This is a genomic window from Providencia sp. (assembly GCF_052096715.1).
Taxonomy (GTDB): Bacteria; Pseudomonadota; Gammaproteobacteria; order Enterobacterales; family Enterobacteriaceae; genus Providencia.
Genome location: NZ_JBQDNB010000004.1, coordinates 1 through 57,671, shown reverse-complemented (window position 1 = coordinate 57,671; position 57,671 = coordinate 1). Strand labels below are relative to the sequence as shown.

Below are 57,671 nucleotides of genomic sequence, written 5' to 3'. Positions count from 1 at the left end.
CGGTTTGATAATTATGCAGGGCCTGCGTATAACGATGATGAATAATCTTCCTCGTCATATTTTGAGTTGTAGCGTTGTTGGCTTCATTCTATGGCTCTAGGAACAACTCAAACTATTTAGAGTATTAAAATTAAATAACGCACTAAAACTAAATAATTTTAAGAATGTCATTGGATTATTTATGGAATAATTTTTTATTCATAAAGAAACAATATCGAATGGAATTTGGTGTTTTTTAGCGTATAACAAATAAGAAAACAGACTAAGCTGCCGTGGTGCAGCTTAATTTTTAGTGGGTTTAGATAAAAACGAATGAGGAAAAAATGAAAGCGGCAACTGCATTAATAAACCGCCGCGCTCTGCGACACAATCTGCAACGTGTTAGAGAATTGGCACCCAATAGCCGTCTCATTGCAGTTGTTAAAGCAAACGCTTATGGTCATGGATTAGTTGGAGTCGGGATAGCAGTTCAAGAGTCAGTGGATGGTTTTGGTGTTGCTCGCCTTAATGAGGCCATCTTACTGAGAGAACATGGTGTGACCAAACCCATTGTATTGCTTGAAGGTTTTTTTGAGCCTGCTGATTTACAGTTAATGGTTAAGTACCATATTGACACCGTGATCCATTGTACTGAACAGCTCGAAATGCTGGAAAACGCTGAATTGTCTAAATCGCTTAATGTTTGGATGAAGCTCGATACTGGTATGCACCGCTTAGGTGTACTGCCTAAAGATGCCGAAGCATTTTATCAACGTTTACAGTCTTGCGAAAATGTTGAATTGCCTATCAATATTGTTAGCCATTTTTGTCAGGCTGATGCGCCTGAATTAGCGACTACAGCGAATCAAATAGCCTGCTTTAAACAATTTATTGCTAACAAAGCGGGAGCTAAATCCATTGCCGCGTCAGCGGGTATCTTATTGTGGCCAGAAGCGCATTATGACTGGGTTCGCCCAGGTATCATCATGTATGGTGCATCTCCACAAGAAGGCAAAAGTGCCCAAGATTTTGGTTTACAGCCTGTTATGACATTAAAATCTTCACTCATAGCGGTCAGAGAGCATTTCGCTGGGCAAAGCGTTGGTTATGGCGAAACGTGGTGCAGTGAAAGAGATACTCGTTTAGGTGTGGTGGCAATAGGTTATGGGGACGGATATCCGCGTAATGTGCCGTCGGGCACACCAGTATTAATTAATGGTCGAAAAGTGCCTATCATTGGTCGGATTTCAATGGATATGACTGTCGTTGATTTAGGTCCTAATGCAGAAGATAAAGTGGGCGATAATGTTATTTTATGGGGAAGTGAACTACCTGTGGAAGAAATTGCAGCACAAACAGGCATCATCAACTATGAACTCTTAACTAAGCTGACATCACGAGTTGCAATGGAATATGTAGACGAATAGCTGACAAAGGGTTATTTTCACAATACAAAGCAAAATGATAACAATCCAGTAGGAGATATCCTGTGTTCCAACATGTTGATGCATACCCGGGCGATCCAATTTTATCGCTGATGGATGAATTTAATAAAGATACTCGCGATAACAAAATCAATTTAAGTATCGGTTTGTACTATGATGGTGAGGGCAAAACGCCTGAGCTTGGTACAGTCGGTACAGCTAAAGCGAAACTGCAAAAACTGCCCGCGAGCGCTTCATTATATTTACCGATGGAAGGTTTTAAAGATTATCGTACTGAGTTACAAAAATTAGTATTTGGTGAAGATTGCCCGTTACTTGCACAGGAACGCATTGCTACTGTTCAAACTATTGGTGGCTCAGGTGCATTAAAGTTGGGTGCTGATTTTTTAAGTATCTACTTCCCTAATTCTGACGTTTGGTGTAGCGATCCTACATGGGAAAATCACGCCTCCATTTTTTCTGGTGCAGGGACGAAAGTCCATTATTACCCTTATTTTGATGAGAAAACCAAAGGGGTAAAATTTGATGAAATGTTGGCAACCTTTAAGACATTGCCAGCAGATAGCATCATTTTAATGCATCCGTGTTGTCATAATCCTACAGGTTCTGATTTGACACCTGCTCAGTGGGATGAAGTTACCAAAGTTGCACTTGAACACAAACTTATTCCATTCTTAGACATTGCTTATCAAGGCTTTGCGCAAGGGATTGATGAAGATGCATATGCCATTAGAACAATGGTAAAAGCAGGATTACCTGTCTTTGTGAGTAATTCATTCTCTAAAATTTTTGGTATCTATGGTGAACGTGCCGGTGGCTTATCTGTTATTTGTAAAAATACAGATGAACGCGACCGTGTACTGGGACAATTAAAAGCAGGTGTACGTCGCCTGTATTCAAGCCCTCCATCAAATGGTGCAAAAATTGTTGCTGCGGTTTTAACTGACAGTGCGGAAAAAGCGAAATGGTTGGAAGAAGTTGAAGCAATGCGATTGCGTATTTTAGAGATGCGTACCGTATTGGTTGATGAATTGAAAAAAGCACTACCAGAGAAAAATTTTGATCATCTGTTAAAACAACGTGGTATGTTCAGTTATACGGGCTTTTCTAAAGAACAAGTTGCGCGTTTAAAAGATGAATTTGCGGTGTATTTAGTTGGTACAGGCCGTGTTTGTATGGCAGGTGTTAACCGTCGAAACGTACCACGTATTGTTGAAGCGTTTGCAGCGGTAAACCAATAATGAGCTTATTGATGACGTGATAAATTGATACGTTATCAGCTATAAAAAAACGCAGGATTTTCCTGCGTTTTTTATTGTCAAAAATGGCCTCAACTAAAAATAACTCTCGATATACGAGAAATTAGTAGCCACGATCCAAGATAGCTTTTAAGAAAGGTGCTGTATGAGACTTTTTACACTCAGCCACTTCTTCTGGGGTGCCTGCAATTAGAATTTCACCACCACCGCTACCCCCTTCAGGGCCTAAATCGACAATCCAGTCAGCGGTTTTAATGACATCAAGGTTATGTTCAATAACCACAATTGTATTACCTTGATCACGTAGTTGATGTAAAACAACTAAAAGCTGTTGAATATCCGCAAAATGCAGACCCGTTGTTGGTTCATCAAGGATATAAATGGTTTGTCCTGTCCCGCGCTTAGAAAGCTCTCGAGATAACTTAACTCGCTGCGCTTCACCGCCTGACAATGTGGTAGCAGATTGACCAAGACGAATATAAGATAGCCCGACATCCATTAAGGTTTGCAGCCTACGAGCAAGTGCTGGTACGGCATCAAAGAATTCACGAGACTCTTCGATAGTCATATCTAACACTTCATGAATACTCTTACCTTTATATTTAATTTCTAAGGTTTCGCGATTATAGCGTTTACCTTTACATTGGTCGCAAGGTACGTATACATCAGGTAAAAAGTGCATTTCGACTTTAATTACACCATCACCCTGACAGGCTTCACAACGGCCACCCTTGACGTTAAAGCTGAAGCGTCCTGGATTATAACCACGTGTACGTGATTCAGGAACGCCTGAAAATAGCTCACGGATGGGGGTAAAAATACCCGTATAAGTAGCTGGATTTGAGCGAGGCGTACGACCGATAGGACTTTGGTCGATATCAATCACTTTATCGAAGTGCTCTAATCCTTCAACATCTAAGTAAGGCGCAGGTGTAATGACGGTTGCACCGTTCAGTTGGCGCTGTGCAATAGGGAACAAAGTATCATTGATCAGTGTCGATTTACCTGATCCAGAAACGCCCGTTACGCAAGTAAATAGACCGACAGGTATTTTCAATGTGACATTTTTAAGGTTATTACCTTTTGCCCCAAACACCGTGAGCGTTTTATCTTTATTGATAGGCACGCGTTTTTCAGGAATTTCTATTCTACGTTCGCCGCTTAAAAACTTACCGGTTAATGAGTCAGGGTTAGAAAGAATATCGTCTAATTTACCTTGAGCAACAATTTGCCCACCGTGAACACCGGCACCCGGTCCGATATCAATGACATGATCGGCTGCACGAATCGCATCTTCATCATGTTCAACAACAATGACAGTATTACCCAAATTACGTAGGTGAATCAGCGTTTCAAGTAAACGATCGTTATCACGTTGATGCAAGCCGATTGAAGGTTCATCAAGGACATACATGACGCCCACAAGACCCGCACCGATTTGGCTTGCAAGACGGATACGTTGAGCTTCACCACCTGATAAGGTATCCGCTGAACGGGAAAGAGAGAGATAATTTAGTCCAACATTGACTAAAAACTTCAAGCGGTCGCCAATTTCTTTTAAGATTTTTTCAGCAATTTGTGCCCGTTGCCCACTGAGTTTCAAGTTTTGGAAAAACGTCATTGCATGACCAATACTGTAATCAGCAATTTCAGGTAAGGTGGTATTTTCAACAAAAACAAAACGTGCTTCTTTACGTAAACGTGCTCCATTACAGGAGATACAAGGGCGATTACTGATATATTTTGCTAATTCTTCGCGAACTGCTGTTGATTCAGTCTCTTTATAACGGCGCTCCATATTGTTGAGCACCCCTTCGAATGGATGATGGCGAACGGTAATATCACCTCTATCATTACGATATTTGAATTCGATGGTCTCTTTGCCTGAACCGGAAAGAATAATTTTTTGAATCTCAGGGGACAGCTCGTCATAAGGTGTTTCAACATTGAATTTATAATGTTCCGCTAATGACATAAGCATTTGGAAGTAATAGAAATTACGACGATCCCAACCACGAATAGCGCCACCTGCAAGTGAAATTTCGCTATTTTGGATGACTCTTTCAGGATCAAAAAATTGTTGCACACCTAAACCATCACAACTTGGGCAAGCCCCTGCCGGATTGTTAAATGAAAACAAACGTGGTTCAAGTTCCATCATGCTATAACCACAAATGGAACAAGCAAAGTTAGCTGAAAAAATTAACTCTTCAGCGCTGGGATCGTCCATATCCGCAACAATGGCAGTACCGCCCGAGAGTTCTAAGGCAGTTTCGAATGATTCGGCTAAACGTTGGGCAATATCATCACGAATTTTGAAACGATCGACCACAACTTCAATGGTATGTTTTTTTTGTAATTCAAGTTTAGGAGGATCGGAAAGATCGCAAACTTCACCATCGATTCTAGCGCGGATATAGCCTTGGGTTGCCAAGTTATCGAGTAACTTAACATGCTCACCTTTACGTTCTTTAACCACAGGCGCAAGTAGCATCATACGACGATCACTTGTCAACGCTAAAACGTTATCAACCATTTGGCTGACCGTTTGTGCAGCAAGCGGAATATCATGATCAGGACAGCGTGGTTCACCAACACGGGCAAACAATAAACGCAAATAGTCATGAATTTCAGTAATCGTCCCCACCGTTGAGCGTGGATTATGAGAGGTTGATTTTTGTTCAATCGAAATCGCAGGTGACAGACCTTCTATATGGTCAACATCAGGCTTTTCCATTAAAGATAGAAATTGCCGCGCATAGGCAGATAGAGACTCAACATAGCGACGCTGCCCCTCTGCGTACAGGGTATCAAATGCGAGTGATGATTTTCCTGAGCCAGATAAACCTGTAATAACAATCAGTTTGTCGCGAGGGATGGTGAGATTGATATTTTTCAGATTATGAGTGCGGGCACCGCGTACTTCTATATTATCCATTTACCACTTCCCGGATGATTTGATAGTGAACAATCTTCAGTCAGATATTATCTCATAGTTTTTCCTGATTGGATATACAGTGTTTCTATACTCGTCATATTTATACTCGTCATATTTCAAGCCGCAGCGTTGTTGGCTGCATTCGCTAACCTCGGTCACATACTTGTGTATGCTCCCAAGGATTAACTCAATTGCCGCCTAGCTGCAACTTGAACTATTTAGAGTATATGTCATGAAGGTTAGGTCATATTTCAAGCCGCAGTGTTGTTGGCTGCAACTTGAACTATTTAGAGTATATGTCATGAATGTTAGGTTATATTTCAAGCCACAGCGTTGTTGTCTACCGTTCTAATTATTTAGTGCCTATACTGAAATTAGCACGACAAATCTTGCTGCGATTTGGAAAGCGCTTCGCAAGTTAAATTTCTTGTTGTCAATTTCGTGGTGCAATACAGACAGGTCGTGGTAAACTTCACCGCTAATCCAAAGATTAAATTGAATGCATCAGGAGTGTTAAATGGCCAGCAGAGGCGTAAATAAAGTAATTCTAATCGGGAACCTAGGACAAGATCCAGAAATCCGTTATATGCCTAACGGCGGAGCCGTGGCTAACCTGACTCTGGCAACTTCTGAAAGCTGGCGCGATAAGCAAACCGGTGAAACTCGTGAAAAAACAGAATGGCACCGTGTTGCTATCTTCGGAAAACTTGCTGAAATCGCTGGCGAATATCTGAAAAAAGGTTCACAAGTTTATATCGAAGGTGCTTTGCAGACGCGTAAATGGCAAGACCAGAGCGGTCAAGATCGCTATACCACAGAAGTTGTTGTTAATGTTGGCGGTTCAATGCAAATGCTTGGTGGACGTGGCGGCGACATGCCATCACAAAGCCAAGGCGGCCAAGGTGGTTGGGGTCAACCTCAGCAACCTCAAGCTCCAGCTCAACAATTTAGCGGCGGTGGTGCACCAGCACGTTCATCTGCGCCAGCACCACAAACTAATGAGCCACCAATCGACTTTGATGACGATATCCCGTTCTGATAATTGACCTAAAAGTCATTTAGCTGAAAATATAAGATCATAGCTTATATAATGCACCCCAACGTTGGAATTCAACTTTGGGGTGTTTTTTTATCGCTGAACTTGTTTAATTTTCGTTTTGGTACAGATTCTGACATCAGTATTAAAATAAATGATTTTGCAAAAGAGTGTGAATCATCCGCTTTTACGTATTATTATCGCAATATGGTAACAACATTAGCTGAGAGAAATATCATGATAATTAGAAACCTGATTAATGGGGAAGAAATGCAGTTATTTAAGGTCTTTAGCTGCGCAATACATGATATCGCATCAAAGGATTATACTCAGGAACAGATAAATGCGTGGGTACCTAAAAATACTGACATGGCTTTATGGGCCTCTCGTATCAGAGCGTTAAAGCCTTATGTTGCGGTTATTAATGAGGAAATTGTTGGATATTCCGATTTACAACCTAATGGCTATATTGACCATTTTTTTGTTTCAGGGGACTATGCTAGACAAGGCGTTGGTACATCACTCATGAAGCATATTCATGAAGAGGCTAAGCTTCGTGGTATTAGCACTCTGACTGCAGATGTTAGTAAAACCGCCGAGGCATTTTTTCTACATAATGGCTTTTATGTTGTTGAGCGAAAATTTCCTGTGCGACATGGGGTTGTATTAGAAAATGCATCAATGAAAAAAATACTTATATCTTAACTAAAACATTAAAAATAACGCCTATCATTGAGTTTTACTCAAAACAAAGCCTGCAACAGTAGCAAATCAAACATCATCACTAAATTTGATTCGAATGAAGATATTTCAATAGTATCATTGTGATAGCTCACAGCATCGTCATAGATAGGGAAATGCAAATCTGACATGGACGCTAAACTGTTTGCACTTGCACGGGTAAAGGCTACTACCGTCATACCTATTGTTTTTGCTATGCGTACTTTTTCTAAAACTTGCTCAGTTTCTCCTGAGCGCGAAACAGCTAAAAATACTGAGTAGCGAGATGCATTATTTATAAAGATATTTTTGCTATCACTGAGCCCAGATAAAAAGGCTTCTTTGCCTAATAACTGTAAACGCTTACTGATATATTGGGCAAATATATGCGAAAATCCCGCTCCATAAATAAAAAAAGCATTTTGTTCATTAATTAATTTAATAAAGGCGTGTTTTGTTACATCAGGTATTAAAGATTGTGTGTTTTGGTAATTGAGCTGAAATTGAGAAAATAAAGGATCGCGATTTTCAATGGATGATAAAGCAGGGCGCTCTTTTTGTGGGTTTGCAAGCTGTTGTTTACAATAATAAATCAGTTCACTGTAGCCTGAGAAATCGAGTTTTTTACACAACCGCATAATGGTAGTGGTAGAAACATAGTTGAGCGTTGCAAGCTCTCGGATCGTGAGCTGTCCTATTTTTTCAGGATGATGAGTCAGAAAAGAGAGTATGCGGTATTCAGCTTTCGTTAAATCACCGGCCTTTGCAACCAAAGAGGCTAATCGATTGGACACTGAGATTTTCCCCTCTTCAAGTCATCTGAGAAATAAGATAAAAGAATGCTGATTGATAGTTAAGATTATCAGCATTCTTTATCCATTTCAGATGAAGTGCAAGTAAAGAGTTGTTTCTCTATTTAAGTCACAACCTTTGACGCTGATTACGCTATCAATTTACCTTCTTGATATTGTTTACGCAGCTCAGGCCAATAAGCTTTGTTCTCTTCAATCATATCATCCAGAATTTTTTTCGCGTGAACCATAGATGGAACGGTCTTATTTAATGTAAAAGCTTGTAACGCTTTTTCGTAATTTCCTTCAAGAGTCGCTTCAACTAATAGTTGTTCAGAGGCTAATTGTTGCTCTAACAGCGCTTGATGGAAACGTGGAATTTCACCAATACGAATTGGTTCTGGACCATGGGCTGTAATGTAAGCGGGAACTTCGACCATTGCATCGAAAGGTAGGCTAGCAATTGCCCCTTTATTTTCAACAATCACTAGATGACGTTGACGTAAATTAAAGGCTAATGAGCAAGCAACATCAACGATAAAGGAACCATGGACACCAACGTGGAAAGCATCAGGTAAAATACCGGTTTCTTTATAAACGCGAGCCGCTTCGAATAAACGCTTTTCACGACCATCCATCACTTCATTGGCACGAGTATACTCAGGATTTTGGTGCTCAACCATATCATTAGCCATTAAATAATATTGTAGATATGGGTTAGGAATATAATCTGGGAATGCTTCCATTAGAGGCTGAATATTACGCCAAGTTTTGACCCATGAAGGGTCTGAGTGTTGTGGATCTGTTTGTGCGGCATCTTCCGTTAATAAGCCAAATTTTGCGATGTGCTCACGTAACTGAGGCAGTTTCTCTTCACCTTTAACGCGTATAGATGTGAACCAACCAAAGTGATTTAGTCCAAAATAGTCTACATCAAGGTCATGGCGGTCAACATTGAGGATCGCTGCCATATTACGCATCGCGGCGACTGGCATGTCACAAATATTGAGTACTTTGGCATGAGGGCGTAAACGGCGAACACCTTCTGCCACAATAGCTGCGGGGTTAGAATAGTTCACAATCCATGCGTTATCAGCATATTTTTCTACAAAATCAATTAACTCAACCATTGGCAAAATGGTACGCAGTCCATAGGCTAGACCACCAGGGCCGCAAGTTTCTTGACCTACAACACCATGGCGCAGTGGGATTTTTTCATCTTGTTCACGCATGGCATACTGGCCTACGCGCATTTGAGCAAACACAAAATGTGCTCCACTGAATGCCGTTTCTGGATCTGTGGTGACGGTAAATTTAATGGTTTCGCTATGATCGCGAATTACTTTTTCTACCACTGGTGCGATAACATTTTGGCGATTAGCATCAATATCGTACAACCGAATTTCAGCAATTGGAAAGTCAGTTAAGCGCACCATTAGGCTTTTTACAATTCCTGGCGTATAGGTACTGCCGCCACCCGCGATACTCAGAATGAATGGGGGTTTATTCATGTTATTTCTCCTATTAAAGTACGGCTTCAACCGCTTCTCTCATTTTTTTGACATGCAGTCCATAGACTACCTGTACACTATTCCCATGGCGCACAACGCCTTTGGCACCTGTTTGTTTTAACGTTTCTTCATTGATGACATCAGCATCTTTTACAGTGACTCGCAAACGGGTGTAGCAGTTGTCAACACTGTCGATATTTTCTCTTCCACCCAGTCCTGCAATAATTTGCTCACCGACAGGTCCGGTTTCAGTAAGCGGTGTCGTGGACGATGCAGTAGATTGTGGTTGTTGCTGATAATCCGCTTTACTATAGAGGCGCGTTTCTTCGTCATCAGCTTCACGTCCTGGTGTTTTAAGGTTGAATCTCAAAATTAGGAAACGGAAGGTGACAAAATAGAGCGCAGCCATAATCACACCGACTAAGACATACATAGGCCAGTTTGACTTTTCGATGCCTAATGGCAGGTTATATAAGACAAAATCGATGACGCCATTTGCGCCGATAGCATGGACATCGAATAGGTAGAACAGCATCATGCCGATGCCTGTTAAAATGGCATGAGCAAAGAAAAGGATTGGGGCGACAAAGAGAAATGAAAATTCTAAAGGTTCGGTGACACCCAGTAAAAGGGACGTTGCAGCAGCTGGGATCAAAATAGCCTTGGCGATTTGTTTTTTCTCTTTCTTAGCTAACATAATCATTGCTGCTGCGGCAGCGGTTAGGCCAAACATTTTTGAAATACCACGGGCATCCCACACCACGGTAGGGCTAAGCTTAGTGACCGACGGACACGCCATTTCAGCAAAATAAATATTGCGTGCGCCTTGGTATACGGTGCCACAAACTTCTTGTACGCCACCAAGCTCGGTATAGAGGAATGGGGTATAAACGAGGTGGTGTAAGCCCGTTGGGATCAGTATGCGTTCGAGAAAGCCATAAATCATCGGCCCGAAAGCACCTGCACCATGAATGCCAAGAGCCAGTTTGGTGATCCCGGCTTGAACAAATGGCCAAATTTCGCTCATCAGCACGCCAAGTAAGATCATAAAAGGAATGGTGATAATAGAGACAAAACAATGGCCTGAGTAGATTGCCATGATGCCGTTGAATTGACGGCCTGAATATTTGTTATAGAGCCAACCTGAAAATCCGCCCGTTAATATGCCTGCAAAAACGCCCATTTCTAGCACTTGTACGCCAAGTACTAAACCGTGACCTGCTGCTCTCATTGTTTCTATAGGCAGTAATTTATCTTGCTGGGTTAGTATGATATTCATAGCATTAATAAAAATGATAAATGCGACAAGACCAATAAGTCCTGCATAACCTTTATCTTTTTTAGCCAGTCCTACCGGGATACCAACGGCAAAAATGAGCGCTAAGTTACTGAGAAGGGATACCGCTGATTTAGCGAGTAATTGACCGGTTCCTTGGATAATAGGGTGATTTAAAAAAGGTAAGTATTCAGCAAGATTACCGTTACCAAATAGATTACCGAGTGCAATATACAATCCCACAATGGGCAAGATCAGAACGGGCCCGTAAAGTGATTTACCGAAGGCTTGCAAGGCATTAATAATATTTTTCATAAAGTGTCTCGTTATTGTTATTTCACACTCAATACCATTCCAGCATCTTGCGTTGCCGACTAATCAAAATCAAGCTATCTGATTGATTTAAAAACATATCACTTTAAAAGTAACATGTTACCTTTTGCCATGTGATACAGCTCACTGACGGAATTTTAAATTTCCAATTTTTATACGGTGGAAAAACTAGAACTCATTTTAATTATTTAAGTAAGGAAGGTTTGAAGTAGTGACATAAAGAGCACGTATGAATTGACGCTGAATGCTTTAGGGTTGCTAGTATGGCTAAACATACAGATAAATATAATGTCATCTGACATTGATAAAATACTGAGTTTTAATTAAAGGAAAAAACAAGTGTCGACAATCATTTTAGCTATTATTCTCGGTATTGGTGCTACGATAGTGATGGATATTTGGTCATTAGTACTGAAATTATTCAAAATACCAACTCTTGGTATGTCTATGATTGGTCGATGGGTCGGTTATTTATTTAAAGGACGCTTTTTTCACTATCCTATTATGAAAAGTGACGCGATATATGGTGAAAGTGCGCTTGGCTGGGCTGCTCATTACGGTATTGGTATCATTTTTTCATTTATTTTTATCTATTTTGTAGGGGATAGTTGGTTTGCTCAACCTACATTTTGGCCTGCTTATATTTGGGGTGTTATTACAGTTGCAGCACCTTATTTTATGATGCAACCAGGATTTGGTTTCGGGGTTATGGGGTGTAAAACGCCGCATCCAAATAAAGTCCGTTTAATGAGTTTTCTGGCTCATAGTGCATTTGGTCTTGGACTTTATCTTACGGGATTAGTGATTAGCGACGTTATCTAAAAAAAACGATAATAATAAATCCTAATTATTATTTCAGCAAAATTATAAATTTATTTTTTATTCCGATAATATCAAAAATAGAAAATAGAACATTAAGAGTTTATTAATTTTAATTTTTAAATAGATTAAGCTCTAGTGGTATTTCACATAGAGCTTACTTTAATTGAGAGAATTTACGATTTTAAAATAATATTTTATCATATTGAACTATCAAGCTACCTTGGACCTTAGCAACAATGGGTCATTGTGTCTAAAACCCGAAACTCGATATATGGATGGTGATGTACCTAAATATGTTCTAAATCGTTTCGCGAATGATTGTTGAGAATCAAACTGGTATTTTAAAGCTATATCAATGATTTGAAGGTTTGTTGAGCAGAGGTCCTTTGCTGCTTCACTGATCCTTCTACGGCGAATATATTCACCAAGCGGCATGCCAACTATTTTTCGAAATACACGTTGTAAGTGCCATTTTGTGTATCCTGACTTTTTGGCAATATCATCAAGCAATAAACGACAAGTTAAATTTACTTCTATCCAATCAATTAATTCATTAATAATGATTGATTGGAATTGAGTGTGTTTTTGGCTATATAAAACTAATATTTCTTTATGCATAATTTATTTCCTACGGTTCTTATTTGCAGCATATCCCTCATTGTGTTGTTTTAAAATAAATAAAGATTAAACAAAGTATAATACAAATCGTGATTATGTAGTAACGAGTTTATTTATAAAAAATAAGTAAATTAAAATACATATTTCATATAAAACCAGCTATTAACATTCATGCTAAGTTGAGTGATAAGCGATTTTTCATATTTATCTACTGTAAATCCTAAATTTTCATATAGCTTTTTTGCACCAGTATTATTCTGTGCAACATATAATGAGATATAATCTATATTATTGTTTTTACTTATGTATTTCATAATCCAGCGTAGAATATATTTACCAATTCCTTTACCTTGGAATTGGTTACTTACCCCAATGTAAGAGATATAGGCTTCATGATCATCCGGTGAGTGGTTGAATAACGAACAGATCCATGTGGCTTTTATTGTTTTTAATAACCCAAATTGTCGACTTAGTTTGAGTGCTGAACTTGCAAAATTTAGGTTTGCTACTGGCTTATCAGTTGCCATGCAGATACCAAAGGCTGCTACGATTTCGCCTTTATAAGAGGCAACAAATTGTTGCTCAGATTGTTCAATAAAATGTAATTTCCATAATTCATTGAACAAAGATTGTTGTTCGGCTTTTGACGAAAATTTAAGTTTGTTAAATTTATTAGCAAAAGACTGAAAAAATAGCGCTGACGATGCTAAAACTGAGTTCTCAGAAAGAGGTTCTATGATTAAGTCGCTAACATCGAAATCCGATTTTTCATTTAACATTTTCAATCCCTTTTTAATTATAGCAACAAGTGCTTTTAAACTCAGTTAATTGGACTTATTGCTATTCGACTAGTTTATAAAACTGATATTTTACAGGATTCTCTTAGTGATCGCTTAGCTAGGAATGTGCGCTTTTAACCGCCAGTAGGTTAAAAGAATTAGCAGCGAAATGACGATAGAGAGAATATTCATGCTTTGCCACCCTAAAGTGAAAAATAACACACCGGCACCAAGGCTTCCAACCCCACCAAAAAAGTAGATCAAAAAATCAGTCATACCTTGCACTTTGGCTTTTTCATGAGGTTCATAGCAGTGAGGTAATAAATTTGTAGTACTGATTAATATTAAATTCCAAGCAACACCAACAAAGATACCCGCTAATAAATAGTGATAAAAACTATGACCAATCAAGTTCATGACGGCAGATAACATAAGTAAAATGACGCCACAAAAAATAATACGCTTAGCCCCGAGATGATGTACGAGTAGCCCAGTAAAGAAAGAAGGGGCAAACATACCTAAAATATGAAATTGAAAAACAATTGCGATTGATGAAAAAGGAAAGTCATGCTGTTTCATCGACAGTGGAATTGAAGCGAAAGTGAAAACGACAATCGCGTAACCCACGGCACTGACAAAGGCAGTTAATCTTAATATTGGTTGAGAATACAAAATTTTATAACTACGTTTTACTGCATTTTTCTCTTCGGATGTTTTAGTGATTTTCTTCAATGGAACGATGAGCAGCAAAAGAAATGCAATCAAATAAATACCGATTAACGCAGTGAACGGCCCTGCAAATGGATACTTTGCAAAAAATCCTTGAGTTGTTATTGCGAGGGTCGGCCCTATGAGCGCGGCGACAATACCACCACTCATGACTAACCCAATTGCTTTGGCATGTAGGTATTTAGGGGCTTCATCTAATGCCGCAAAACGAAATTGCTGTGCAGTACCAATTGCAATTCCAGTAAAGAATAAGCCAATCGAAAAATAAATGAGATTACTTTCTAAAACACCAATAATTGATAGAATAGCACCGATTAACCCACCAATATTTCCAATAATAAAACCTATCCTTCTTGAATACCTTTGCATTAAATAAGCAATTGGAATGGTGGCCATAATTAGGCCAACATATTGACTTAATAAGGGAATTGTTGAATAGGTCGGATCTGTCGCGAGAGATTCTCCGATCACGACAGCAACAGAAAGTACAATCGCATTTCCAGTTATAAACAAAGAAAGAGAAATGGCTAACCACCAAACTGATTTTGGCATGAGATCCTCAATATATTAAAAATAAATGTTATTGTTATTGTTGTATTAAACGGAGTTTTCATGCTGTTATTTTTATAACTGCAATCATTTTGGTTTAAGTCATGAATCGAATTTTACAACTTCAAGTTGACTTTAAGTCAAGAGGGATTCGCAATATTTCCGCTCTATTTTTATTGGTGATTTATTCTTATATTTCAAATAATATCGGAGTATTCAACTAATAGAATGGTTTGTGACTTAGATCTCATTTAATGCGTGTACGTTATAAAAATAAAAAAAAGGATTGTCAGGGGAAAAAAATTATGTTTTCTTAAAGACAGTTAAAAAATAAAAATGAATAATTTAAACAAGATAGATTAAACAGGAAGAACCCGTGAATATGACGACTAATCACTTAAACCTACTACTACTTACCGCGCCATGTGCCGCGGTGGTCGTGCGTGTGGTGGTGGTCGTGGGCTTAGCGCCGTAACGGGTCAAATCAACGCAGATTTTGAAACCCCGCCGGCGCAAACCGAGCGGGGTTTTTTATGACTCTTCGCTTGGACCCGCAGGCAAGTGAAGGATAAAAATTATGAGCGAGTCGGATACAATATCACCACGGAAAACCCGTTATACAGGCGCGGAATTAATTGTTCACCTCTTAGAAAAACATGGTATTACGCTTGTTTCCGGTATACCAGGTGGCGCGGCATTACCTTTCTACGATGCTTTAGGGCAAAGTAAAAAAATACATCACATTCTTGCGCGGCATGAACAAGGCGCAGGTTTTATTGCTCAAGGGATTGCCCGCACAACGGGTAAAGCTGCTGTATGTATTTCATCAAGTGGGCCGGGAGCTACTAATCTTGTTACGGCTATCGCCGATGCAAAACTAGATTCTATCCCTTTAGTTTGTATTACTGGTCAAGTTCCTTCTTCCATGATCGGTACTGATGCATTCCAAGAAGTGGATACTTATGGTATTTCCATTCCTGTGACTAAACATAATTATTTGGTACGTAATATCAATGAATTGCCACAAGTTATTTGTGATGCATTTCGTATCGCAGAATCGGGGCGTCCGGGACCCGTCTGGATTGATATTCCAAAGGATGTTCAAACCGCAACTATAGAATTAGCTGAATTGCCTGATATTTCGCCTAAAGATAAACCACCTAGCTTTGAGATGGAAAAAGTCATTCAAGCAGCGAAAATGATCAATGAATCTAAGCATCCCGTTCTTTATTTAGGTGGCGGTGTTATTAGTTCCGAGTCAACGAGTACAGCTATCGCTTTTGCAGAAAAAGCTTCATTACCGACTACCATGACATTAATGGCTTTGGGGACGTTACCGATTCAGCACCCGCTTTATCTGGGGATGTTAGGTATGCACGCTGCTCGTAGCACTAATATGGTGATGGAAGAATCTGATTTACTGATTGTTATCGGTGCTCGATTTGATGACCGTGCGATTGGTCGCGCTGAAAAATTTTGTCCGAATGCAAAAATCATTCATGTTGATATCGATAAAGCCGAAATCAGCAAAATTAAGCGGCCAGACATTGCTATCCATGCAGATGCAGGACAAATATTGGAATTACTGTTACCACTTGTCGAACGAAATGAGCGTAAAGAATGGTTGCAGCAAGTTAATGAATTAAAACAAAATTATGCTTTAGATCTAAGCGAAGCAGATAATCCACTTAGCCATTATGGGTTAGTACTTGCCACGGCGCGTGCTGCTGGGGAAGAGGCTATTGTGACCACAGATGTAGGGCAGCACCAAATGTGGGCCGCACAAGTTTATCCTTTGACGCGCCCACGCCAATGGTTAACGTCGGGTGGGTTAGGCACGATGGGTTTCGGTCTGCCCGCGGCTATTGGTGCAGCGCTAGCGAATCCGGATAAAACCGTGGTTTGTTTTACGGGTGATGGAAGTTTAATGATGAATATTCAGGAGTTGGCAACTGCGGCGGAGCACAATCTCAATATAAAAATCGTGTTAATGAATAATCAAGCTTTAGGAATGGTACATCAGCAACAAAATTTGTTTTTTGAAAATCGTATATTTGCTGCAGCTTATCCGTATCAGACTGACTTTGTTAAAATTGCGGCAGGCTTTGGTTTACAAACTTGTGACTTAAATAATGAAGCTGATCCTGAAATGGCGCTTGAGGCCATGATGAATAGAAAAGGTCCTTGTTTAATTCATGCCTTGATCGATGTAAATCAGAAGGTCTATCCAATGGTTCCACCCGGTGCCGCTAATATTGACATGATCGGAGCGTAATTATGACACTTGAATATCAACCAATTGCATTAGAGTTAATCGTTCGTAACCATCCGGGGGTGATGTCACATATTTGTGGTTTGTTTGCCCGCCGCGCATTTAACGTTGACGGCATTCTCTGTATGCCTATAAAAGGTAAAGATGAAAGCCGTATTTGGCTATTAGTTCAAAATGACGAACGTTTATCTCAGATGGTTAATCAAGTCGAAAAACTTGAAGATGTAAAAGAGGTTCGTTTTAGCGATGATTTACGTTTGTTTGAGACCATGCAAAATTATTTGCAGTAAGACTTAATTCTTCCTTTTAATCAGTCTGCGATCTGTGTTCAATTTTTTATGAACATAGATTACAGGCTGATTTTTATTTTAGAGTACGCTACTTTTATAGTGATATAAACGGTATTGAATCTCAAAATTGCAACATTTGTTTGTTTTTAGATTGAATTGTTTCTTAAAACGAACAGTGGTGATATAACAAGGTTATTGAAAAAAGAATCTCCATAAAGACGTCACTTATTGGGGAAAGCATTTATAAAGGCTGATTTTTATGCAAAATAATATTTATCTTACTGATACTTATCAATATGAAGTGGAAACGATGCTACTAGCACAAGGAGAAGATGAAGAAGGGCGCTGGGTTGCTCTGACAGATAATATTTTTCATCCTCAAGGTGGTGGGCAACCCGTTGATACTGCTTGGATAAATAATGAGCTTGTTCGAATTAAGAAACAGCTTAATGGTTTAATTATTGCTTATATTCCGAATGAATTAGTTCTGAATGAAGGTGAACAAGTTAAAGCGCATATTGATGGTGAAAAGCGTCGTCGCTATGCGGCTCTGCATACAGCGGGGCATTTGTTAAACTGGGAATTGCGACGCTTTGGTTGGATGGCTCAAAAAGGACATCATTTTCCTGATGAATCACGCGTTGAGTTCACCATGTACTCTGATGATGCGACGCCTTTTGAACAGTTAGATAGTCAGCAAATTGAATTAATTGTTAATCAAAGCCTAAACAGTCAACGGGTTGTAGAAATCATTCAAAAGGGTGAACTACGCATTAGTTATATTGATCAAACGGAAGAAATGCCTTGTGGTGGTACGCATGTAAATGCATTGGAATGTATTGAGGATTTTTCTATAAAATCAATGAAATATAAGAAAAATGTATTGCGCATTAGCTATGATGCAAAACATATCGCGGTTTAAATGCCATCACTAAGATGGGAATACGTCATCACAACGGTGGCTTGTACATCTTCTTCCATGCATAAGTAGGCGTGGGGCAAATCACCACTAAATGCATAAAAATCACCTGCTTCCAGTACAATAGTTTGAGAGTCATTCAAACGTAACATGAGTGAACCTGAATGCAACATAATGTGTTCATGGGTTCCACTCATGTGTGCTGGGCTATTAATAAGAGCCCCTCGTTTCATATTTAGTTGCCAAATTTCTGAAATATTTCCCATATTAATGCGAAATTTAAACTGTTGTGAGTAATCTTCGTCAGAAGGCGATGATTTTACCAAATAGGGGTAGGCCTCATGCTGGCGAGTGAATAAATCACTTAAAGGAAAGCGTAAAGCAATCGCAATTGCCTCTAAAGTATCAATGCGTGGGTTAGAGCCGCCGGATTCTAATTTAGATAATGCGGCTTTAGATATTCCAGATAGGCGAGATAATTCATTTAAGGAAAGGTTTCTAGCTTGCCTTAAGAGGCGCACTTTTTGCCCAATTTTTATATTAATCCTTTTATCCATGACTCATCTTTCCTTAAGCTCTAATTTATTCTGTTAATTCTACCATCATGAAAATGAAATGTCAGAAAATCACCGATATAGATATATTATTTTGCAGATAATGTAGGGTTATTAATAATAAATATTTGATATTTTAACTGCAAAAAAAATAACACTATTTAATGTGCTCGGAAGAATTTATAGTAGGAAAATTGAAAAATTAAGGAATTCACGACTATGCCATTTGAATTATTATCTCTTGATATGGCAATTTGTTTTGTCACATTATTGTTTGCTTATTTAGTCTTTGGTATGGCAGGTTTTGGTTCCGCATTAATTGCAACGCCGGTATTGGCACTTTATCTACCTTTAAGCATGATTGTCCCCATATTAGCGTTGATCGATTTAACAGCGGCGGTTTTAAATTTGTTTAAAGATGGAAAAAATGCAGATTATCAGGAAATAAAATGGATTATTCCATTAATGGTAGTTGGAAGTTTAATTGGTGCGGCTATTTTATTAAAAACACGTCCTGATATTCTTGTTTTATTATTGGGGATTTTTGTTATTGGTTATGTGTTGAATGCTTTTTTTTCAAAGAAGAAAAAAGCCCCGTTTTCTAAAGCGTATGTTGTGCCATTTAGCCTCGTTGGTGGGGTTTTTAGTGCTTTATTTGGCAGTGGTGGTTTTATCTACGCGATGTATTTATCGAGTCGAATTGAAGATAAACAGCGGTTTCGTACAACTCAAATGACATTAATTGGCTTTAGTACCTTAACTCGAGTGATTATCTTTTTAGTGATGGGCGTTTACCTTAACCTTGATATCTTATTGATAGCTCTTGCTTTTTCACCTGCTATGTTGATAGGTACATGGGCAGAACGACATATTACATTAAGAATATCTCGAGAAGCTTTCTTGAAGACAATTAATATTGTTATTTTAGTTTCAGGTATCGCTTTGTTATATCGCTATTTCTTTGTTCTTTAATTTTTATTACTCTATTAAGAACACAAATACATAATAAATTATTTTTATTTAATTTAGCAGGGTAATCTATAGGTTATGCTACAATTACCACATGCATTATGCTTTTTATTTAATTATTCGTGATTTTTAATCTCAACTAAATATTGTTTTTATGGAGTTTAATTCTGTTGCTTTTATTCAAGTAAGCAGATTAATGTCAAAATGAGTCCTGATAATCAGCGTTTACAAAATATTCGACGTTCACCTTCCTTTGCTATTTTTACAATCACAACAAGTATCGCCGTGATTGGTATTGTTATTGGCTTAAGTATTCCAATGGTGGCGCTTAGATTAAATAATTATGGTGTTGGCGAATTGTATATTGGTATTATTTCTGCCGCGCCAGCTTTGGGGATGTTTTTAATCGCCCCGGTGGTTCAACGTATTGTTCAATGGTGCGGTAAACGAAAAGCTATGTTGGCTGCGACCGTTATTTCAGCGATTAGTTTGTTACCTTTGCTGAGCTCCTTACCGCTTTGGTTATTATTTCCATTACGTTTAATTACAGGTCTAGCGAGTGGTGTACTGATTTGTTTAGGGGAGACATGGATTAATGAACTGTCTTCTGAAAACAAACGTGGGCGAATATTAGCGATATATACGACGGTCTTTACTGTTAGTCAGTTACTTGGACCTTCTTTTATTGCTTATTACGGTGTTGAAGATAAATCGCCACTGTTGATTTGTACGTTAATTCACCTTATTTCAGTTGCACTTTTTTTATTGATGGATCAAAAAATAGGCGATCGCATTGCTAAGACAGCCAGTAAATCTCATTTTTCGATCCTTCAATTTGTGAAAGTTGCCCCGGGTATTTGCGCTGGAATTGTCTTTTTTGCCTTTTTTGATGGCACAATTCTGTCTATGTTTCCTATCTATGGCATGGGAATGGGGCATACAGAAGCCGTTGCAGCATTGATGATAAGTGCAATACTTGCCGGTGACGCAATTATGCAAATGCCTTTTGGCTGGCTTGCTGATCATATGAATCGAGAAAAACTGTATAGAATATGTGGTGTCGTGACCTTGGGGGCAAGCATATTATTACCCGTGGTGATCACTAATACTTATTTAATTTGGTTATTGTTATTTGTATTAGGCGCGACAGCAGGTGCAATTTATACGATTGCGTTAGTGCAAATTGGACAATATTTTAAAGGCAATGAGTTGATTATTGCTAATGCCGCAGCCGCAATGTTATGGGGACTTGGTAATCTTTCCGGGCCTTTATTGGCTGGAGTAGCGACAACTATTTCACCTTTAGGATTACCTGTATTATTAATATTGGGTGCGGCTGTATTTTTGTGGTTTACTCGTGAAAAATATAGCGCTCAAGTTACAGTGCAAGCCACACAGTAAGTTTTATTATTCAGTAGGTCTGTAGTTGGGCTCTTATCGTTAACTACAGATCTATAGCCACATTTTTGTACTGCACCACAGCTCAACTTATATTTAATCCATATGCAAAAACAGTTATATTCCTCATCATAATCACATTATGAATATCTTTTTTGGGTGTTTTTTCGAATAAATTGACAGAATTAATACAGCAATCGTATTAACCTAAAACGTAAAAACACTTGATTAACGACCCATTTTCAAACGATAATTGCTTTCCTCACAGTATCCCGTTCTCTTTTTTTAAAGCCAAACGTTTGCGTTATTGTTTTTATTGGGAATTATTTCTCAATTTATGCAATTTTTTTCAAAACGTAATCGATTACGTAAGGTTTGCTAAGTCTGCTTAATGCGATTAGTTAAGAAAAAGAATTCGGTATTTTTGAAAAAAATTACATCGCTAAATCAATTGATTTTAGACACTAACAGCAGAGGTACGCCATGTCAGGCCAACAGGCTTCATCCAATTGTAAATTGGATTCATATTTTAAGATATCAGCGCGAGGCTCATCAGTTCGTCGCGAAATCATTGCAGGCTTAACGACGTTTTTAGCGATGGTTTATTCTGTCATCGTGGTTCCTGGCATGTTAGGGCAGGCTGGTTTTCCACCGACCGCCGTATTTATTGCAACCTGTTTAGTGGCGGGTTTTGGTTCTTTGTTGATGGGATTATGGGCTAATTTGCCGATGGCAATTGGTTGTGCGATTTCATTAACTGCGTTCACCGCGTTTAGCTTAGTTCTTGGGCAACAAATTACGATCCCTGTTGCGCTAGGTGCCGTCTTTTTAATGGGGTGTCTGTTTACTTTAATCTCAGTCACGGGCATCCGTAGTTGGATTTTACGCAATATGCCAATGGGGATTGCTCATGGTACGGGTATCGGTATTGGCTTATTTTTATTATTAATTGCGGCTAATGGTGTTGGCTTAGTGATTAAAAATCCAAATGCAGGACTGCCTGTTGCACTCGGTGAATTTACATCTTTCCCTGTGTTGATGTCTTTAGCGGGCTTGGCAGTTATTTTTGGTTTAGAAAAACGTCGTGTACCGGGTGGCGTTTTATTGGTTATTATCGCGATATCAATCCTCGGTTTGATTTTTGATCCTACAGTAAAATACCAAGGTTTCTTTAAGTTACCTTCATTTGGTGAAGATGGCCTTTCTCTTATGTTTAGCATGGATATCATGGGCGCTTTACAGCCGATGGTACTTCCGAGCCTACTAGCGCTTGTGATGACAGCTGTATTTGATGCGACAGGTACTATTCGCGCGGTTGCTGGGCAAGCTAATTTGCTCGATAAAGACGGTCAAATTATTGATGGCGGTAAAGCATTAACAGCTGACTCCGTGAGTAGCATTTTTGCGGGGGTTATCGGTGCGTCCCCAGCGGCTGTGTATATTGAATCAGCTGCGGGTACTGCTGCGGGGGGGCGTACAGGTTTAACGGCGGTCGTCGTCGGTGTTTTATTCCTCTTCATTTTATTCTTATCACCACTTTCTTATCTTGTCCCTGCTTATGCAACTGCGCCAGCGCTGATGTATGTTGGATTGCTAATGTTAAGTAACGTCTCAAAATTAGATTTTGATGATTTTGTCGATTCGATGTCAGGTCTGCTTTGTGCGGTATTTATCGTTCTGACTTGTAATATCGTCACAGGTATTATGTTGGGCTTTGCATCACTGGTCATTGGTCGCCTATGTGCGGGTGAATGGCGTAAGCTGAACATTGGAACTATCGTTATTGCCGTTCTTTTAGTAGCGTTTTATGCTGCTGATTTGGCGATTTAGCCATTTTCATATCAATAGAAGGGCGGCATTAGTCGCCCTTTAACGTATTGTTGCGATTAATCTTAAAGTGTAAATTATTTCACCGTCACAGAGTGGGTTAAGGATAGAATATACATAGGTCAGTGAATTAAGTGGAAATACATATTTTCTGCGCGTGACTGGCTTGACTGAAAATTAGGGTCTGAGCGGTGCTATCTCTTACTATGCGGCGGCAGGCAATTAGTCTATCGTCGTTTTGTCAAATAGTAAGGGCAACATGGAAATTTTCTTTACCATTCTTATCTTGATCTTAGCAGTCTCTGTTTCCGGTGTGGTGACAAAAGTCATCCCTATCCGTATCCCTCTGCCTTTAATTCAAATTGCTATCGGTGCTTTGCTTGCATGGCCTCAATTCGGGCTGCATGTCACGTTTGATCCCGAACTTTTCATGGTGTTATTAATTCCGCCGTTATTATTCGTTGATGGCTGGAAAACGCCAACGCGTGAGTTTTTCCAAAATGGGCGTGAGATTTTCATTCTTGTACTCGTTTTAGTATTAGTGACTGTAGTGGGAATTGGCTACTTAATTTATTGGTTACTGCCAGGTATTCCATTAGTCGTGGCATTTGCATTAGCGGCGGTTTTATCCCCAACGGATGCGGTGGCATTATCTTCAATTGTGGGCAAAGGACGCATCCCAAAAAGAATGATGAGTGTTCTTGAGGGAGAGGCGTTAATGAATGACGCTTCAGGTCTTGTGGCATTAAAATTTGCCGTTGCCATCGCAATGGGCACCATGGTCTTTAGCGTTTCTGGCGTGACTATTGAATTTTTCATCGTTGCAATCGGTGGTTTGTTATCAGGTATCGCGGTGACTTGGGTGTACAGTAAATCATTGCGACTCATGAGCCGTTGGAGTGGTGACGATCCTGCAACGCAAATTGTGTTCATGTTATTGTTACCATTTGCCTCTTATATGATAGCGGAACACATTGGTTTCTCCGGTATTTTAGCCGCAGTGGCGGCGGGTATGACTATCACTAAATCTGGCGTGATGCGTAATGCGCCATTGGCAATGCGTTTGCGTGCCGATAGTGTTTGGGGAATGCTTGAGTTTGTCTTTAACGGTTTAGTCTTCATTATGTTAGGGCTACAGCTGCCGGGTATTTGGGAAACCTCAGTTATTCAAGCCGAGCTTGATCCAAGCGTTGAAACTTGGATGCTCTTTACGGCTGTCATTGTGATTTATTTTGCTCTGTTGCTATTACGTTTTTGTTGGTTATGGTTGATGAAAAAGTTCAGCCATTTATTTTTGAAGAAAAAACCACTACAGTTCGCTAATTATACCTTTCGTGAGCTTTGTTTAGCCTCATTTGCGGGGGTTCGAGGCGCAATTACCTTAGCGGGTGTGCTCTCCATTCCGTTATTTTTAACTGATGGGTCACCGTTCCCTGCGCGTTATCAACTGGTATTCATTGCCGCAGGGGTGATCTTATTATCCATTTTTGCTGGTGTTATTGCACTGCCATTGCTATTGCGTAATTTCAAGGTCGGCGATAAAGAAGCGGACATTAATGAAATACGGATGGCAAAAGCGGCAATGGCAGAAGTGGCGATTGTGAGCTTAAATAAGATGGAAGAACGTTTGTCTGCGGATGTTGAGGAGCAACTCGATTCTGAGGATATTATTGAAGTGGCTTCAAGGGTAACGGGCCATTTACGGCGTCGAACCGCAGGACAAGATGAAATTGATCGTAATTTACAGATTGAAGAGCTTGAAAGACGCTTTCGATTAACCGCTTTGCGTGCTGAACGTGGTGAATTATATCACTTACGTGCAACACGTAAGATAAGCAATGAAACGTTACAGACATTGTTAATTGATCTCGATTTATTAGAAGCAGTGCTGATCGAAAAAGAGCATTAAGACTAAAAACCGAGTATTCTACTCAACAATTATTGTTTGAGAGATTATTGAAAAAATGTGGTTACTCGTCATTACGACGCTGCTATGGGCAGCGTCTTTTAGCCTAATTGGTGAATATTTAGCAGGGCAGGTTGATAGCTGGTTTTCTGTTTTAATTCGCGTGTCTTTAGCTGCATTGGTTTTCCTTCCATTCCTACGTTGGCGCAATTTCAGTGCTAAAGTCATCATGTTGTATATGCTCGTTGGCGCATGTCAGCTTGGCGTGATGTATCTATTTGTTTTTCATGCTTATCAATACCTTACTGTTGCAGAGTTTTTACTCTTTACCGTTCTCACACCGTTATATGTCACCTTAATTTATGACTTATTGGAACGTCAGCCCTTACGTAAAGGTTATTTATTTAGTTCTCTTTTAGCCGTGATTGGCGCCGCCATTATTCGCTATGATCATCTGAGCGAATCGTTTTGGTTAGGTCTATTATTTGTGCAGTTGGCGAATATCTTTTTTGCTATCGGGCAAGTTGGTTACAAGCGCTTAATGGAAATTCATCCAATACCGCAGCATCAAGCGTTTTCATGGTTTTATCTTGGCGCAACATTGGTTGCACTGATTGGTTGGCTGCTGTTTGGTAATAAATCAATGATGCCGACTACCAATGTGCAGTGGGGGGTATTGTTGTGGCTGGGTGTGGCTGCATCCGGTATGGGTTATTTCATGTGGAATTATGGGGCAACCAAGGTGGATGCCGGAACCCTTGCTATTATGAATAACATGATGGTTCCAGCTGGTTTATTAGTTAACTTTGCTATCTGGCAACAACACCCGGATTGGCTGAGTTTTACCATTGGGTCGAGCCTGATAATTGCGTCTCTATGGGTGCATAGACATTGGATCCTTTCACCGGCTTCACATAAGAAAGATTATCCACGGCGTGCCCAATAGCTGTTTGGGTAAATGCTTCAATAGCTGGCTGACGCTGTTCTCCTTCCCGACATGCAGCGTATAGTCGGCTCCATAAACCACTACCTAAGGTTTTCGTCTTAACCAACCCTTGCTTCTCAAAAGAATCAACGGCCCAATGTGGTAATGCGGCAATACCCATTTTCGCAGCCACCATCTGAATCAAAATCAACGTATTATCGACAGTTTTTACATTAGGTGAAACGCCTGCGGGCTGTAAAAAATGACGCCATACATCAAAACGATGACGCTGTACCGGATAAATCAGTAACGTTTCATCTGCTAAATCATGAGGTTCAATAATCGGTTTTTTGGCTAAAGGGCTCTCGTTTGAAACGACTAACTTCACTTCGTAATCAAACAGCGGAGTATAGTGTAGACCTTGATCTGCAAGGATATCGGATGTCATCACTAAATCTAGCTCTCTTGAAAGTAATTCAGGTTGAGGGTCAAAGGTGACGCCTGATTTAAATTCCACGTTCACTTGAGGCCAAGTTTGTCTGAATTGTTGTAATGCAGGGGTTAACCACTGAATACAACTATGGCACTCAATCGCGATGCGTAAAGCACAAACACCAGGTTCATTACAAACTCGGATGGCATCCCTCACCATGGGTAGCACTTGTTGTGCAAGTTGTAATAACACTTCCCCTTGAGGTGTAAATCGTAATGGCTGGCTTTTACGAACAAATAGCTTAAAGCCTAAACGATGTTCAAGATCGCTAAATTGATGCGATAGAGCAGACTGAGTCTGATGCAAATGCGTAGCCGTAGTGGCTAATGAGCCGTGTTGGCTGAGCGCTTGCAATGTTTTTAAATGTTTTAATTCGATCATGAGAAACCTTCACGGTGACAATGAATAATTTGCGCTTGTGCTTTATACAGTACCTGTTGATTATAGATGTGTAAACATCTAGACGGCTAAATATTTTAAGGGGTCAATATGTCTGTTATAAATCATACACTTGGTTTTCCACGTGTCGGTCTGAAAAGAGAACTAAAACGTGCGCAAGAAGATTATTGGGCAGGCAAGATTGACCAAACTGCTCTTTTAGAAACGGGTTATGCGTTACGTGTTCGCCATTGGCAACAGCAAAAAGATGCTGGCGTTGAGCTACTGCCTGTCGGTGATTTTGCTTGGTACGATCAAGTGTTAACCACCAGCTTGTTACTGGGCAACGTACCACCTCGTCATCAAAATGAAGATGGCTCAATTGATTTAGACACACTGTTTCGAGTGGCGCGTGGTCGCGCTCCAACAGGTAAACCTGCGGCAGCAGGCGAAATGACTAAATGGTTTAATACTAACTATCATTACATTGTGCCTGAATTTCAAAAAGGGCAAAAATTCTCACTGTCTTGGACTCAATTATTTGATGAGGTAGACGAAGCGTTAGCGTTAGGGCACAAGGTAAAACCTGTATTAATCGGCCCAATTACCTACCTTTGGCTAGGTAAAGTTAAAGGTGAAGCATTCGACCGCTTATCGTTATTGAATGAATTATTACCGGTGTATCAGGAAGTGCTTTCGCGTTTAGCGCAAAAAGGCATTGAATGGGTGCAAATCGATGAGCCAGCACTGGTATTGGATTTACCGACTGAATGGCAACAAGCATATCAACACGCATATCAAGCATTGTCAGGAAAAACCAAATTATTACTGACTACTTATTTTGATGGCATTAGTCATCACCTTGATTTAATTAAGCAACTACCAGTTCAAGGTCTACATGTTGATGTTGTGGCGGGGACGGATGATATTGAAACCCTGCATCAGTCACTTCCTGCTGATTGGGTGCTATCACTCGGCATTATCAACGGTCGCAATGTGTGGAAAGGGGATTTAGGTGAAAAATTCTTGCGCGTTAAGCCACTACTGGGCAAACGTGCATTGTGGATTGGTTCATCTTGCTCATTATTGCACAGTCCAATAGATTTGAATGATGAGACACGTTTAGATGCAGAAGTGAAAAGCTGGTTTGCATTTGCACTGCAAAAATGTGAAGAGCTTGCATTACTGACGAAAGCGCTGAATCAACCAAATGAAACACATATTGCTGAACTTGAACAATACAGCGCACCAATTCGTGCTCGTAAAACATCAACTCGTGTGAATAATGCAGCGGTTACCCAGCGTTTAGCGGCTATTCGTGAGGTAGATGCTGAGCGTAAGAGTCCTTATGAAAGTCGTGCCGAACGTCAACGCGCTCGTTTTAATTTACCCTTGTGGCCAACAACAACCATAGGTTCATTCCCTCAAACGAGCGAAATTAGAACGTTACGTCTTGATTTTAAAAAGGGTAATGTCGATAAAGCCCATTATCGTACCAATATTAGTGAACATATTAAGCAGGCGATTAAAGAGCAAGAATTACTTGATATCGATGTGTTAGTGCATGGTGAAGCTGAACGTAATGACATGGTTGAGTATTTTGGTGAGCACTTTGATGGTTACGTTTTTACACAAAATGGTTGGGTACAAAGCTATGGTTCCCGCTGTGTAAAACCGCCAGTGATTATCGGTGATATTAGTCGTCCAGAAGCGATTACAGTCGAATGGGCCAAATATGCTCAGTCTCTAACAGAAAAACCAGTCAAGGGCATGCTAACAGGACCTGTGACAATATTATGTTGGTCATTCCCTCGCGAAGATGTCAGCCGTGAAACTATCGCGAAGCAGATTGCATTAGCATTGCGCGATGAAGTGGATGACTTACAAAAAGCGGGTATCGGGATTATCCAAATTGATGAACCTGCATTGCGTGAAGGGCTACCATTGCGCAGAGATGAGTGGGCAGATTATTTGAAATGGGCAGTTGATGCCTTTAAATTAAGTGCAGCGATTGCGCAAGATGATACTCAGATCCACACCCACATGTGTTATTGCGAGTTCAATGACATCATGAATTCAATTGCTGCACTAGATGCGGATGTGATCACTATCGAAACATCACGTTCAGATATGGATTTGCTAGATGCATTTGAAGATTTCCATTACCCAAATGAAATTGGTCCGGGTGTGTATGATATTCACTCACCAAACGTACCGAGTGTAGAATGGATTGTTGCTTTACTGAGAAAAGCAGAGAAACGAGTTCCTGTCGAACGTTTATGGGTTAATCCAGATTGTGGATTAAAAACTCGTGGCTGGCCAGAAACCCGCCAAGCGCTCGCGAACATGGTTGAAGCAGCGAAAAAATTACGCAGCGAACAATAACAATCAATCGATAAATATCATCAATAGAAGGCAGGGGATTTCCTGCCTTTTTGCTGCAATAAAAACAAAGTCTATAAACTTAACCAAATAGCTTCGCTTTAAGCATATCCATACCAACAGAACCGAGATTAACCTCTTCGGGTAATACACCATTTGGCGTGGCTTTATCAACCAGTTTTGGTAAGTATTTCGCAACTAATTCAGTCGTTTCTTGCGTATCAAGGCCGACGTTCTGAGCCAATTCTTGGATATCTAAATTACCAAAAACTTGCACTAGCTGATTGACATCGATAGGTAAATTCGCATTTTCGCTGATCCATGATGCTATTACGTCATTTAACCCTTGTTGGTTAAACTTATCAATAACGCCATTAAGACCACCTTGTTTTTCAATCCATCCAATAACAGATTGGAACTGCTGCATTTTATCACCGGCGACCATCGTTATTAGTTGTTCGAACAAACCCATTGAAACTCCTTGTTGATAAATTTATCGCCACTACCTCTATGGAATAGGGCATTTTCAAAAAATAAGTAGTCGGTTATTGTCAGCAATTTGAACGAGGCGTCAATCAAAATAAAGTTTTCGCTGCTAACTAAATGTTATATGAAGAGATTTTACCCTGATTGTAGACAAATCAAACGGGCACATTGTGCTTCACATTTTTTATCACACTATTGTGTGAATGATTTTATGATTCATATTTATGTAATTTATAAATAAAAACAATTGATTACAAATTAATTGGTCGTTTTTTATATTATCTATAATGTGATGATCGTCATGTGTTTGTTAAATTTGTTATGTGAAAATTCACATCAATAACAAAGATTAACAACATCAGGGATCATTATGGGAAATTTCGTTAAGAATGTTGGCGTTATTGGCCTAGGTTCTATGGGGATGGGAATCGCTCAGTCACTCATAAAAAATAATATTCCTACCTATGGATTTGATTTAAACCAAGCTGCTTGCCAAACCTTACTTGATTATGGCGCAAAGGATGTCGGGCAAAATGCGGTGGAATTCGCACAACAGCTCGATGCTGTATTAATGGTTGTAGTTAATGGACGACAAGTTAACGCGATTTTATTTGATGGTGAAAAACCATTGGTTGAAGCTCTTAAACCAGAAACGATCATTGTTTTGCACAGCACATTATCCGCAGAACAAACCAAGCAAATAGCCCGACGTCTTGCAGCTTATCAACTATTACTTGTCGATGCTCCAATATCGGGCGGTGCGATTAAAGCTGCCGATGGCAAATTAACCGTAATGGCATCGGGAGCGCCTGAATTATTTGAACGGCTAACTAAAGTCTTTAATGCAATCTCTGAGCGTTTATACCGTATTGGAGATGATGTGGGCTTAGGTTCGACGGTGAAAACAATTCATCAATTATTAGCTGGCGTTCATATAGCCGTTGCCGCAGAAAGCATGGCTCTGGCCGCTAAAGCGGGTATTAAGCTCGATGTAATGTATGACATTGTTACTCATGCTGCTGGTAATTCATGGATGTTTGAAAACCGTATGCAGCATGTGCTTGAGGGCGATTATACGCCAAAATCATCGGTTGATATTTTTGTTAAAGACCTCGGTTTAGTGATGGAAACGGGCAAGGCACTAAATTTTCCATTACCACTCGCTGCTACCGCTCATCAAATGTTTATTGCGGCAAGTAATGAAGGTTTTGGCCATCAAGACGACAGCGCAGTGATTAAAACCTTTAAAGGTATTTCTTTACCGGAGAGTAAAACATGACTGTGAAATTAGGCGTAATTGCTGATGATTTTACTGGTGCGACAGATATTGCAGGTTTCATGGTACAAAACGGTTGGCGTGTGGTTCAGTTACTAAATGAACCTAATGAAAATACCGTTGTACCACAAGATGTTGATGCCATTGTTATTAGTTTAAAGAGTCGGTCTTGTTCTGCTGATGAAGCTTGTCAGGCTTCAATGAATGCATGTCATTGGTTAAAGCAACAAGCACAGTGCCAGCAAATTTTCTTTAAATATTGCTCGACCTTTGATTCGACTGAAAAAGGCAATATTGGCCCTGTGACTGATGCATTAATGAAGTACTTAAAAACTGATTTAACACTAGTTTGCCCTGCATTGCCTGTTAACGGAAGAACAGTAGTTCATGGTCACTTATTCGTAAATGGTCAGCTTTTAAATGAAAGCGGAATGCAGCACCACCCTGTGACTCCAATGACAGATGCGAATTTATTACGCGTTATGGAGAAACAATCACGAGGTAAAGCAGGATTGATTAAGCTTGCTGACGTTCAGCAAGGTTGTGATGCCATAACCTTGCAACTCACCAGTTTAGCTTTACAAGGTGTTAGTTACGCAGTAATCGACGCCCTCACTATGGATGACTTATTGCCTATTGCTAAAGCGGTTCAAAACATGCCATTGCTCACCGGAGGTTCAGGTTTAGGTGCGGCTTTAGCAAATGTCGACAGCCAGAGCCCATGGGGAAAAGATGCCGGTCATGGTAATAAACCTGCTGCTGTTGGACGAAAAACAGTCATTTTATCCGGTAGTTGTTCTGTTATGACTAATGCTCAAGTTCAAAGTTATCAACAAATTGCGCCAGCGAAAGCACTAGATGTTGGCGAGTGTTTGGATAATCCTCATTACGCGCAGTCATTAGCTAAATGGGTACAAGAACAGCAAGTGACGAGCTTGGCACCGTTGTTATATGCAACACAGCCCCCTGAATTATTAAAGCAAATTCAACAAAAATATGGCGCATTACAATCAAGTTTGGCAGTGGAAAACGTATTTGGTGAAGTTGTGAAATTATTACAAGCTCAGGGATATAACACTTTTATTATTGCTGGTGGCGAAACTTCAGGGAAAGTTGTGCAGAGCTTAGGAACTGAGCAGTTAAGCATTGGAGCCCCAATTGCACCGGGAGTGCCGTGGGTTCAAGATTTGGCAAGCGGTAACTGGTTGGCACTGAAATCTGGCAATTTCGGTCAGAAGAATTTCTTCCAGTTTGCACAGGAGATGTTTAATGAGTGATGAAAAGGCGCTGCGCCAAGAATTAGCCGACTGGGCAAAGTCGATGTTTAACCGTGGTTATAGTAGCGGTGGTGCAGGAAATATTAGTGCGCGATTAGCGGATGGCAGCATTATTGTCACGCCAACAAACTCAAGCTTTGGTGATTTAGACCCGAATCGATTGAGTAAATTAGATACACAAGGCAACTGGATAGGTGGTGATAAACCCACAAAAGAAGTTTCGATGCACATGGCAATGTATCTACAACGCCCTGATTGCCAAGCTGTTGTTCATTTACATTCACCTTGGTTGACTGCACTTTCGTGCCTGCCGGGGTTAGATAGCACTAACTGTTTACCTCCGATTACACCTTATTATGTGATGCGGGTGGGTAAATTACCGTTGATTGAATATTTACCCCCAGGGGATGACCGGATTGGTGAAGAAATTGCCCGATTAGCGCCAAATCATAACGCGGTATTGTTATCAAATCATGGTCCAGTGGTTGGTGGTAAAACACTCAGGCAAGCTTTTTTCAATGCGGAAGAGCTAGAAGATACCGCACGTTTATATATCACGCTGCGGCCACATGGCTTCACTACATTAACGCAAGAGCAAGTTCAAGAGCTCGAAAGTCGTTATCCACAGAAATGAGGAGCAAGAGATGGCTAAATTTGCAGCAAATCTCAGCATGATGTTTAACGAAGTACCGTTTATACAACGTTTTGAGCGTGCAGCTCAGGCCGGCTTTAGTGGGGTTGAGTATCTTTTTCCTTATGAAGAAGATGCCGATTCGATTGCGTTCGAATTACAAAAACATCATTTAACTCAGGTCTTATTTAATATGCCTGCGGGAAATTGGACTGCGGGTGAGCGTGGTATGGCATCAATTCCTGGGCGTGAAGATGAATTTGCGCAAGGGGTATTCACCGCCCTGAAATATGCGAATGCCTTAGGATGTAAGCAGGTTCATGCCATGGCTGGCAAGGTGGATACGAAATTCACTGCTGAACAACAAAAGGCCTGTTTTATTAAAAACATTCAGTATGCCGCCGATGTGATGGCACCGCATGGCATTCGAGTACTTATTGAGCCTATCAATACGCGTGATATGCCTGGTTATTTTCTGACAACACAAAAACAAGCTGAAGCGCTATTACCACTTATTGATCGCAAAAATGTTTTTATTCAATTGGATTTGTATCACTGCCAGATCATGGAAGGTGATTTAGTGAAAACAATTGAGCGTTTATGGGGTAAATTTAGTCATATTCAGATTGCTTCAGTTCCAGAACGCCACGAACCCGACAGCGGTGAAGTTAACTTTCCATGGATTTTCAAGAAATTAGATGAAATGGGTTATGAAGGTTGGCTTGGATGTGAATATCATCCAGCAGGTCGCACGGAAGCGGGGTTGGACTGGTTAAAACAAGCTCAGTCATAAATCGGAGAACCTATGATCCCTTCAGAGCGTCGTGATTTTATTTATCGTTACGTACATGAGTACCAAACTGTGTCTATTAATGACCTGGTTGATTTAATGAATGTATCTCATATGACGGTGCGACGTGATATTCGCATGTTAGAAGAGGAAGGGAAGGTTGTCGGGATTAGTGGTGGTGTTCGGTTGAATGACGTGTTACGCCAAGAATTACCTTGGAGTGAAAAGGCGCGGCTTCATCACCGTAGTAAGCGTGAAATAGGTCAGTTTGCGAATTCGTTGGTTGAAGATGGGCAAGTTGTTTATCTCGATGCAGGTACCACAACATTTGAGATTGCCCGCGTGCTGGGTGAACGTTTTAACTTAACGATCGTGACAAATGATTTTTCTATCATGCAGTATTTGATGAATAAATCACAACTCAATTTGTACCACACAGGTGGTCAGGTTGATAAACGCAATCATTCATGCGTTGGTAATACCGCCGCTATGATGTTGCAAACACTCAATGTTGATGTAGCTTTTATCAGTACCAGTTCATGGGACTTGCTCCATGGTGTTTCAACACCCCATGAAGAAAAAGTTCAAATAAAACAGACATTACTCGATGTAGCTCGGCGCTGCGTGTTGGTCTCTGACAGCAGCAAATTTGGCAAATATGGCATGTTCCGTGTTTGCCCTTTGAATCAATTGCACGACATTATCTGTGATGATCAGTTACCAAGTGATGCAGTGCAGCGGATAACAGAACAAAACATAAAACTTCATTTAATCAAAACATAAAAACATCTTACCTAGAAGCGAATAGCCTGCAATAGGTTATTTCAGGAGAATTACAATGAAAGTTATTATTACCGGTGGCGCTGGCTTTTTAGGCCAGCAGCTAGCCACTGCTTTGCTTAAAAATCGTCAGGGTTTAAATTTCGAACAGCTTATTTTAGCGGATATTCAATGCCCTACATCACCTATTGAAGATTCGAGAGTGAGTTGTGTTGCTTTAGATTTAACGCAACAAGGCGCTGCAGATACGCTAATTGATGCGCAAACAGACGTTATATTTCACCTAGCGGCAATCGTCAGTAGCCATGCAGAAAGCGATTTCGATTTAGGCATGAAAGTGAATTTTGAATCCACTCGCCAATTATTGGAAGCCGTAAAAGCTAAAAATTCAGCCATAAAATTCATTTTCACTAGCTCACTTGCGGTATTTGGTGGCCAATTACCGGATGTCATCACCGACCTGTGCGTAGTTAATCCACAGTCTTCTTATGGCGCACAAAAAGCTATGTGTGAATTGATGGTTAACGACTATTCACGTAAAGGTTTCGTTGATGGCCGCGTCATGCGCTTGCCAACAATCAGCATTCGTCCTGGGGTACCCAATAAAGCGGCTTCATCATTTGCTAGCGGTATTATTCGCGAGCCATTAAATGGAATCGAAAGTGTTTGCCCAGTTTCACCTGATCTTGCGCTATGGCTATCTAGCCCTGAAACAGTAGTCAGCAATTTCATTCATGCGGTGAATGTACCGGCTGAGAAATTTGGTCAATCACGTATTGTTAATTTACCGGGTATTACGGTCACTGTGCAGGAAATGATTGATTCATTACGTGATGTTGCAGGACAAGAAACCGTCAATCTTATTCGTTTTGAGCCTGATGATGCGATTAACCGCATTGTCGCTAGTTGGCCAGGAAAATTCGATATTAGCCGTGCATTGAACTTAGGTTTTCGTGCCGATGGCTCATTTAGTGATGCGATTCATTCGTTTATCACTCATCACGGCCGCGCCAAGTAGGAGATAAACGATGTCCTATATTCCTGTTATTGGTCTTGCTGTAGCCATTTTTGTACTGATTTTTTTAGTATTAAGAACTCGTGTTCATGCGCTATTAGCCATGCTTATTGCTGCCACTATTGCTGGTATTTCGGGTGGTTTAACAGCAGCAGAAACTGTGACTATTATTACCAAGGGATTTGGTTCAACACTCGGTAGCATTGGTATTGTTATCGGGCTTGGGGTCATGATGGGAAGGGTGCTCGAAGTTTCGGGCGCAGCTGAACGGATAGCATTTAGTTTTATTAAATGGTTAGGTAACAAACGTGAAGAATGGGCACTGGCAATTACCGGCTATATTGTCAGTATTCCAATCTTTGTTGATTCTGCTTTCGTTATCTTATATCCATTAGCAAAAGCGCTCGCAAAAAATGGCAAGCGCAACTTGTTAACGCTTGGTGTTGCCTTAGCGGGTGGGTTAGTTGTAACGCATCACTCCGTTCCACCAACACCAGGTCCTTTGGGTGTTGCAGGTATTTTTGGCGTTGATATTGGTGCGATGATCTTAGCGGGTATGGCACTGGCTGTGCCTTGTGTTATCGGTATCGTTTTATATGCAAAATGGTTAGCAGTTAAATATCCTGAATTTGTCCCTGCTGATTTAGAAAGCGGTGATTTACATGATATCCATGCGCGTTATATGGAAGAGAAAGCCAATAAACCGCTACCAAGCCTATTTTTATCTTTATTGCCAATAGCTACTCCGATCTTGTTGATCTTTATTAATGCTATCAATGGATTATTACTAAAGACAGACACATTCCTAGGGATGAATGACAATTGGTACTTTCAAACATTTGAATTTCTAGGTGCGCCTATCATCGCGCTGTCTATTAGTGTGCTGATTTCAGTTTACACATTGATGCCAAAATCGACGAAAGAAGAAGTTATCGATCGCATGGAAGAAGGTTTGCAAGCGGCGGGTATCATTTTGTTAGTCACCGGTGCGGGTGGGGCGTTAGGGGCGGTATTACGTGATAGTGGAACTGGTAATATCTTAGCGGGGCATGTGGCAAGCTTGCCAATTACACCCGTTTTAATTCCTTTTATTATCGCGACGTTAGTACGTTTAATTCAAGGTTCCGGTACTGTCGCAATGATCACCGCTGCATCAATTTCAGCGCCAATCATTAGTCAGATACCTGATATTAACTTATTGGTTGCGGCGCAAGCGGCAACAATGGGGTCTCTGTTCTTCGGTTACTTTAACGACAGCCTTTATTGGGTTGTGAACAGAATGATGGGGATTAAGGACGTTAAACAACAGATTATGGTTTGGTCTATTCCAACAACAATCGCTTGGATGATAGGCCTTGTTGGCGTTCTGATCCTTGATGTAATTCTCTGATAGTAAATAGTTTTTTATTTATGCCACTAATTAAAAGTGCCTTTATTGGCACTTTTTTCAATTATTATTCACATTCAACTATACTGAACGCATCCTTATAGCAATATTACTGCGTTAATGTGATGCGGATCTCATTTTAATGAAATCAATATGATTGTGAATTCATTAAAGTAGATATTGGTCACTAAATATGTGTATGTTTATCGCTATATTAGTAAGAATTAATCAATTTAATGATGTCATTGAGCCAAGGAGTTTGATATGTCCGACGTTTTCCACTTAGGTTTAAAGAAAAGGGACTTACAGGGTGCAACTGTTGCGATTGTTCCTGGAGACCCTAACCGTGTTGAAAAAATAGCACGTCTAATGGATAACCCTGTACATCTTGCGTCATTACGTGAGTTTACCTCTTGGCGTGGTGAGTTAGATGGCAAGGCTGTCATCGTCTGCTCAACCGGTATTGGTGGCCCATCAACATCAATCGCAGTTGAAGAGTTGGCTCAGCTCGGTATTCGTACCTTCCTACGTATTGGTACAACTGGTGCAATTCAAGAAAATATCAATGTAGGTGATGTATTAGTCACAACAGGTGCTGTACGTTTAGACGGCGCTAGTCAACATTTTGCCCCGATCGAGTATCCTGCTGTTGCTGATTTTACATGTACTAACGCACTGTATGCTGCCGCGCAAGACGCAGGCGCGACAGTTCATGTTGGTGTAACGGCATCTTCAGATACTTTCTACCCAGGCCAAGAGCGCTATGATACCTACAGTGGCCGTGTAATGCGTCACTTTAGAGGCTCAATGAAAGAGTGGCAAGATATGGGCGTAATGAACTATGAAATGGAATCAGCAACGCTGTTAACCATGTGTTCAAGCCAAGGTTTACGTGCTGGTATGGTTGCAGGTGTTATTGTTAACCGTACTCAACAAGAAATCCCTAACGAAACATTATTGAAAAAAACAGAAGGCAATGTACTTAGCATTGTGGTTGAAGCCGCTCGCCGCCTACTGTAATTCCGCATTTACTGGCCCACTTACGTATTTCGCTCGGTTGTGAATACAGTGTAGGTGGGCTTAGTTACTTTTTTGTTCACCACTTCTGTTCATCATTTATTACAATCTACTGTAAATTGCAGGTAGTTTTCTTATTCATTTAATCAATCAATCTGTTATTGTCTTATAACAACTATTAATATTTCGAGCCCAACATCATTCAAGCAGCAGGCAAGTGCTAAGTCATGTTATCCCGATAAATGCAGAAAAATGTGCAGATAAAGGAACTCAAGCGATGTCTACATCCCTGTAACTTGAGGCATGGTGGGTATAAAAGGGATAATTATGTCAACAACACCTTATCTTCACCCTTCGGTTCTCCCTTTAAAGGGCGGGATCAATTTTCGCGACTTGGGCGGAAAAAAATTATCAAATGGTAATAAAATAAAAGCGGGAAAGCTTTTTAGGTCAGGTGCTTTAGACCGTTTAACATCAGAAGATCAACATATTTTACAATCCCAAAATTTATTTCAAATTTTAGATTATCGTGATGACGCTGAAATTCGTGATAAACCAGATTTAGTGTGGGATGGTGCGCATTATGTCCATGCCCCCGCAAATCCATTAGCAAAAGAAGTCAGTGCAAACTTAGACAAGCTCACGCCAGAGATTTTAGACCAATTCGATCCCCAAGCTTTCATGTTTCGTTTATATGAACTGTTGCCATTGAATAACCCCGCTTATCATCAACTTGTTAATATGCTAAAACAACCTGAAAAAGGCGGAATAGTACAGCATTGCGCTGTGGGTAAAGATAGAACGGGTGTGGGCTCAGCGTTAGTTCTATTTGCACTCGGCGCAGATTTAGATACGGTAATGGAAGATTATTTACTGACTAACGAAACGCTTGCACCATTTCGTAAAATTTTATTAGAAGAACATGCACAAAGAATGAGTGACAGCATATTGAAGAAATTTGAGTATGTTTACTCAGTGCGGGAAGATTTCTTACAGACTGCGTTAAAAAGCATCGAGACGCACTATGGTAATGTCGATAAATGGTTAGAAAAAGATTTTGGTCTTGATAATAAAGGTCGTGACCTGCTGCAAAATCATTTCCTCGAATAGCAATATATTCAAGCTGCAATGAAACCACATTTATTACTCGTTCGTTGCAGCTTGATTTATTTGAATGTCATACTCTAAATAGTGAACTCACGAATTAACTCATGATAGGGGATTTCCTTGACTCTCAATGAAATAGTCACGGTTGTGACAGATTTTACTCGTGAACATGAAATATGGGCTCTGCCTATCATTTTCTTTCTCGCATTTGGTGAATCACTCGCTTTCTTATCTTTGTTGTTACCGGCAACCGTTATTTTATTGGCGCTAGGCGCTCTGATTGGTGAAAGTGGCATTGTATTTTGGCCATTATGGCTAGCGGCGGCATTAGGCGCGTTTTTTGGCGATTGGCTTTCATATTGGTTCGGTTTTCACTACAAAGATAATGTTCGTAAAATGTGGCCTATTTCTCGCAACCCGCAAATGATAGATAAAGGGCAACGCTTCTTTGATCGTTGGGGAATTTGGGGCGTATTCTTCGGCCGTTTCTTTGGTCCTTTCCGTGCTGTTGTTCCTTTAGTGGCGGGAATTTGTGTGATGCCACAACGTTATTTTCAATTAGCTAATATTACTTCTGCGATGGTTTGGGCATTCGGTATCCTTGCTCCGGGAGCCCTAGGTTTACATTGGTTTGCAAGTTGGTTTGGTTAAGCTGCGAAGCTGCTCGCAAAATATGGGTGGCAAGTCAAATTACCTCTGGACACTTATACAGTATCCCATTACCTTACACTAGGCTTTGTAAAGTAAGGATTTAACTTGTGGATACCTCTCTTTTGTATGCGGTTATTGGTGTTCTAAGCGGTATTTTAATTGGCGGCTTGGCTGCTTGGTTTTCTATTGCACAAAAAATAACGCAAAAAGATCAGGAACTGCAAAATGCTAACCGTCAGATGGCGGTGAGTGATGAAAAAATAATTCATTTAGCGCAATGGAAAGAAGAGTATGACCGGCTAGATCAAGAGCTAAGAACACAGCGAGATATTAATCGTGAGCAAGAAGCTGAATTAAGAGAGGCGATTACGCGTTTTGAGCAAAATCAGTTAGCTAATGAAGAAAAACAGCGTATTTTACAAAATAGTGAACAGCGGCTGACAACGCAATTTGAAAATTTAGCTAATCGCATTTTCGAACAAAATGAACGACGTGCTTCAGAGCAACAGCACAAAAGTTTATTACAGATGTTATCTCCATTTCGTGAACAACTAGATGGTTTTCGTCAACAAGTTCAACAAAGTTTTGGTGAAGAAGCCAAAGAACGTCATACGTTAACTTATGAAATTAGGCAGCTTCAACAGCTTAATAACCTCATGACCAAAGAGGCAGTTAACTTAACTCGCGCACTAAAAGGTGACAATAAAATACAAGGTAATTGGGGAGAAACAATTTTAACCCGTATCTTGGAAGTTTCCGGCTTGCGTGAAGGCAGTGAATTTGAAACCCAAGTGAGTATCAATACAGGCTATAATAGCCGCTATCAACCCGATGTTATTATTCACTTGCCTGAAGGCAAAGATGTTGTTGTTGATGCAAAGATGTCGCTGGTGTCTTATGAACATTATTTTAATAATGAAGACCCTCATGAGCAGCAACAGGCGCTTAAAAATCATGTCGCCTCAATTCGTAACCACATGCGTTCATTGAGTCGAAAGGATTATCATCAACTGCCGGGTGTGCGTTCGCTGGATTATGTGCTCATGTTTATCCCCATCGAGCCCGCGTACTTACTTGCGTTAAAAGAGGCGCCCGAATTACTTGATGAAGGTATAAAACAGAATATCATGTTAGTTTGCCCTTCTACTTTGTTAGTGGCAGTGCGCACAATTAACAATATATGGCGTTATGAACGCCAAGGTCAAAATGCACAAGAAATAGCAGAAAAAGCAGCGAAAATGTACGATAAGCTGCGTTTGTTTGTAGATGACATGCAGGTTTTAGGCTCCAGTCTTGATAAAGCGAATATTACTTACCAGTCAGCGATGAAACGTCTTGCACAAGGGCGAGGAAATTTAATCAGTCAGGCGGAAAGTTTTAAAGCGTTAGGGGTAGAAATAAAACAACCTATCGAGCCACAATTAGTTGAGAAGTCAGATCAATCGAATTGTGCGCAATCATAGACTTCTGGTAGGGTTTTACCTTAAAGGCTGTTACACTTCTTATAAAAGATTGAATGATAAGCAGGCATAAAAGAAATGACTGAACCAACTAAAGAAACCATTGATTTCGGTTTCCGTACTGTAGGCAAAGATGATAAAGCTGGCCTCGTAGCGAATGTTTTTCACTCTGTAGCATCAAAATATGACTTGATGAATGATCTCATGTCTTTTGGTATTCATCGTATTTGGAAACGTTTTACCATCGAAGCAAGTGGTGTTCGCCGTAATCAACGTGTTCTTGATCTTGCTGGTGGAACGGGTGACTTGACTGCCAAATTCTCTCGATTAGTGGGTGAAAAAGGCGAAGTCGTTCTGGCTGATATCAACGATTCCATGTTAAAAATGGGTCGCGAAAAATTGCGTGACCTAGGTATTGTGGGTAATGTTAATTATGTTCAAGCTAATGCTGAAGAACTCCCATTCCCAGACAACTATTTTGATTGCATCACAATTTCTTTTGGTCTGCGTAATGTGACTGACAAAGATAAAGCGCTACGTTCAATGTATCGAGTATTGAAACCAGGCGGACGTTTATTAGTGCTTGAGTTTTCCAAACCGATTCTCGAGCCTTTGAATAAAGCTTATGATGCTTATTCATTCCATATTTTACCTCGTATTGGTCAGGCGATTGTCAGTGATGCCGAAAGTTATCGTTATCTTGCTGAATCTATTCGTATGCATCCCGACCAAGAAACACTGAAAGCCATGATGGAAAATGCAGGGCTGGAGCAAGTTTCTTATAACAATATGACGGGTGGAATTGTCGCACTCCATAAAGGGTTTAAATTCTAAGATGGAAGCACCATCAGCAAACACCAAAAATCAAAATACAGTTTTGTATTCTTTGATGACAGCATTGATGGAAACCTCGCTTAATCATATGCTATTTAAGGAAACCGTCTTGAGACCCGCCAGAATGCGTTTGGCGGGTAAAGTCATGTCGATTGAGTTAAAAGAACTCAATAAAACAATCACATTAATTTTTGCAGAAAATCATGTGGATGTTTTAAGCCAATGGGCTGAACCTGCCGACTGTACGATCAAAACATCATTGTTTACCTTAATTAAATTAAAAGATAAGCAGCAACTTTCTCTGTTAATTAACCGTGGTGATATCGTTATTGAAGGGGATATGCAGATTGTTCAGCATTGGTCCTCTTTATTAGATTTAGCTATTTGGAATCCAGCTCATTATTTATCTCCTTATATCGGTGATGTAGCGGCTGAAGGGCTCAGTAAGGTATTACATAAAGGTGCCAGTCTGGCTTCTCATTTAGTTAAACGTCAAAAAATTTATATTAAAGATACGCTTATTGAAGAATGGAAAATGGCACCTAGCCAATTAGAGCTCGCTTATTTTAGTGATGAAGTGGAGCAAATTTCAGGTTCTATGAGTGAATTAGAGCAAAGATTGCGTCAATTGGAGGAGAGTAATGACACCCGGTGAGATAAAACGTCTTTACCTTATTATTCGGGTTTTCCTCTCTTACGGATTAGATGAGTTAATCCCTAAAATAAAGCTTACACTGCCTTTAAGAATTGGTCGTTTAGGCTTTTTTTGGATTAAAAATAAGCATAAAGACAAAGATATTGGCGAAAGACTTCGTCTCGCATTGCAAGAGCTTGGTCCTGTTTGGATTAAATTCGGTCAAATGCTCTCAACTCGCCGTGACTTGTTCCCGCCTACGATTGCGGACCAACTATCATTACTACAAGATAAGGTCGCAAGCTTTGATGGAAAGCTCGCTCGTGGCTACATAGAAAAATCGCTAGGCGGTCCTTTAGAACAGTGGTTTGATGATTTTGATGAGCAAGCACTCGCGTCTGCTTCTATTGCGCAAGTGCATACGGCGGTTTTGAAAGAAAATGGTAAAAACGTCGTACTAAAAGTTATTCGTCCAGATATTTTGCCTATCATCAAAGCCGATATTAAGCTGATGTACCGCATTGCGAATTGGGTGCCTTTACTGCCTGATGGGCGTCGTTTACGTCCTAAAGAGGTCGTCCGCGAATACGAAAAAACATTGATCGATGAACTTAATCTTTTACGTGAGTCAGCCAATGCTATTCAGCTCAAACGTAACTTTGAAAATAGCTCAATGTTATATATTCCTGAGGTTTATGCGGATTATTGCCGTGAAAATGTCATGGTGATGGAGCGGATCTACGGTATTCCTGTTTCTGATGTGGCAGCGCTTAACGCTCAGGGTACCAACATGAAACTTTTGGCTGAGAGAGGCGTAAAAGTTTTCTTCACTCAAGTGTTTCGTGATAGCTTCTTTCACGCAGACATGCATCCCGGTAATATTTTTGTTAGTTACGAACACCCTGAAGATCCTCTCTATATCGGTATTGACTGCGGTATTATGGGCTCGCTTAATAAAGAAGATAAGCGTTATTTAGCCGGAAACTTTATTGCTTTCTTTAACCGTGATTATCGTAAAGTTGCTGAATTACACGTTGATTCAGGTTGGGTTCCGCCAGATACAAATGTTGAAGATTTTGAATTTGCTATTCGCACTGTCTGTGAGCCTATTTTCGAAAAGCCATTAGCTGAAATTTCATTTGGGCACGTTTTGTTGAATTTATTTAATACGGCGCGCCGCTTTAATATGGAAGTTCAACCTCAGTTGGTTCTCTTGCAGAAAACCTTGCTTTATGTTGAAGGTCTAGGCCGCCAGTTATACCCACAGCTTGATTTATGGAAAACCGCTAAGCCCTTTTTAGAAGATTGGGTTCATAGTCAAGTCGGTCTACCTGCAATCACTCGGGCCTTAAAAGAAAAAGCGCCTTATTGGGCCGAAAAAATGCCGGAAATTCCCGATCTTATTTATGGGGCGTTAAAACAGCATAAATTTTTACAGTCCAATATTGACCAGTTAGCACTACAGTTAAAGGGGCAGCGTAGTAAGCAACGTAAATCCCAATATCTTTTAGGAATAGGTGCCACATTCATTCTTTGCGGTAGTTTATTCTTTATTTCAGACTTAACTCGAATTGCTATAGTGTTTATGGCTGCCGGAGCGTTATCGTGGCTAATAGGTTGGTGTAAGTCAGGGGATAACTAAGTAAACTTTGTTTTGTGACAAGTTTATAAAGCTGTAAAGATTTCCGTATTTAGAACAGGTTGTATATAATAGAACTAATAACAATTTGGTCTCAAAACTATAGAGGTATTAACAATGGAATCAACTATTGCAATGGCTGCATTCGGTAGTCCTTGGCAGCTTATTATTATTGCTCTGCTTATTGTTCTAATTTTCGGTACTAAAAAATTGCGTTCACTAGGTTCTGATTTAGGTGAGTCACTCAAAGGATTTAAAAAAGCGATGAGTGATGATGAAGCTGCTAAAGCAAAAGAAGAGCAAGAAAAGCAAGACGCTGATTTTGCAACTAAAAATATTACTGAGCAACAGACTACTGAGAAAAAAGATAGTCCGGTTGAGAGCAAAAATAAAGAGCAGGGATAATCCGTGTTTGACATAGGCTTCACTGAACTACTGCTCGTTGCAGTTATTGGTCTTGTTGTATTAGGCCCTGAGCGTTTACCTGTGGCAGTAAGAACTGTCGCTGGGTGGATCCGTGCAATGCGTTCAATGGCTGCCAACGTACAAAACGAGCTATCGCAAGAGTTAAAATTACAAGAGTTACAAGAAACTCTGAAAAAAGTTGAGGAGAAAGCGGGTATGGAAGCTCTTTCTCCTGAGCTAAAACAATCGATGGATGAATTACGTCAGGCTGCTCAATCGTTAAAAAGTGGTTATCAAGCAACAACGAATAATATCGAAGATGAATTGCATAAAGCAAAAGAGATAACCGAAAGCTACGATACAGCGGTGAAGGATGCTTCAGCTACTGGCCATTCATCGCAAGTATTAGAGTCTGATCCCGATCCAGAACACGCCGCTAAAATGGCTTCTGTCGTTGAAGAGCCAACAGCCGACCCTTCTAAAGTTGGTGAGTTGAGAGATCTTACGACGCATGAAAATACCCTGCAGCGCGATGCTAAAGTAACAAACTCCAATCAAACTGAAAGTGAAAAATAACCCATGGCTGTAAATGATACACAACCACTTATTAGCCACCTGATTGAACTTAGGAAACGGCTACTAAATTGTTTGATTACGGTTTTAATCGTATTTGCAGCATTGGCTTATTTTTCAAATGATATTTATCGGCTTGTTGCAGCCCCTTTGATTGATAAGTTACCCGTCGGTTCTCAAATGAGTGCGACAGATGTAGCATCTACGTTTTTTACCCCAATCAAGCTAACAATGATGGTATCAGTGTTCGTTTCGATACCGGTTATTCTTTATCAAATTTGGGCATTTATTGCGCCTGCGTTATATAAACATGAGCGTAGATTAATGTCACCGCTACTTATTTCAAGTAGTTTACTTTTTTATCTTGGAATGGCATTCGCTTATTTTGTTGTGTTTCCACTCGCATTTGGTTTTTTTGTTAAAACGACGCCAGAGAGTGTTAACTTCATTCCTGATATTAGTAAATATCTCAGTTTTGTCATGACGCTATTTATGGCATTTGGTGCGGCTTTTGAGGTACCGATTGCGATTATCTTGTTATGTTGGACAGGTGTTACAACGCCCGCATCACTTAAACGCAAACGCCCATATATACTCGTTGGCGCATTTATAGTGGGAATGTTCTTGACGCCACCAGATGTGCTTTCACAGACACTACTTGCGGTTCCTATGTATCTACTCTTTGAACTCGGTGTTTTGCTATCGAATTTTTACGTTGGTAAAAATAGAAGAAAACGCGGGGATGATGAAGAGGAAGAAGAAGGATCTGAGAGTTCTTAAAATAGCACTCTCATCAGCGATACCTGCAAGAAGCTCATTTGATTAAATGGGCTTTTTGCTTATTAGGTATAAGTTTATTTGCCGCTAAAGTTCTTTCTTAAATTGCGTATTATCCATAATTTTGGCAACGCTCTTATTTAATATGTTGAGCAACAAAATAGAGCGAGACTCACCATTAGGTTCATCAAATATCGCTTTAACACCAGTAAAAGCACCTTCAGTGATAACCACACTATCCCCATGATTTGGAATATCGAGTGCAATTGAATGTGCTATCGGCTCTTGTTGTAATAATTCAATAATTTCCTCGGGAACTTCAGTAGGTAGTAGACCAAATCGAACAAAGTGGCTCACTCCACGTGTGGATTGAATCGTTGTAGTATGTATTTCATTATGATCGAACTTAACGAATAGGTAGTTTGGAAAAAGTGCCTCGATTACGTTTGTTCGCTTACCTCTAACCATTTTTTCCATTTCAGTCATCGGTGTCATACAGATGACATTCTGCCTATTCAAATTATCGATAGCTCTATCGATTTGACCGCGTTTGCAATAAAGCAGATACCATTTTTCCATTTTTTGAATTCCATCCAACAAAATTATGCTTATGATAGCAAATTAACGCATAACAATGTGACTAATGAACACTAGCGCAATATGATTACATACCTATAAGTATAGACTAATTCAAAGTTTACCTAAGTTGGGTTAAATAATATAGACACTTGTTATCTAGGAGAAATAATGGATATTTTTTTATTGAGTAATGGCAAACTTCCTGGCAACCCAGTATGGTTAAGCTATGCATTACCACGTATCAAAGAGATGATAGCACGCAAGGAAATTAAGAGCGCAGTATTAGTTCCTTATGCTGTTTTACGTGGTTCCCATGACGAAAGAGCAGACCAATTGACTGAAGCGCTTGGCATTAAAGTGACTTCGATTGAAAACTTCTCAAGTCCTGTTGAAGCTATTGAGCAAGCAGAATGTATTCTGGTGAGCGGTGGTAATACTTGGTGGTTAAATAAATGCTTGCATGAGAATGGTTTGATTGTTGCTATCCAACGCGCTGTAAGAGAGCGTGGTGTTCCTTATATTGGATGGAGTGCCGGTTGTAACGTTGCGACACCAAGCATTCGTACAACGAATGACATGCCTGTTAGCAATGCCGCTATTATGCCATCTCTGGGACTATTTCCATTGCAAATTAACCCTCATTATATTGATGCTAATATTTCAGGGCATATGGGTGAAACTCGTGATGAAAGGTTACAAGAATTTTGTGTGATTAATCCTCATGAAGTTGTTGTCGCGCTAAGGGAAGGCAGTGGATTACAAATTAAAGGTAATGAACTTCATTACTTTAGTGGTAAAGGAGAAGGTTTTAAATTATTCCAACACAATAAGACGTTCCCTGAGCAATTAGATACGTTATCATTAAAAAAATTAGTGCCTTTTGATTGCCAGTAAAATGGTATATTTCGCCAGAAAAGAGATTGTTTTTTTAACACGTTAGATAGTAACTTGTAACCTTGGTCGGGGGTCTTATAATGAGACTCCCCCTGTAATTGTAAAAGAAGATAATGAAATACCGTGACCTTAGAGATTTTATCGCGCAGCTTGAAAAGCAAGGCGAACTAAAACGTATTACGATGGAAGTTGATCCTTATCTTGAAATGACTGAGATCGCAGATCGCACACTAAGAGCGGGGGGACCGGCCTTATTATTCGAAAACCCTAAAGGTTACAATATGCCTGTATTGTGTAACCTATTTGGCACTACAAAACGTGTGGCTATGGGCATGGGGCAAGAAGATATCAAAGCGCTCCATGATGTTGGAAAATTACTCGCTTTTCTAAAAGAACCTGATCCTCCGAAAGGTTTCCGTGATCTGATTGATAAACTACCTAAATTCAAACAAGTGCTGAATATGCCAGCGAAACGCTTAAGTTCAGCACCTTGTCAGGAACAAATTTGGGTAGGCGACGATGTTGACCTTACTAAAATACCAGTGATGCACTGCTGGCCAGAAGATGCGGCTCCTCTTATCACTTGGGGATTAACCGTGACCAAAGGGCCCCATAAAGAAAGGCAAAATTTAGGTATTTATCGGCAACAAGTGCTGGGTAAAAATAAATTAATCATGCGTTGGCTTTCTCATCGTGGCGGCGCTTTAGATTTCCAAGAGTGGTGCCAACAACATCCAGGTGAAAAATTCCCTGTGGCTGTCGCACTAGGTGCTGATCCTGCAACGATTTTAGCGGCAGTGACGCCAGTTCCTGATACCTTGTCTGAATATGCATTTGCAGGTTTGTTGCGTGGCAATAAAACGGAAGTGGTAAAATGTATTTCTAATGATCTTGAAGTTCCAGCAGGTGCTGAAATTATACTCGAAGGTTATATAGAACAGGGGGAGATGGCGCCAGAAGGACCTTATGGTGACCATACGGGATACTATAATGAAATTGATAATTTCCCTGTCTTCACCGTAACGCATGTAACTCAACGCCGTGATGCAATTTACCATTCAACCTATACCGGTAGGCCACCAGATGAACCGGCAGTGCTAGGTGAAGCATTAAATGAAGTGTTAGTGCCTATTTTACAAAAGCAATTTCCTGAAATTGTTGATTTTTATTTACCACCAGAAGGATGTTCATACCGTCTTGCTGTGGTCACAATGAAAAAACAGTATGCAGGACACGCAAAACGGGTAATGATGGGGGTTTGGTCTTATCTGCGTCAGTTTATGTACACTAAATTTGTTATCGTCTGTGATGATGATATCAATGCGCGCGACTGGAAAGATGTTATCTGGGCGATAACCACCAGAATGGATCCCGCTCGTGATACGATTATGATGGAAAATACGCCTATCGATTATCTTGATTTTGCGTCACCCGTTTCAGGATTAGGATCGAAAATGGGACTGGATGCGACAAATAAATGGCCAGGAGAAACTGACCGTGAGTGGGGTCGTCCGATAGTCATGACAGAAAGTGTGAAGTCTCGTATTGATGACATTTGGCAACAATTGAACATTTTTGAGAAATAAGAGGAAACCATGGCAACTTTGAGCTGCAAAGTCACATCTGTCGAATCGATCACGGATACAGTTTATCGGGTTATTTTGTTGCCAGATGGTCCTTTTCATTTTAAAGCAGGCCAATATTTAATGGTCGTGATGGATGAAAGAGATAAACGGCCTTTTTCAATGGCTTCCACTCCAGCAAATAAAGAATCAATCGAGTTACATATAGGTGCTTCAGATATAAATCTTTATGCCATGGCGGTAATGGATCGAATTTTAGATCAAAAACGTATTGATATTGATATTCCTCACGGAAAGGCATGGTTTAGAGAAAATAGCCAAAATGCGATGATTTTAGTTGCTGGTGGAACAGGATTTTCCTATACCCATTCAGTTCTACTCGCCGCGTTGGCAGAAAATCCATCACGTGACATTACATTTTATTGGGGTGGTCGCCAGTTAGAGCATTTATATGATCTCGGTGAGTTACAAGCACTTTGCGAAGGCTACCCTAATCTAAAAATTGTTCCTATCGTAGAACAGCCTGATGAGCTATGGCGCGGTAGAACAGGAACGGTTCTTAGTGCAGTACTCGAAGATTTTGGTGATTTATCCACCCATGATATTTATATCGCAGGGCGTTTTGAAATGGCTAAAATAGCAAGGGATCGTTTCTGTAGTGAGCGAGGGGCTAAGGCGGAGCAGTTGTTTGGTGATGCTTACGAATTCATTTAATCCGTCATATTTCAAGTTGTAGGGCTGTTGACTGCATTCAGCCCCTTGGGTCACATATTTGTGTATGTTCCCCCAAGATGTCTTCATTTGCCGCCTACCTACAACTCGAACTATTAGGATTAAATTCTCTGTTAAGATTTCAAGTTGTAGGCTTATACAATTGTCATTTTTATTTGATGCTTATTCGAATAATAAATAGAAAAAATCCCGCCCCTGACTAGGCGGGAATATCGAGAAAATACGACAATGTTGTGGCGAAAACGTTTTAGACTCGTTCAATAATCGTTGCTATTCCTTGCCCGAATCCGATACACATAGTGGCTAAGCCAAACTGCTTATCTTTTTGTTCCAACTGATTTAATAATGCAGTAGTGATCCTTGAACCAGAGCATCCAAGAGGATGACCTAATGCGATCGCCCCCCCACTCAAATTCACTTTTTCATCTATTTGACTTTCAGGTAGTTTCAATCCTTTCATGCAAGCGATAGATTGTGCAGCGAAAGCTTCATTGAGCTCAATAATATCGATATCATTTAATGAAAGTCCTGCACGTTTTAAGGCTAACTCAGTAGCAGGAACTGGCCCAAATCCCATTATAGAAGGGTCACAACCTACAACGGACATAGCTCTAATTCGAGCTCTTGGCTTAATACCATGCTCTTTTGCATAAGTCTCACTGGTCAACAACATTGCCGATGCGCCATCAGAAAGTGCTGACGAGTTACCCGCGGTAACTGTTCCGCTCACAGGATCAAAGGCAGGTCGTAATGCAGATAAACCTTGAAGACTTGCATCAAAACGAATGACTTCATCATAATTCATTGAAATCAAATTACCGTTAGCATCATGGCCTTCTATAGGGACAATCTCATGACTAAATTTTCCACTCTTTGTTGCAAGGGCTGCCAGTTGATGAGAACGTAGCGCAAAAGCATCTTGCTCTTCTCGGCTAATATTATACATTTTAGCCAACATCTCAGCAGTGAGTCCCATTGCCCCCGCCGCTTTAGCGACGCGTAAAGTTAATTTTGGATTAAAATCAATACCATGAGTCATTGGAACATGGCCCATGTGCTCAACTCCACCAATTAATACCGAGTGAGCATCACCTGTCATGATTAATCGACTAGCATCATGAATAGCCTGCATCGATGAGCCACATAAACGATTAACAGTAGTTGCAGGTACCGTATGAGGTATATCGGTTAACAGCGCCGCATTTTTGGCAATATTAAAGCCTTGTTCTAAAGTTTGTTGAACACAACCCCAAATAATGTCATTTAACTCTTTTTTATTTGCATTTGGGTTTCGCTCAAAAATGGCATTCATCAGGTGCGCAGAGAGGTTTTCCGCTCTAACATGGCGAAATACACCACCTTTAGAACGTCCCATTGGTGTGCGTATTCCATCAATAATGACGACATTTTCCATAAGATTAACCCCTCACAACTTTTTTAACATCGACAGCCACAACAGGCGGCTTCGGGTAATATCGGGCATTGGTAGCCGCTTTTTCTTTTAGTCCAGCAGGTGCGTGATAAAGAGGACTTAAATCGGTAAAAGTTTCTGCGGTTTTAAGATAAGATTGGCTTCCAAGTGTATCTAAGTAGCAAAATACACCCCCACGGAATGGTGGAAATCCAAGGCCGTAAACAAGCGCAATATCTGCATCGGCTGGACTTTGAATGATCCCCTCTTCTAAGCAACGTACAACTTCATTGATCATTGGGATCATCATTCGTGCAATAATTTCTTCTTTTGTGAACGACCGTTTTGCTTGGCTGATCGAGGCTAGTAATTCATCGGTTAGCGGATCATTTATTTTTTTAGGTTTACCTTTGTTATCTTTTTCATATTGGTAGAAGCCCTTGCCATTTTTTTGGCCAAAACGTTGTTGCTCAAACATCACATCAATTGCATTTTTACCAGTTTTACTCATGCGCTCAGGAAAACCTTGAGCCATAACTTGCTCTGCATGGAATGCGGTATCAATACCAACAACATCAAGTAAATAAGCCGGGCCCATTGGCCAGCCAAATTCTTTTTCCATGATTTTATCGATTTCTCTAAAATCAGCACCATCCTGTAACAGCAAATTAAAACCTGCAAAATAAGGGAAAAGTACTCTATTTACGAAGAAGCCTGGGCAGTCATTGACTACAATTGGAGTTTTACCCATTTGATTGGCATATGAAACAACTTTGGCAATTGTTTCATCAGATGTTTTCTCACCACGAATGATTTCAACCAGTGGCATACGGTGTACCGGGTTAAAAAAGTGCATTCCACAAAAATTTTCAGGACGTTTTAGTGCTTTAGCGAGTTCTGAAATGGGAATTGTCGATGTATTTGAAGCTAAAAGCGTTTCAGCGGTGACTAAAGATTCAGCTTCTGCTAAAACCGCGGCTTTAATTTTGGGATTCTCAACCACAGCTTCGACAATAATTTGTGAATTTTCAATACCTGCATAGGATAATGATGGGCGAATTGATGACAGCGTTGTCGCCATTTTAGCGGCGGTGATCCTTCCCCTCTCAAATTGACCATTCAATAATTTTTGAGCCTCTTCAATACCAAGATCTAATGATTTTTCATTAATATCTTTCATTAGGACAGGCACACCTTTACTGGCGGACTGATAAGCGATACCGCCCCCCATGATCCCCGCGCCTAAAACAGTTACTTGAGTTGGTACGTTGACATGATGAGCGAGCTTTTTACTTGTTGATTTGACTTGTTGGTCATTGAGAAAAACACTCACTAACGCACGTGCTACGTCGCTATGAGCTAGGGGAACGAATGCAGCTGTTTCGTGTTTCAATGCTTCATCACGGGTGCAATTTGCGGCTTTTTCTATTGTATTGACCGCTGCCATCGGTGCGGGATAATGTTTCCCAGCAACTTGGTAAACCATACCTTTGGCAACATTAAAACTCATAGTTTGTTCAATAGGACTGAGTTGTAATGGCGCTAATTTAGGCTGTCTTTTTTTCTGCCAATTAATGGCACCTGAAATGGCCGATTCGATCACTTCCAATGCTGATTGCGGTAATTTTTCTACATCAACAATTGCATCTATTAGTCCAAATTTGAGCGCTTGTGCTCCATTAATGTCTTTTCCGGCGGTAATGATTTCAAGCGCACTATCAAGGCCAATTAATCTCGGTAGGCGAACAGAACCACCAAAACCGGGCATTATACCGAGTTTAGTTTCCGGTAAACCAATACGGATATCAGGGGATGCAATTCTAAAATCAGTTGATAACACACACTCACAACCACCACCGAGGGCATAACCATTAATTGCACAAATAGTGGGAACGGGAAGATCTTCAATTCGATTAAAAATACGATTGGCATAGCTCAGCCATTCGCTGAGAGTTTCTTTTGAGGCTTCAAAAAGAGATAAGAATTCTTTGATATCTGCGCCAACAATAAACGCAGATTTGTCCGATCTAAAAATAACGCCTTGTAGATCAGAAAGTTGTTCAAGAACAGTAACGGCTTCATCAAGTGAAGCAACGGTATGAGTATCCAATTTATTAATTGGTCCTGGTGAGTTAAAAACCAGTTCTGCAATACCTGTTTTCAACCATTGAATATAGATTGTTTCACTTTGATAAAGCATGCTGCTCTCCTTTAGTATGACTGGAACATCTGGTATGACCAGATGAATCGAGTGTGACTAAAATGTTAATTAAATGCAAATGTTTAATAACAAAACTGGAATGGAGTTCACAGCAATTAAGATGAATAATGATTTAAATAAATGATATTATAATTGTATATCAATGAATTAGCTTGTATCTAAAACTGTGAGCATACCCGTTAATATCAGAACGTGCTAAGCTTGAATCTTCTAATTAATGCACAAAGGTTGAATGAAATGGAAAAACTGAATGTACTCTATGCTGAACATATTAAAACGCTACAACAAAGAACTCAGCAAGTTTTACAGCGCAGCCAATTAGACGCCATATTGATTCATTCAGGAGAACCATTACGTGTCTTTCTTGATGACTGCGATTATCCTTTTAAAGTTAATCCACATTTTAAAGCTTGGGTTCCAGTTACGGATGTTCCGCATTCATGGTTATTAGTGGATGGCGTTAATAAGCCTAAGTTATGGTTTTATTCACCAGTTGACTACTGGCACAGTGTTGAACCTCTGCCAAATAGCTTTTGGACAAAAGATGTCGAGCTAATTCATCTAAAAAGCGCCGATGATATTGGGCAATTCCTCGCCAGCCTACCAAAAGAGCATATCGGCTATATTGGTTCAGCGACGGAAAAAGCTGAAGCTCTCGGTATTTCTGCACAAAATATCAATCCAAAATCTGTTCTTGATTATTACCATTACCATCGTTCATATAAGACGGATTATGAATTATATTGTATGCGTGAAGCACAAAAAATGGCGGTAAATGGGCATTTATCGGCGTTTGATGCATTTCAAGCTGAAATGAGTGAATTCGATATTAATATTAGTTACTTACAAGCCACTGGTCATCGAGATACTAATGTTCCTTATGGTAATATTGTGGCATTAAATGAAAATGCGGCAGTTCTACATTACACCAAGTTACAACAAAAAGTACCAAGTGAATTACGTAGCTTTTTAATTGATGCAGGTGCTGAATATAATGGCTATGCCGCTGATATAACACGTACTTACGCGGCAAAAAGTAAAAGTGAATTTGCTGAGTTAATTGCTGATTTAAATATAGAACAGCTCTCACTCATTGATACGATTAAAGCGGGAGTTCGTTATACTGACTACCATGTTGATATGCATCATCGGATCGCTAAAATTCTGATTAAACATCATATTATTAAAGGCATTAGCGGTGAATCAATGGTAGAAAACGGCCTGACAACGCCATTTCTACCTCATGGTTTAGGTCATCCATTAGGGCTACAAGTCCATGATGCCGCAGGTTTTATGCAAGATGAAAATGGCACACATCTAGCTGCACCTAAAATGTATCCATTCTTACGTTGCACTAGGGTGTTAGAGCCAAAAATGGTTTTAACAATTGAACCTGGATTGTATTTTATTGAATCTTTGCTGTCTTCATGGCGTGTGGGTGAATTTAGCCAGCATTTTAATTGGGAGAAAATCGAGTTCTTCAAACCTTATGGTGGTATCCGTATTGAGGATAATATTGTGATTCATCATAATCGTATTGAAAATATGACTCGAGATTTGCATTTACCTTAATGAAACCTTATTTGATACCGGCAGAAACGATTTCAGTTACAGAAGAAATTAAGAAAAGCCGATTTATTACATATTTAGCTCATACAGAAGGTATTGATGCTGCAAAGGATTATATTCAATCCATTAAAGCTCAATACCCTGATGCCCGGCACCATTGCTGGGCTTTTGTTGCAGGACGCCCTGATGACTCCCAACAGTTGGGATTTTCTGATGATGGGGAACCAACAGGAACCGCAGGTAAACCCATCATGGCTCAATTACTGGGAAGCCATTTAGGTGAAATCACCTGTGTTGTTGTGCGTTATTTTGGTGGTATAAAGCTTGGAACGGGTGGCTTGGTTAGAGCGTATGGAAGTGGTGTACAGCAAGCACTTAAAATCTTACCGACTCAAACAAAAGTGCCACAGAAAATTTTTGATCTAGTGTGCGACTATTCGCTAATTAGTGCGGTAGAGCAGTTGCTGGTACAGATGAATGGCATGATATTACACAGTGATTATAATGAGTCTGTATCTTTGCAAATTACAATTCCTGCTACCCTTGAACAGGAAGTAAATGATAGATTACGCGATATAAGCCGCGGAGCCTTACAACTCACGCCTGAATTGAAATAGCCACTGGTTAGCAAGGAACCTGCCGAATGCATTTTCGTGCAATAACCCGTATTGTCGGGCTGCTCGTCATTATTTTCTCTTTTACTATGGTTGTGCCTGGTATTGTCGCGCTTATTTATCGCGACGGCGCTGGGCGAGCTTTCAGTCAAACTTTTATAACCGCTTTATTAATCGGACTTTTTTTATGGCTTCCAACTCGTAATAGTAAGCATGAATTAAAGGCAAAAGAAGGTTTTCTAATTGTGGTCTTATTTTGGACCGTGTTGGGAAGCGTGGGAGCTTTACCTTTTATCTTTTCTGAAAAGCCTAATCTTTCAATTACGGATGCTTTTTTTGAATCATTCTCAGGGCTAACGACGACAGGGGCGACAACGCTAACAGGGTTAGACTCCTTACCAAAAGCTATTTTATTTTATCGACAAATGCTGCAATGGCTTGGTGGGATGGGGATTATTGTACTCGCAGTCGCTATTTTACCTTTATTAGGCGTCGGTGGAATGCAGCTTTATCGAGCAGAAATGCCGGGGCCTCTTAAAGATAATAAAATGCGTCCGCGTATTGCTGAAACTGCAAAAACCTTATGGCTTATCTATGTGCTTCTGACTATTGCTTGCGCTATCGCTTTGTGGGTAGCGGGTATGGATGTTTTTGATGCGATATCCCATAGTTTCTCAACGATTGCAATTGGTGGTTTCTCTACTCATGACGCCAGCATCGGCTATTTTAACAGTCCCGCCATAAATACCATTATTGGGATCTTTCTTCTAATTTCTGGCTGTAATTTCGGTTTGCACTTTGCGGTATTAACCGGAAGAAGCTTAGGTATTTATTGGCGCGATCCTGAATTTAGAGTGTTTATTAGTTTTCAATTAGTTTTAGTCATTGTGTGTACGCTAGTTCTCCTTTATCACTCTATTTATGATAGTTTCGGACAAACGTTAGATCAGGCTTTTTTCCAAGTTGTATCGATGGCAACAACGGCTGGATTTACAACGGATAGTTTTTCAGGTTGGCCTATTTTCTTGCCAATGCTTTTACTATGTGCCGCTTTTGTAGGGGGATGTGCGGGGTCAACCGGCGGTGGTTTGAAGGTTATCCGTATTTTATTACTTTCTTTACAAGGCTCTCGTGAATTAAAAAGGCTAGTACACCCAAATGCGGTTTATACCATTAAGTTAGGGCAAAGGGCCTTACCAGAACGAATCATTGAAGCTGTTTGGGGGTTTTTCTCAGCTTATGCCTTAGTGTTTGTGGTGAGTTTGCTGCTATTAATTGCGACTGGGGTTGATGAATTCACAGCTTTCTCTGCCATTGCAACGACATTAAATAACTTAGGTCCGGGGTTAGGCTCGGTAGCGGATAACTTCACCTCAATGAATCCAGTGGGTAAATGGATATTAGTTGTTACCATGTTATTTGGTCGTCTTGAAGTCTTCACATTGTTGGTTTTATTTACCCCAACATTTTGGCGTGAATAAGTATCATCAATATTTGAATGATTTTATATAGTAAAAGCATTGTTAGAATTGAAGCGATAATTAGATATACATAAGAACGATAAACGACAGAGGAGCAATGATGAGCTATTTACTTTTACACTCCAGTACGGATGGACAAACAAAAAAAATTATTTTAAAGATGGCAGAACAGTTACGTACCCAGGGATGTGAATGTGATATCCGTGACTTGAATACAGAGCAAAATTTAAATATATCGGCTTATGATAAAGTTCTTATTGGTGCATCGATTCGTTACGGGCACTTTAATAAGAAGCTTTTACGATTTACAACTTTGCACCAAGCTCAGTTAAATGCAATGAAAACGGGTTTCTTCGCGGTAAACCTGACGGCGAGAAAAGAAGGTAAAGATACAGCAGAAACAAATTCATATACGCGTAAGTTTCTGGAACGGTGTCCTTGGCAACCGACAATTAAATCTGTTTTTGCAGGTGCGCTCTTTTATCCTCGCTACAAATGGCTCGATAGAACAATGATCCGCTTTATAATGAAGATGACTGACGGGCCAACTGATCCCAATACAGAAATTGAATACACTAATTGGGATAATGTCACGGCTTTCGCAACAAATTTCGATAATCTATAGCGTGCTTTATCAACAAAATGTAGGTGTTTTGCTCGATTGGTTTAAAATATCAGCGGTTGAAAATAAAAATCAAAAAAACACTTGCTAGAATTCTCTGACTCCCTATAATGCGCATCCACTGACCG

53 protein-coding genes (1 of these 53 running past the window's edge) are annotated in these 57,671 nt (G+C 40.1%); 40 read left to right on the top strand and 13 right to left on the bottom strand.

Annotated elements, in window-relative coordinates; genetic code table 11:
• From dnaB to ACTH6U_RS04695, 3 genes are all read left to right on the top strand, one after another.
• Nucleotides 1–45, top strand: the 3' end of a protein-coding gene (dnaB, locus tag ACTH6U_RS04705; protein WP_294104635.1) for a replicative DNA helicase. Its footprint begins 1,368 nt before the window's first position; 45 of the gene's 1,413 nt are visible here — the last part of the coding sequence; its start codon lies beyond the left edge, outside the window; it ends in the stop codon at nt 43–45.
• A gap of 278 nt (nt 46–323) precedes the next feature.
• On the top strand, nt 324–1,406 hold the full coding sequence (gene alr, locus ACTH6U_RS04700) for an alanine racemase (RefSeq protein WP_441831671.1): 1,083 nt from the start codon (nt 324–326) through the stop codon (nt 1,404–1,406).
• Between the two features lie 62 nt (nt 1,407–1,468).
• Nucleotides 1,469–2,665: an amino acid aminotransferase gene (locus ACTH6U_RS04695; RefSeq protein WP_294104630.1), complete on the top strand. Its 1,197-nt coding sequence runs from the start codon at nt 1,469–1,471 to the stop codon at nt 2,663–2,665.
• Nucleotides 2,666–2,786: 121 nt separating this feature from the next.
• Here the strand turns inward: ACTH6U_RS04695 and uvrA are convergent, their stop codons facing one another.
• Nucleotides 2,787–5,621, bottom strand: a complete 2,835-nt coding sequence (gene uvrA, locus ACTH6U_RS04690) for an excinuclease ABC subunit UvrA (protein ID WP_336429517.1) — start codon at nt 5,619–5,621, stop codon at nt 2,787–2,789.
• Between the two features lie 517 nt (nt 5,622–6,138).
• On the opposite strand from uvrA, the gene ACTH6U_RS04685 reads away from it, so the two are divergent.
• Both ACTH6U_RS04685 and ACTH6U_RS04680 read left to right on the top strand, forming a co-directional pair.
• Complete coding sequence (locus ACTH6U_RS04685) at nt 6,139–6,660, top strand: single-stranded DNA-binding protein (protein WP_294104628.1); 522 nt, start codon at nt 6,139–6,141, stop codon at nt 6,658–6,660.
• A gap of 51 nt (nt 6,661–6,711) precedes the next feature.
• Nucleotides 6,712–7,362: a GNAT family N-acetyltransferase gene (locus ACTH6U_RS04680; RefSeq protein WP_441831670.1), complete on the top strand. Its 651-nt coding sequence runs from the start codon at nt 6,712–6,714 to the stop codon at nt 7,360–7,362.
• 38 nt (nt 7,363–7,400) lie between these two features.
• Here the strand turns inward: ACTH6U_RS04680 and ACTH6U_RS04675 are convergent, their stop codons facing one another.
• The 3 genes from ACTH6U_RS04675 to ACTH6U_RS04665 form a co-directional block, all read right to left on the bottom strand.
• A complete protein-coding gene (locus tag ACTH6U_RS04675) occupies nt 7,401–8,171 on the bottom strand; it encodes a MurR/RpiR family transcriptional regulator (RefSeq protein WP_441831669.1) in 771 nt (256 codons plus the stop codon).
• Between the two features lie 146 nt (nt 8,172–8,317).
• Nucleotides 8,318–9,679 (bottom strand): 6-phospho-alpha-glucosidase, encoded by a 1,362-nt coding sequence (locus tag ACTH6U_RS04670; RefSeq protein ID WP_441831668.1) that lies wholly within the window; start codon nt 9,677–9,679, stop codon nt 8,318–8,320.
• Nucleotides 9,680–9,692: 13 nt separating this feature from the next.
• Nucleotides 9,693–11,270 carry a PTS transporter subunit EIIC gene (locus tag ACTH6U_RS04665; protein WP_441831667.1) on the bottom strand — a complete coding sequence of 526 codons (1,578 nt, stop codon included), beginning with the start codon at nt 11,268–11,270 and terminating at the stop codon, nt 9,693–9,695.
• Between the two features lie 357 nt (nt 11,271–11,627).
• Between ACTH6U_RS04665 and ACTH6U_RS04660 the strand changes: the two genes are divergently transcribed.
• The gene (locus ACTH6U_RS04660) at nt 11,628–12,110 is read left to right on the top strand and encodes a DUF2938 family protein (RefSeq protein WP_441831666.1); all 483 of its coding nucleotides are present in this window, start codon (nt 11,628–11,630) and stop codon (nt 12,108–12,110) included.
• A 210-nt stretch (nt 12,111–12,320) separates the two neighbouring features.
• On the opposite strand, the gene ACTH6U_RS04655 is transcribed toward ACTH6U_RS04660, so the two are convergent.
• The 3 genes from ACTH6U_RS04655 to ACTH6U_RS04645 all read right to left on the bottom strand — a co-directional run bounded on the left by ACTH6U_RS04655 (nt 12,321) and on the right by ACTH6U_RS04645 (nt 14,788).
• Nucleotides 12,321–12,728, bottom strand: coding sequence for a helix-turn-helix domain-containing protein (locus ACTH6U_RS04655; protein WP_336429500.1), 408 nt, complete (start codon nt 12,726–12,728; stop codon nt 12,321–12,323).
• 131 nt (nt 12,729–12,859) lie between these two features.
• Entirely contained in the window at nt 12,860–13,507 is a 648-nt protein-coding gene (locus ACTH6U_RS04650) for a GNAT family N-acetyltransferase (protein WP_441831665.1), read from the bottom strand.
• Nucleotides 13,508–13,621: 114 nt separating this feature from the next.
• On the bottom strand, nt 13,622–14,788 hold the full coding sequence (locus ACTH6U_RS04645; RefSeq protein WP_294104583.1) for an MFS transporter: 1,167 nt from the start codon (nt 14,786–14,788) through the stop codon (nt 13,622–13,624).
• Nucleotides 14,789–15,167: 379 nt separating this feature from the next.
• Here ACTH6U_RS04645 and ivbL point away from each other — a divergent pair, with 379 nt between their 5' ends.
• From ivbL to ACTH6U_RS04625, 4 genes are all read left to right on the top strand, one after another.
• Nucleotides 15,168–15,260 (top strand): ilvB operon leader peptide IvbL, encoded by a 93-nt coding sequence (ivbL, locus tag ACTH6U_RS04640; RefSeq protein WP_294104581.1) that lies wholly within the window; start codon nt 15,168–15,170, stop codon nt 15,258–15,260.
• Nucleotides 15,261–15,362: 102 nt separating this feature from the next.
• A complete protein-coding gene (gene ilvB, locus ACTH6U_RS04635) occupies nt 15,363–17,060 on the top strand; it encodes an acetolactate synthase large subunit (RefSeq protein ID WP_441831664.1) in 1,698 nt (565 codons plus the stop codon).
• 2 nt (nt 17,061–17,062) lie between these two features.
• Complete coding sequence (gene ilvN / locus ACTH6U_RS04630; RefSeq protein ID WP_294104577.1) at nt 17,063–17,347, top strand: acetolactate synthase small subunit; 285 nt, start codon at nt 17,063–17,065, stop codon at nt 17,345–17,347.
• A 259-nt stretch (nt 17,348–17,606) separates the two neighbouring features.
• Nucleotides 17,607–18,269: a hypothetical protein gene (locus tag ACTH6U_RS04625; protein WP_294104575.1), complete on the top strand. Its 663-nt coding sequence runs from the start codon at nt 17,607–17,609 to the stop codon at nt 18,267–18,269.
• Here the strand turns inward: ACTH6U_RS04625 and ACTH6U_RS04620 are convergent.
• Complete coding sequence (locus ACTH6U_RS04620) at nt 18,266–18,823, bottom strand: helix-turn-helix domain-containing protein (protein ID WP_294104573.1); 558 nt, start codon at nt 18,821–18,823, stop codon at nt 18,266–18,268. The genes ACTH6U_RS04625 and ACTH6U_RS04620 overlap by 4 nt on opposite strands.
• Before the next feature lie 216 nt (nt 18,824–19,039).
• Between ACTH6U_RS04620 and ACTH6U_RS04615 the strand changes: the two genes are divergently transcribed.
• The 5 genes from ACTH6U_RS04615 (at nt 19,040) to ACTH6U_RS04595 (ending at nt 25,866) form a co-directional block, all read left to right on the top strand.
• On the top strand, nt 19,040–19,792 hold the full coding sequence (locus ACTH6U_RS04615; protein WP_441831663.1) for a sulfite exporter TauE/SafE family protein: 753 nt from the start codon (nt 19,040–19,042) through the stop codon (nt 19,790–19,792).
• Between the two features lie 201 nt (nt 19,793–19,993).
• Entirely contained in the window at nt 19,994–21,190 is a 1,197-nt protein-coding gene (locus ACTH6U_RS04610) for an MFS transporter (protein WP_441831662.1), read from the top strand.
• Nucleotides 21,191–21,670: 480 nt separating this feature from the next.
• Complete coding sequence (locus tag ACTH6U_RS04605; RefSeq protein WP_294104568.1) at nt 21,671–23,017, top strand: NCS2 family permease; 1,347 nt, start codon at nt 21,671–21,673, stop codon at nt 23,015–23,017.
• A 256-nt stretch (nt 23,018–23,273) separates the two neighbouring features.
• Nucleotides 23,274–24,923 carry a Na+/H+ antiporter gene (locus ACTH6U_RS04600; RefSeq protein ID WP_294104566.1) on the top strand — a complete coding sequence of 550 codons (1,650 nt, stop codon included), beginning with the start codon at nt 23,274–23,276 and terminating at the stop codon, nt 24,921–24,923.
• Nucleotides 24,924–24,978: 55 nt separating this feature from the next.
• Nucleotides 24,979–25,866: a carboxylate/amino acid/amine transporter gene (locus tag ACTH6U_RS04595; RefSeq protein ID WP_294104564.1), complete on the top strand. Its 888-nt coding sequence runs from the start codon at nt 24,979–24,981 to the stop codon at nt 25,864–25,866.
• On the opposite strand, the gene metR is transcribed toward ACTH6U_RS04595, so the two are convergent.
• The gene (gene metR, locus ACTH6U_RS04590; RefSeq protein ID WP_294104562.1) at nt 25,763–26,719 is read right to left on the bottom strand and encodes an HTH-type transcriptional regulator MetR; all 957 of its coding nucleotides are present in this window, start codon (nt 26,717–26,719) and stop codon (nt 25,763–25,765) included. The genes ACTH6U_RS04595 and metR overlap by 104 nt on opposite strands.
• A gap of 108 nt (nt 26,720–26,827) precedes the next feature.
• On the opposite strand from metR, the gene metE reads away from it, so the two are divergent.
• Nucleotides 26,828–29,101 carry a 5-methyltetrahydropteroyltriglutamate--homocysteine S-methyltransferase gene (gene metE, locus ACTH6U_RS04585; protein ID WP_441831661.1) on the top strand — a complete coding sequence of 758 codons (2,274 nt, stop codon included), beginning with the start codon at nt 26,828–26,830 and terminating at the stop codon, nt 29,099–29,101.
• Nucleotides 29,102–29,180: 79 nt separating this feature from the next.
• Here metE and ACTH6U_RS04580 read toward each other — a convergent pair whose 3' ends face one another.
• Complete coding sequence (locus tag ACTH6U_RS04580) at nt 29,181–29,570, bottom strand: YidB family protein (RefSeq protein WP_441831660.1); 390 nt, start codon at nt 29,568–29,570, stop codon at nt 29,181–29,183.
• A 384-nt stretch (nt 29,571–29,954) separates the two neighbouring features.
• On the opposite strand from ACTH6U_RS04580, the gene ltnD reads away from it, so the two are divergent.
• The 17 genes from ltnD to tatC all read left to right on the top strand — a co-directional run bounded on the left by ltnD (nt 29,955) and on the right by tatC (nt 45,840).
• Nucleotides 29,955–30,863, top strand: a complete 909-nt coding sequence (gene ltnD, locus ACTH6U_RS04575) for an L-threonate dehydrogenase (RefSeq protein WP_434720791.1) — start codon at nt 29,955–29,957, stop codon at nt 30,861–30,863.
• Nucleotides 30,860–32,137 (top strand): 3-oxo-tetronate kinase, encoded by a 1,278-nt coding sequence (gene otnK, locus ACTH6U_RS04570; protein ID WP_441831659.1) that lies wholly within the window; start codon nt 30,860–30,862, stop codon nt 32,135–32,137. The genes ltnD and otnK overlap by 4 nt, the downstream gene beginning before the upstream one ends.
• Complete coding sequence (gene otnC / locus ACTH6U_RS04565) at nt 32,130–32,771, top strand: 3-oxo-tetronate 4-phosphate decarboxylase (protein WP_441831658.1); 642 nt, start codon at nt 32,130–32,132, stop codon at nt 32,769–32,771. Before otnK ends, otnC begins: the two co-directional genes overlap by 8 nt.
• Before the next feature lie 10 nt (nt 32,772–32,781).
• A complete protein-coding gene (gene otnI, locus ACTH6U_RS04560) occupies nt 32,782–33,561 on the top strand; it encodes a 2-oxo-tetronate isomerase (protein WP_441829989.1) in 780 nt (259 codons plus the stop codon).
• A 12-nt stretch (nt 33,562–33,573) separates the two neighbouring features.
• The gene (locus ACTH6U_RS04555) at nt 33,574–34,341 is read left to right on the top strand and encodes a DeoR/GlpR family DNA-binding transcription regulator (RefSeq protein WP_441829990.1); all 768 of its coding nucleotides are present in this window, start codon (nt 33,574–33,576) and stop codon (nt 34,339–34,341) included.
• Nucleotides 34,342–34,396: 55 nt separating this feature from the next.
• Nucleotides 34,397–35,356, top strand: coding sequence for a D-erythronate dehydrogenase (denD, locus tag ACTH6U_RS04550; RefSeq protein ID WP_441831657.1), 960 nt, complete (start codon nt 34,397–34,399; stop codon nt 35,354–35,356).
• Between the two features lie 10 nt (nt 35,357–35,366).
• Complete coding sequence (locus ACTH6U_RS04545) at nt 35,367–36,743, top strand: GntP family permease (protein WP_336431580.1); 1,377 nt, start codon at nt 35,367–35,369, stop codon at nt 36,741–36,743.
• A 261-nt stretch (nt 36,744–37,004) separates the two neighbouring features.
• Nucleotides 37,005–37,760: a uridine phosphorylase gene (udp, locus tag ACTH6U_RS04540; protein ID WP_441831656.1), complete on the top strand. Its 756-nt coding sequence runs from the start codon at nt 37,005–37,007 to the stop codon at nt 37,758–37,760.
• A gap of 324 nt (nt 37,761–38,084) precedes the next feature.
• Nucleotides 38,085–38,867 (top strand): tyrosine-protein phosphatase, encoded by a 783-nt coding sequence (locus ACTH6U_RS04535; RefSeq protein WP_294104539.1) that lies wholly within the window; start codon nt 38,085–38,087, stop codon nt 38,865–38,867.
• 117 nt (nt 38,868–38,984) lie between these two features.
• Nucleotides 38,985–39,515 (top strand): DedA family protein, encoded by a 531-nt coding sequence (locus ACTH6U_RS04530; protein ID WP_434720787.1) that lies wholly within the window; start codon nt 38,985–38,987, stop codon nt 39,513–39,515.
• A 107-nt stretch (nt 39,516–39,622) separates the two neighbouring features.
• Nucleotides 39,623–40,978 (top strand): DNA recombination protein RmuC, encoded by a 1,356-nt coding sequence (gene rmuC, locus ACTH6U_RS04525; RefSeq protein WP_434720786.1) that lies wholly within the window; start codon nt 39,623–39,625, stop codon nt 40,976–40,978.
• 75 nt (nt 40,979–41,053) lie between these two features.
• Nucleotides 41,054–41,809 carry a bifunctional demethylmenaquinone methyltransferase/2-methoxy-6-polyprenyl-1,4-benzoquinol methylase UbiE gene (gene ubiE / locus ACTH6U_RS04520; protein WP_294104532.1) on the top strand — a complete coding sequence of 252 codons (756 nt, stop codon included), beginning with the start codon at nt 41,054–41,056 and terminating at the stop codon, nt 41,807–41,809.
• Between the two features lies 1 nt (nt 41,810).
• Nucleotides 41,811–42,464, top strand: coding sequence for a ubiquinone biosynthesis accessory factor UbiJ (locus ACTH6U_RS04515; RefSeq protein ID WP_336429474.1), 654 nt, complete (start codon nt 41,811–41,813; stop codon nt 42,462–42,464).
• The gene (ubiB, locus tag ACTH6U_RS04510) at nt 42,451–44,085 is read left to right on the top strand and encodes a ubiquinone biosynthesis regulatory protein kinase UbiB (RefSeq protein ID WP_294104529.1); all 1,635 of its coding nucleotides are present in this window, start codon (nt 42,451–42,453) and stop codon (nt 44,083–44,085) included. Before ACTH6U_RS04515 ends, ubiB begins: the two co-directional genes overlap by 14 nt.
• Before the next feature lie 114 nt (nt 44,086–44,199).
• A complete protein-coding gene (tatA, locus tag ACTH6U_RS04505; RefSeq protein WP_294104527.1) occupies nt 44,200–44,487 on the top strand; it encodes a twin-arginine translocase TatA/TatE family subunit in 288 nt (95 codons plus the stop codon).
• Between the two features lie 3 nt (nt 44,488–44,490).
• Nucleotides 44,491–45,063 carry a Sec-independent protein translocase protein TatB gene (gene tatB / locus ACTH6U_RS04500; protein ID WP_294104525.1) on the top strand — a complete coding sequence of 191 codons (573 nt, stop codon included), beginning with the start codon at nt 44,491–44,493 and terminating at the stop codon, nt 45,061–45,063.
• Nucleotides 45,064–45,066: 3 nt separating this feature from the next.
• A complete protein-coding gene (gene tatC / locus ACTH6U_RS04495; RefSeq protein ID WP_294104524.1) occupies nt 45,067–45,840 on the top strand; it encodes a Sec-independent protein translocase subunit TatC in 774 nt (257 codons plus the stop codon).
• Nucleotides 45,841–45,924: 84 nt separating this feature from the next.
• Here tatC and rfaH read toward each other — a convergent pair whose 3' ends face one another.
• Complete coding sequence (gene rfaH, locus ACTH6U_RS04490; RefSeq protein WP_294104522.1) at nt 45,925–46,416, bottom strand: transcription/translation regulatory transformer protein RfaH; 492 nt, start codon at nt 46,414–46,416, stop codon at nt 45,925–45,927.
• 168 nt (nt 46,417–46,584) lie between these two features.
• On the opposite strand from rfaH, the gene pepE reads away from it, so the two are divergent.
• The 3 genes from pepE to fre all read left to right on the top strand — a co-directional run bounded on the left by pepE (nt 46,585) and on the right by fre (nt 49,607).
• Nucleotides 46,585–47,310 carry a dipeptidase PepE gene (pepE, locus tag ACTH6U_RS04485; protein WP_294104520.1) on the top strand — a complete coding sequence of 242 codons (726 nt, stop codon included), beginning with the start codon at nt 46,585–46,587 and terminating at the stop codon, nt 47,308–47,310.
• A 113-nt stretch (nt 47,311–47,423) separates the two neighbouring features.
• Nucleotides 47,424–48,896 carry a 4-hydroxy-3-polyprenylbenzoate decarboxylase gene (gene ubiD / locus ACTH6U_RS04480; protein ID WP_294104518.1) on the top strand — a complete coding sequence of 491 codons (1,473 nt, stop codon included), beginning with the start codon at nt 47,424–47,426 and terminating at the stop codon, nt 48,894–48,896.
• A gap of 9 nt (nt 48,897–48,905) precedes the next feature.
• A complete protein-coding gene (fre, locus tag ACTH6U_RS04475) occupies nt 48,906–49,607 on the top strand; it encodes an NAD(P)H-flavin reductase (RefSeq protein WP_294104516.1) in 702 nt (233 codons plus the stop codon).
• 265 nt (nt 49,608–49,872) lie between these two features.
• On the opposite strand, the gene fadA is transcribed toward fre, so the two are convergent.
• Together fadA and fadB are read right to left on the bottom strand one after the other, a co-directional pair.
• The gene (gene fadA / locus ACTH6U_RS04470) at nt 49,873–51,039 is read right to left on the bottom strand and encodes an acetyl-CoA C-acyltransferase FadA (RefSeq protein WP_294104514.1); all 1,167 of its coding nucleotides are present in this window, start codon (nt 51,037–51,039) and stop codon (nt 49,873–49,875) included.
• A 4-nt stretch (nt 51,040–51,043) separates the two neighbouring features.
• Entirely contained in the window at nt 51,044–53,236 is a 2,193-nt protein-coding gene (gene fadB, locus ACTH6U_RS04465; protein WP_441831655.1) for a fatty acid oxidation complex subunit alpha FadB, read from the bottom strand.
• 258 nt (nt 53,237–53,494) lie between these two features.
• Between fadB and pepQ the strand changes: the two genes are divergently transcribed.
• The 4 genes from pepQ to hemG all read left to right on the top strand — a co-directional run bounded on the left by pepQ (nt 53,495) and on the right by hemG (nt 57,546).
• Nucleotides 53,495–54,829, top strand: a complete 1,335-nt coding sequence (pepQ, locus tag ACTH6U_RS04460; protein ID WP_294104511.1) for a Xaa-Pro dipeptidase — start codon at nt 53,495–53,497, stop codon at nt 54,827–54,829.
• Nucleotides 54,829–55,443 carry an IMPACT family protein gene (locus tag ACTH6U_RS04455; protein WP_294104509.1) on the top strand — a complete coding sequence of 205 codons (615 nt, stop codon included), beginning with the start codon at nt 54,829–54,831 and terminating at the stop codon, nt 55,441–55,443. The genes pepQ and ACTH6U_RS04455 overlap by 1 nt, the downstream gene beginning before the upstream one ends.
• A 26-nt stretch (nt 55,444–55,469) precedes the next feature.
• Entirely contained in the window at nt 55,470–56,921 is a 1,452-nt protein-coding gene (gene trkH, locus ACTH6U_RS04450) for a Trk system potassium transporter TrkH (protein WP_294104507.1), read from the top strand.
• A 100-nt stretch (nt 56,922–57,021) separates the two neighbouring features.
• Nucleotides 57,022–57,546 (top strand): menaquinone-dependent protoporphyrinogen IX dehydrogenase, encoded by a 525-nt coding sequence (gene hemG / locus ACTH6U_RS04445; RefSeq protein WP_294104505.1) that lies wholly within the window; start codon nt 57,022–57,024, stop codon nt 57,544–57,546.
• Nucleotides 57,547–57,671: the final 125 nt, after the last annotated feature.

Excerpts from the sequence above, each read along its gene's own strand:
- ACTH6U_RS04615 (WP_441831663.1), top strand. The coding sequence starts at position 19,040 with ATGCCATTTGAATTATTATCTCTTGATATGGCAATTTGTTTTGTCACA.
- trkH (WP_294104507.1), top strand. The coding sequence starts at position 55,470 with ATGCATTTTCGTGCAATAACCCGTATTGTCGGGCTGCTCGTCATTATT.
- ACTH6U_RS04685 (WP_294104628.1), top strand. The coding sequence starts at position 6,139 with ATGGCCAGCAGAGGCGTAAATAAAGTAATTCTAATCGGGAACCTAGGA.
- fadB (WP_441831655.1), bottom strand. The coding sequence starts at position 53,236 with ATGCTTTATCAAAGTGAAACAATCTATATTCAATGGTTGAAAACAGGT.
- ivbL (WP_294104581.1), top strand. The coding sequence starts at position 15,168 with ATGACGACTAATCACTTAAACCTACTACTACTTACCGCGCCATGTGCC.
- ACTH6U_RS04625 (WP_294104575.1), top strand. The coding sequence starts at position 17,607 with ATGCAAAATAATATTTATCTTACTGATACTTATCAATATGAAGTGGAA.
- otnI (WP_441829989.1), top strand. The coding sequence starts at position 32,782 with ATGGCTAAATTTGCAGCAAATCTCAGCATGATGTTTAACGAAGTACCG.
- metR (WP_294104562.1), bottom strand. The coding sequence starts at position 26,719 with ATGATCGAATTAAAACATTTAAAAACATTGCAAGCGCTCAGCCAACAC.
- ACTH6U_RS04610 (WP_441831662.1), top strand. The coding sequence starts at position 19,994 with ATGAGTCCTGATAATCAGCGTTTACAAAATATTCGACGTTCACCTTCC.
- uvrA (WP_336429517.1), bottom strand. The coding sequence starts at position 5,621 with ATGGATAATATAGAAGTACGCGGTGCCCGCACTCATAATCTGAAAAAT.
- ACTH6U_RS04545 (WP_336431580.1), top strand. The coding sequence starts at position 35,367 with ATGTCCTATATTCCTGTTATTGGTCTTGCTGTAGCCATTTTTGTACTG.
- ilvB (WP_441831664.1), top strand. The coding sequence starts at position 15,363 with ATGAGCGAGTCGGATACAATATCACCACGGAAAACCCGTTATACAGGC.
- ACTH6U_RS04655 (WP_336429500.1), bottom strand. The coding sequence starts at position 12,728 with ATGCATAAAGAAATATTAGTTTTATATAGCCAAAAACACACTCAATTC.
- tatA (WP_294104527.1), top strand. The coding sequence starts at position 44,200 with ATGGAATCAACTATTGCAATGGCTGCATTCGGTAGTCCTTGGCAGCTT.
- pepQ (WP_294104511.1), top strand. The coding sequence starts at position 53,495 with ATGGAAAAACTGAATGTACTCTATGCTGAACATATTAAAACGCTACAA.
- ACTH6U_RS04600 (WP_294104566.1), top strand. The coding sequence starts at position 23,274 with ATGGAAATTTTCTTTACCATTCTTATCTTGATCTTAGCAGTCTCTGTT.
- ACTH6U_RS04620 (WP_294104573.1), bottom strand. The coding sequence starts at position 18,823 with ATGGATAAAAGGATTAATATAAAAATTGGGCAAAAAGTGCGCCTCTTA.
- ACTH6U_RS04670 (WP_441831668.1), bottom strand. The coding sequence starts at position 9,679 with ATGAATAAACCCCCATTCATTCTGAGTATCGCGGGTGGCGGCAGTACC.
- ubiE (WP_294104532.1), top strand. The coding sequence starts at position 41,054 with ATGACTGAACCAACTAAAGAAACCATTGATTTCGGTTTCCGTACTGTA.
- fadA (WP_294104514.1), bottom strand. The coding sequence starts at position 51,039 with ATGGAAAATGTCGTCATTATTGATGGAATACGCACACCAATGGGACGT.
- ACTH6U_RS04680 (WP_441831670.1), top strand. The coding sequence starts at position 6,712 with ATGCACCCCAACGTTGGAATTCAACTTTGGGGTGTTTTTTTATCGCTG.
- ubiD (WP_294104518.1), top strand. The coding sequence starts at position 47,424 with ATGAAATACCGTGACCTTAGAGATTTTATCGCGCAGCTTGAAAAGCAA.
- ubiB (WP_294104529.1), top strand. The coding sequence starts at position 42,451 with ATGACACCCGGTGAGATAAAACGTCTTTACCTTATTATTCGGGTTTTC.
- metE (WP_441831661.1), top strand. The coding sequence starts at position 26,828 with ATGTCTGTTATAAATCATACACTTGGTTTTCCACGTGTCGGTCTGAAA.
- otnK (WP_441831659.1), top strand. The coding sequence starts at position 30,860 with ATGACTGTGAAATTAGGCGTAATTGCTGATGATTTTACTGGTGCGACA.
- ACTH6U_RS04515 (WP_336429474.1), top strand. The coding sequence starts at position 41,811 with ATGGAAGCACCATCAGCAAACACCAAAAATCAAAATACAGTTTTGTAT.
- pepE (WP_294104520.1), top strand. The coding sequence starts at position 46,585 with ATGGATATTTTTTTATTGAGTAATGGCAAACTTCCTGGCAACCCAGTA.
- ACTH6U_RS04665 (WP_441831667.1), bottom strand. The coding sequence starts at position 11,270 with ATGAAAAATATTATTAATGCCTTGCAAGCCTTCGGTAAATCACTTTAC.
- fre (WP_294104516.1), top strand. The coding sequence starts at position 48,906 with ATGGCAACTTTGAGCTGCAAAGTCACATCTGTCGAATCGATCACGGAT.
- ACTH6U_RS04595 (WP_294104564.1), top strand. The coding sequence starts at position 24,979 with ATGTGGTTACTCGTCATTACGACGCTGCTATGGGCAGCGTCTTTTAGC.
- udp (WP_441831656.1), top strand. The coding sequence starts at position 37,005 with ATGTCCGACGTTTTCCACTTAGGTTTAAAGAAAAGGGACTTACAGGGT.
- alr (WP_441831671.1), top strand. The coding sequence starts at position 324 with ATGAAAGCGGCAACTGCATTAATAAACCGCCGCGCTCTGCGACACAAT.
- ACTH6U_RS04605 (WP_294104568.1), top strand. The coding sequence starts at position 21,671 with ATGTCAGGCCAACAGGCTTCATCCAATTGTAAATTGGATTCATATTTT.
- ACTH6U_RS04645 (WP_294104583.1), bottom strand. The coding sequence starts at position 14,788 with ATGCCAAAATCAGTTTGGTGGTTAGCCATTTCTCTTTCTTTGTTTATA.
- hemG (WP_294104505.1), top strand. The coding sequence starts at position 57,022 with ATGAGCTATTTACTTTTACACTCCAGTACGGATGGACAAACAAAAAAA.
- ACTH6U_RS04555 (WP_441829990.1), top strand. The coding sequence starts at position 33,574 with ATGATCCCTTCAGAGCGTCGTGATTTTATTTATCGTTACGTACATGAG.
- ilvN (WP_294104577.1), top strand. The coding sequence starts at position 17,063 with ATGACACTTGAATATCAACCAATTGCATTAGAGTTAATCGTTCGTAAC.
- tatC (WP_294104524.1), top strand. The coding sequence starts at position 45,067 with ATGGCTGTAAATGATACACAACCACTTATTAGCCACCTGATTGAACTT.
- otnC (WP_441831658.1), top strand. The coding sequence starts at position 32,130 with ATGAGTGATGAAAAGGCGCTGCGCCAAGAATTAGCCGACTGGGCAAAG.
- denD (WP_441831657.1), top strand. The coding sequence starts at position 34,397 with ATGAAAGTTATTATTACCGGTGGCGCTGGCTTTTTAGGCCAGCAGCTA.
- ACTH6U_RS04535 (WP_294104539.1), top strand. The coding sequence starts at position 38,085 with ATGTCAACAACACCTTATCTTCACCCTTCGGTTCTCCCTTTAAAGGGC.
- ACTH6U_RS04580 (WP_441831660.1), bottom strand. The coding sequence starts at position 29,570 with ATGGGTTTGTTCGAACAACTAATAACGATGGTCGCCGGTGATAAAATG.
- ACTH6U_RS04455 (WP_294104509.1), top strand. The coding sequence starts at position 54,829 with ATGAAACCTTATTTGATACCGGCAGAAACGATTTCAGTTACAGAAGAA.
- ltnD (WP_434720791.1), top strand. The coding sequence starts at position 29,955 with ATGGGAAATTTCGTTAAGAATGTTGGCGTTATTGGCCTAGGTTCTATG.
- ACTH6U_RS04650 (WP_441831665.1), bottom strand. The coding sequence starts at position 13,507 with ATGTTAAATGAAAAATCGGATTTCGATGTTAGCGACTTAATCATAGAA.
- rfaH (WP_294104522.1), bottom strand. The coding sequence starts at position 46,416 with ATGGAAAAATGGTATCTGCTTTATTGCAAACGCGGTCAAATCGATAGA.